The organism is Novosphingobium hassiacum, assembly GCF_014196055.1.
GTDB lineage: Bacteria > Pseudomonadota > Alphaproteobacteria > Sphingomonadales > Sphingomonadaceae > Novosphingobium > Novosphingobium hassiacum.
In genome coordinates this window covers 1-57068 of record NZ_JACICY010000015.1, presented here as the reverse complement: position 1 = coordinate 57068, position 57068 = coordinate 1, and the positions used below count along the sequence as shown (strand labels likewise).

Here is a 57068-nt window from a genome sequence, read left to right as displayed (position 1 = left end):
CAACCCCCATCGCCGGGCGAGCGCGGCCGCGACGTCCGGCCGGGCCTCCTGCTCGGCCAGGGATTGAAAGTCCTGTTGATAGTCGGGATTGCGCCGGAGGAACTCGGCGGCAAACTCGGCTAGCGTCAGCTCGTCAGGGACAGCCTTGTCGTCACTGGCCGGTCCGTTATCCTCCTGCGACATAAGTTCCTCCCAGATCTTTGCCGTATGTCGAAAGTCTTGGGGATCGGCTTTTCCGGGAGCTGGAAAAAGAGCCCGAAGAGTAACGGGCGGCGTGCGCAGAGGCACTGGACTTATCGAAAACGCGGATCGGTTCGCTCGAACGCGGCCAATTGCCGATAGCCATGTCGGGTCATCCAGCGAGCCCGGTCGAGATGGGCATCGTAAAGGCGGCGCGCTCGGACGGGGTCCTCAGCCGGTTCGATCTCGAAAACCTGATAGACGGCCTCAGTCCAGTCGATGCGTCCTTGCGCAGCGATATCGAGGAGTTGGAGATAGGTGCGCAAATGGCTGAGATCGTAGTCGGTGACATGATCGCAATGCGGTAGGGTTTCGCTGAACGAAGCGCTGTTCATGCCGCGATGCCTCTGTCAGCCCACGCCGGATTCCATGGCTCGAGAATGCCAGCGGAATAGGCGCAGGCCCGGTGGGCCACCAAACGGTATATAGCATCGTCCGCCCGAAAATCGAGCCACGTAGGCCAGCCCCTAGCGGCTGTAGGCGAAGAAGGCTCCTGGCTGGATATCAAGCTCTCTCGCCAGTCGTTCGAGCGTATCGACCGTCGGCGAGTTCTTGCCACGCTCCAGATTCCCGACGTAGTTCCGATCGAACCCCGCACGATGCGCCAATTCCTCCTGCGTCAGCCCGGCGGCAAGACGCATCAGCCTCAAGTTCTTAGCGAAAGTCTCCCGAAGTACCATTCGGGGCCAGTCGCGTGATCCCTACTATACTGCCACCTAGTATAGTAGGGAAACCGTCACCCGGCCCGAAAGCCGGGTGACAGAGCTCCGGTTCAGTCCTGCTGGCGGCGGACCTGACGGGTCCAGATCAAGTCGTATTCGTCGTTCTCGCCAGCGAAGAGCTGCGCGAAGACCGGGGCAACGAAAGTGGGATCGTCGAGCTTGATCGAGAGATAGGATCGATCGTCCTGGGTGCGCTTGCTCCAGCCAGCCCCGACCTCGGCCTCGCCGATGAAGACCCGGTGGCTTGGCGCGTTACCGCTGGCCTGGACGTCGGGAACGATGCGAACAGATTTCGCCTGAACAGAGAGGGTGACAATCTCACCGCGAAGTTCGTCCGAAACCTTCTTGAAGCTGCCGATCTTTGCCATTGCCTGTGTTCCTTTGCTCCGAGGCGCGACCATCGCGGCCTCGATGCGCAAGGGAAGCCGAGAGGCGACGGGCGCCGCAGCCTATGGCCCGTAGCGTAGCGCAAGGACGGCCGACCGCCCGGTTTCTTGTTCCGCGAGGAACGGCGGCACGCCGGGGGACGAAAATGGGCGCAAGGCCGTTGCGGCAAGCCCGTCGAGCGGCACGCGATCCTGTCGGCATGAAGCGCATTGAACCGAGGCCGCTTTGGTTCCGGCGGGCAATGGGGCTAACCGGCTGACGATCCGGCATCAGGAGACCCGGCGAACGACGGGAAAGAGATTACCTCGAGCGTCCGGCCCGCATCCGTGGGCCCTTGACTGTGCCGGCAATTCACCGCAGTCGCCCGGCCGGGGTGCAACAGGGCCTGCCGATGTGAACGCGCCGATGGCCCATCCGCGCGTTGTGATCGCCCCCGCCTCGCGCCATCTCGTCCCGTACTTACTTCGCAGTGGCAAGTGTCGCCGCCTCCAGGCCCGCAAGCCGCGTCCAGGCCGTACCCGCGATCAGGGCTGCACCAAGGCTGCTCAGGACGGTGAGCGTTGCGCCGGGAACGATCGCCAGACCCATCACGCCATGGACTGCGTGATATCCGGCAACGCCGGCCGGCACGGCGAACAGGAGCGCGACGGCGAGCCGCATCAGCGGCGAGGCGTACAAGGTGAAGAGCATTTGCCCGGCAAAGAGAGTCGCGAAACCGGCCGCGAAGCCGGCAAGGATCGATGGCGCATAGCCAAAACCCACGCCACGCATCCAGAAAGCCAAGCCGATACCGGCATAGAGCGGCAGCGCATAGACCGCGAGGCTGAAGAGCAGCCAGAGCATGTAGAGGCCAGCAAACAGGCCCAGAACGAGAAAGATGGTCATGAACAGCGTCCTTTGCATGACGAATGATCGTCGGACGCGCCCGCCACCACCTCCACAGCGCTTGTCTTGCCGGTGCAACATAGCGACTGAATAGCCGAAGCGAAACGACAATTGTTTCGCTTCGGCACTGGCGGGATCGCCTTTCCGATCAGGAGGAAAAGGGATCATATTCGTGAACCAGCTCAGCCGGATGGCTATCGAACTCGTCCCAGGGCATGACCGCGTAACCTTGGCTGGTCCGCACGATGACCATGATCGTCATCAGCGTCCTCGCGAGGTTCCAGGCGAGCGACTGGGCGGTCTTGAGCGGCATGGATCGAACTCCTGTCGGGAGGAGCGGAAGTCCATCCTCCGCTCGACAGGTGCCCCGCCGGCCGGGACCTGGCCGCAATCACCGCACGCTTGCGGGCGGCCGCACGCGGATGCGTAGCGGACCCTTCACGGGTTGATTGAAGGAGGCCGGGTTTCGGTCACAGGGATCTGCGCCGACACACGAGCGAGGTTGGGCTTTCGCTTGTCCGGAGAGCATTCCGTGCCACGCTGTTTCGCCGCTCGCCTCTGGCGACACCCGCATTGCGGTATGCGGTCATGTGCATGATCTGACCAGCTGCCCAGATGGAGCACGACATGGCAGGGACGACACCGACCGGACATGTCAAACGAAATGCCGTTTTCTGCGCGCGAGGCTGGACGCTGAAAACGCCAAGGCGCGCTTCAGCGAAGTGGTGCGCCTTGCCCGCAGCGCAGGTCCGCAACGAGTGGCCGTCAGCGAAAAGTCAAACCGGAGCAAGTCGCCCCTGCCCCGGTGACAGGCTTCATCAACAAACACACCAGTTATGGTGTGCGGCCAGCGAGGGTCGCGACGGCACGGCCGCTTCGCGCGCCATGGCAGTGATATCCTCGTCGGCCAGATCGGCGAGCATGACGCCGCGCGCGCTGGCGGCGGCGATCAGCGCGCCGAGGCGTGGAAATTCGTCGAAGCGCGTTCCGAGCCACAGGCCCGGCGCAGCGCGCCGGTCCTCGTCGAACGCCTGAAGGAAATAGGTGCGCATCGGGCAGTCGTAGCCGATGACGGCATGGGGGTCCGTCGCCTCGGCAGATCGGACAGTGACAACATAACGGCTCATGGCCTCATCTTCCCTGGAATTTGGGCTGAAAGACTTTCGGCCCCGCCCGAAGGCGGGGCCGCCGCGGGCCTTGGGGGTCAGGCCGGCGGATTCCAGATGATGACCTTCTTGGCCGGATCGTCGCCCGGCGCATTGGCAATATTGCCGTAGATGGGGGCGTCGAACTCCGGCGCCGTCAGCGACACCGAGGTATATTCGGCACCAGTGGTCTGCGAGAAGCGATTCCAGCCACCGCCCAGCTCATAGCCGGTCTTGCGGCTGAAGATGCGATAGTCGGGCTCGCTGTCCTTGGTCTTGCGGCCGTTGAGGATGATGGCGATCGGAGCCTGGACGGTCAGGGTGGCGAGCATGCCCTCCATGCTGCCGTCGTTCTTCACGGTGAGGTTGGCGATCGTGGCCATGACGAAATCTCCTTGAGGTTGCTCGGGGACCATCCCCGATGGCGCCCACAGGAGAGACCGGCCGCCGACGTCACCGGAGCGTCAGCGAAGGGGAACCCCCTCGCGGGGTTGACGGCCCAAGGCGGCCGAGGCTCGTATCAGGCGACAGAAGAGGGGTTGGTGCCCAGCAGCCGAGGAATATCCGCTTTGGCTATGGCTGGTCTCGCCCGAAGTACGGCTGCGATGGCCCGCGCCGGCCTTCCGTTCCCGCACCATCGTTGATTGACATGTCCACGCCCGCCCGAAGGTCATCTCATGAGCCCGCCGCGCACAAGGCACGGCAGTGAAAAGCGTAGCCGTCTCGATCTTCTCTCGCAGCCATTGGCAACGGTGACCGGTGTCTCATTGCGCCGGACTTCAGCACCCTCCGCGCCATCGCGCAGGCACCGGACGATATCCGCGAAGGAGCGATCAGCCCGGCCGCCGGAACGCCTCGCGGGCGCGCTGCACCCTGGCGCGGATGACGCAGCCCTCGGCGTGATCGTTGATGAGACCCATCGCCTGCATGAAGGCATGGACCGTGGTGGGGCCGACGAAAGCCCAGCCGCGCTTCTTGAGATCCTTGGACATTGCCACCGACACCGACGAGGTCGAGGCGAGATAAGGGATATCGTCACCCTTGGGATCGAAGCTCCAGACGTAGGCGGCGAGCGATCCCGCCTCGCGCACCAACGCCTGCGCGCGAGCGGCATTGTTGATCACCGCCTCGATCTTGCCGCGATGGCGCACAATGCCTTCGTCCTGCAGCAACCGCTCTACTTCGGCCTCGGTGAACCGGGCGACCCTGTTGAAATCGAACCCGGCGAAAGCGGCACGGAAATTCTCGCGCTTGGTGAGAATGGTCCGCCAGGAAAGACCGGACTGGAAACCTTCGAGGGAAAGCTTTTCGAACAAGCGCCGATCATCGTCGACCGGGAATCCCCATTCGCTGTCATGATAGGCGATGTAATCGGCCGAAGCCGCGCACCACAGGCAGCGCGGCTGTCTATCCGCCGGTGTGAGCAAGGCGCTCATGTCGTATGCTGCAGAGGCGCATCCAGCCGAAGGGCAAGGGTCTTGCGCATTCGCCTGACCCTGGCGATCACCTGTGCCACCCGCGCTGGCGTCAAGCTGAACTGGCGACCGAGCGCCGCATAACTGGCACCGCCGCTGTGAAGTCTCTCAAGCTCGGCGTTGCGAGCGGCCTTGCCTATCATCGATAAGGTTCCTTGGCCGAATCCGGCAAGGATCGCCGGTCGGCATTCAGGAATAATGCGTCGACAATCACAAATGCAAGGCATGTGTTCTTGTTTCGTTTCCGCCCGCCAATCATCCCGACCGCTTGCGAAAATCCCAGATCCGGATGCCCAACTTGCGGGCCTTGTCAGCAAGGTTGTCCTGGATACCGGTGCCGGGGAAGATGATCACACCCTTGGGGCAAGCTTCGAGCATCGCATCGTTGCGCTTGAAGGGGGCGGCCTTCTTGTGCCGGTTCCAGTCGGGACGATAGGGATCCTGGGGAACCTTGCGGTCGCGTGCCCAGCAGGCGGCGATGCGTTCCGCGCCGGTCGGCGTCGCACCGTGCATCAGGATCATGGTCGGTAGCTGGGCATGGACCTTGTCGAGTACCGCATAGATGCGCTGATGGCCGTTGAAATCGGCGCCTCCGGTGAAGGCGATACGCACGCCATCGGGATCGAGCAGCCGCTGCTTTTGATAGTCGCGCCGATCGATGTGCTTGCGGCTGTCGAGCACCGCCGAGGTCAGTGTCTTGTGATTGACCATCGGGCCGGAACGGGGGAGCCAGGGCTTGCGCAGATGGATGCGGAACTGGTCGGCGGCGGCGTCGCGGAAAAATTCCATCGTGTCTCGCCGTTCGATCATGGTGATGCCCTCGGCAATCTTGCGTTCGAGTTCGACCGACTTGACCTCGCTGCCATCCTGTTCTCGCTGGAAGCGTTTCTGCGCCTGCTCGTTGTCGTCGAGTTCGCGCTCGATCCGCTCCCCGGCGCGATGGAAGACATTGACGATGCCCCAGGCGAGATCCTCGAGGTCGGGTTCGATCCGCGTGTCGATCAGGCAGGAGACCAGCGCGTCGAACATCTCGGCGACCGCGCCGCCCGCGATGCGATCGTCCGGCAGCGGGCGATGGTCGGGTTCATCCTCATAAGGCCGATGACCGTAAAGCTGCATTTCCTGAAGGAGGTAGGCGGTGGAGCCGGGTTGCGGGTCATTGTGTTGGGGTTCGTCGTGGATCGCCATGATGGAGTGTCCTGCCTGTCAGCCGCGCCTCTCGCGGCCTTCGTGGCGACGATGTGCGGCATGCGGAACGGGACTGCACCGCGTCCCATCGGGCGCGGCCGGAACGCATGTGGAGGATGGCGGGCGGGTGGCTATTTTGTCTCGCGATGCAAAGGGGCTGCCCAGCATTGCGCAAAAAAGCGGGAACCGGTTTTTTGCAATGGCAATGCGCCAAAAGACTCGCCCCGGCGGAAAATAGCCACCCGCTCGCCATTGCCGTCCCGGACCGTTTGCCGCAGTCGCCCTCTCCCGAAGGCCGAGAGCGCGGCGTCCCGACAGGTTGGAGACGATGGCGATGATCCACCGACCCACAAGCTGTGATCCGCCGCCCCTTCAACCACCCGTCAGGAAATGCATGGCATCGTCAGGCCGGAGTTGAGCCCGAACCCCTGCCGCCAGTCGCTCGCGCCCGAAGGCGATGAGGTCGTCGTTGAAATCGCCGAGTCTGGGCTCGAGCGGCACGACGTCGATACCGACCGGGAGCGCCCGCTCGATCAATGTCTTCAATGCCCCCGCACCGGCGGGATCGTCATCGCAGGCGACATAGAGCCTGCGCAAACCGGCCGGGAACAGGATGGCGGCGAGATGAACCGCGGAAAGCCCGGAGATTGCTGGCATCACCGGCATAATCTGGCGCAGCGACAACATGGTCTCGATGCCTTCGCCCGCCATCATGATCGCACCAGCGCGCCCGAACCGCACCCCATGCCCGAGCAGCTCGCCCATGGCGCGGCGGGGATAGGCGACCGGCGCCTTGGCGAAGCCGTCGAGCGCGAGCCAGGTACGATGGACCCCGGTGATGCTGCCATGAAGATCGGTGACCGCGGCAATCATCGCCGGCCACGCGGGGCGAACATTGGGCAAGTCCTCGCCCGATGCCCGATACCAGCAACGGGGATGGCATTGCAGCGCCTCGCAGCCGGTGAGGTTCGTGATATGCCGGGACGCGAGATAAGTCCGGACCAGGCTGCTGCCGACAGGTTTTGCCGCTGCGCAAAGGCGCCGCGCAGCCTCCGGCGTTCCGGTCGGAGCCTTGTTACGTCGTAACGGTGCCCCCGTCGCCGGCATGGGCATCGGCAGGCTCAGGAAATGCCGGGCCTCATCGAGCGTCTCGCGCATGGTCCGACACTGCCTGGTAGCGGCGATCACGTCGAGCAGGTCGCCATGATCGCCCGACTGCGCATCGGTCCACTTGCCCGCCGCTCCGCGCCCGTCGGGGGACGCGGAGAGACGGACATAGAGGCTGCGCCCCGGCGTGTTGCGCACGTCGCCGACCAGCCAGTAGCGGCCTTCGCGATGGCCCTTGGAGAGATAGTGCCGACATACCGCTTCCGCATTGTCGGCCAGGGCGGCCGCGATCTGGATGGCGGGACTGCTTGTTAGACTGGGGGGCATCATGGGGCTCCTCAGGCGGCCTGACGCGCCGAGATCCGTTCGATCGGGAAACGATCGAGCAGACGCTCCAGCACGCCAACGCCGACAGCCCCTGTCGGCACGTAGAGGCGAAGCTTCCACGAGACGATCTCGGAGATCAAGCCAAAGGATTTCAGCCGCTCGACGCCGAGATCGTTGAAGCCAGTCAGTTCGATCCGCCAGTCGTTCATGGCGCGAACCCGCTGGAGCTTCTGATTGCCCCCCAGAAGCAGCGCGGCTTCGCCCGACATCAGCATAGCCAGCGATTCCTCGCCCGAGAGCTTCACCGGACCATCGTTATTGGCGACGCACGCGGCCCAGGCCGGCGAGACGCGACGGCCGATAACCCGCTCGCCGTCATCGCTCTGGAGCCGGTAGACGCGGGTCGATTCGTTCGGAAGCAGCTTCCAGATTGGCAGCAGCAGCCCCGAGACCATATGCAGGGTCGAAGTCTCATGTTCGGGCAGTCCAGCCAGCTCAGCCTGCCACGCCGCACTGAACGTCTCCCGATCGACCTCCTCCCAGTGGCTTGAACCCAGTGTCTCGGCCGGGATCACAGCGTCGGTGAGCGGCCATACCAGGCGTACCCGCGGATGGACCGCACCGTCATCATCGGTCACGCTGCGCGCCCGGCGCTGGATGCCCGCCTTGCCGGTCCTGGCATTGACCAGCAGCTTCGCCCCACGATCGTCGGCTTGCGCAAGGGCATCGTCGAGCGACAGCGGCATGAGCCGATCCTTGCGCTCGATCGTCAGCAGCGCGGTCTGCGCGCCCGTGCCCGGATGGGTGTAGATCGGCGCACGCCCGACGATGCGGAAGCTCTCTGCCTGCAGAGTTTCCAGCCCGACCTCGTAGCTCCCTGATGCCTGCGCCTGTTCGATCCGGGCCGTCAGCAAGCCTTCGAACGCCTCGAACAGCAGGTTCTGCATCGCGACAGCCAACGCCAGCATCCGGTTGAGGAAGGTGTTGATGCCGGGCAGCTCGTCCTTGAGCCCGCCCTCGCTGTCGAGCAGCGACAGGCCCGTCGCCCCTTCGAAGCGGGCGAGCGAACAGCCCTCGACCTTGCCGCGTGCGAGCAGGACATAGAGCTGGCGCAACGCATCGCGCGCATACCAGCTTTCCAGATTGTCAGTTGCGCTGAACATATTCTGCCCGCCAGTCTGGCGCTGACCGCGCGTGATCGCGCCGAGCGAATCCAGACGCCGGGCGATGGTCGAGATAAAGCGCTTCTGCGCTTTCACATCGGTCGAGACCGGCCTGAATAGCGGCGGCTGCTTCTGGTTGGTGCGATTGGTGCGCCCGAAGCCCTGGATCGCCGCATCGGCTTTCCAGCCCGCTTCGAGCAGATAATGGATGCGGCGGCGCTGGTTCACCGCGCCGAGATCGGCATGATAGGAACGGCCCGTGCCACCTGCTTCCGAGAAGACGAGGATGCGCTTCTGATCGCTCTGGAAGGCATCGGTCTCGTGCAGCGCCGCCGAGGCCGGACGGTTTTCGACCGCGAAGCGCACGGTGCCATCATCATTCCGTTTCGGCACCACGCGGCGCGACCGGCCCGTGACCTCCGCCACCATCTCCGTCCCGAAATGCTGCACGATCTGGTCGAGCGCCCCCGGAACCGGCGGCAAGGCTGCGAGCCGCTCGATCAGGTCGTCGCGGCGACGGACCGCCTCACGATTGACCACCGGATTGCCTTCCTCGTCGGTCACCGGCCGGGAAGAGAGATTACCATCGCCGTCGGTGAACGGCTCGTAGATCTGCACGGGGAAACTGTGCTGGAGGTAGGAGAGAACGCCATCCCTCGGCGTGATGTCCACCGAGACGTCGTTCCATTCGTCGGCGGGGATTTCCGCAAGGCGGCGCTCCTGCATCGCTTCGCCGGTCGAGACGATCTGCACCACGGCCGCATGACCGGTGACGAGATCGCGCTCGATGCTGGCAATGACGGCAGGCGTCTGCATGCTGGTGATGAGATGGTTGAAGAAACGCTGGAGCATCCCCTGATAGGCGGATTTGGCGGCGGCCTTGGCCTGACGGTTCAGCGTGCCGTGGGCGGAACTGGTGACACCGGCGGCTTCGAGCGCGGCGTCGAGATTGTTATGGATCACCTCGAACGCCGAGGCATAGCTGTCATAAATGCGGACCTGCTCGGAGCTGAGCTTATGCTCCAGCATCTCATATTCCACGCCGTCGAAGGACAACGAGCGGGCAGTATAGAGTCCGAGCGCCTTCAAATCCCGCGCCAGGACCTCCATCGCGGCGACCCCGCCATTCTCGATCGCGGTGACGAACTCGCCGCGCATCGCGAAGGGGAAGTCATCACCGCCCCAGAGGCCGAGGCGCTGCGCGTAGGCGAGGTTCTGCACGGTGGTAGCCCCGGTCGCCGAGACATAGACGATCCGCGCATTGGGCAGTGCGTGCTGAAGCCGCAGACCTGCACGCCCCTGCTGCGACGGGGCGACGTCGCCGCGTGCGCCCTTGCCGCCGGCGGCATTGGCCATCGCATGGGCTTCATCGAATATGATCGCCCCGTCGAAATCGGCACCGAGCCATTCGACGATCTGGTCGACCCGTGACTTCTTGCCGCCCCGTTCCTGCGAGCGCAGTGTTGCATAGGTGGTGAACAGCACGCCTTCGTCGAGGCGAATGGCGCTACCCTGCTTGAACCGCGAGAGCGGTGTGACCAGCAGCCGTTCCTGCCCGAGCGCGGACCAGTCGCGCTGCGCGTCCTCGAGCAGTCGATCCGAGACCGACAGCCAAAGCGCCTTGCGCCGGCCCTTGAGCCAATTGTCGAGGATGATCGCGGCCACCTGCCGACCCTTGCCCGCGCCGGTGCCGTCACCGAGGAACCAGCCGCGCCGGAACTTCACGACGCCGTCAGCATCATCTGGCGCAGCGGTTACGATATCACAGGTCGCATCGACCCTCCACGCGCCCGAGAGATACCCCGCATGGGCCTCACCAGCGTAGATGACGGATTCAAGCTGGGCGTCAGACAAGATGCCGAGCAGGGCGAGCTGCGGCGGGAGATGCGGCCGGTAAGCGGGCTTGGGCGGCGCGACCGAAGCCATCGCCGCGGACTGCACCAGCGGCGTCGGATGCGCGCCCGCGCCCGGGATCGTGACCGACTGGAGCGTATAGGGCTCGTAAATGCTGTTGCCCAGGCGTTCGGCGGGCGGCATCCAGTCCACTGTCTCGTAGACCAGTTCGGCCGCTTCGACCTGGCTTTCGGACGGATCGCGCTGCGGCGTTACAACCCGGATCTTGGCAGCAGCTGAAGGTGTCACCGCCGAGATCGGGAGCGCGGCTGCCGGGGGCGGCGTGACCGGCGAGCGCGGCGGCACCTGATCCAGCACCCAGCCCAGCAGTGTGGCGGTGTCGGGCGCGATCCCCGCGCTCGCGGGCAGCGCGACGGGGGCGTCAGCCGGAACCTTGTCGATTACGGTCAGGCGCGTGTCGATGGTCGTGCCGTGCTTTGCATAGACTTTGCCGTCGATCGCGGCGGTGAACACGATGCGCCCGGTCTCCTGCAACCGCGCGAACGCATCACGCCAGGCAGGCGCGTCGGGCGAACAGCTCGCGCCGGTGATCGCGACCAGACGTCCGCCGGGTTCGAGCCGCGCCAGCGCGGAAGCGATATGGCGCAAGGCCGCATCCTTCATCGTTCGGTCGACATGGGCGACGGCCGAGAAAGGCGGGTTCATCAGCACCACCGTCGGGCGAATCGCGGTCGGCAGCCGGTCATCGATCGAAGCGGCGTCGTGCCGCGAGACGGCGATCTCCGGAAACAGATGGCCGAGCAGTTCGGCACGGGTCTCAGCAAGTTCGTTGAGCGTCAGGCCTGCCCGCGCCAGCAGCGCATGAGCGGCGAGCATGCCGGTGCCGGCGGACGGTTCCAGCACATGATCGGCAGGGTTGAGCGAGGCCGCAATCGCGGCGACATAGGCGAGACCCGGCGGGGTCGAATATTGCTGGAGCGCCTGAGACGTCTCCGAACGGCGGGTATGCGTCGGCAGCAGGGCAGCCACCCGTTCGATCAGCGCCAACGCGATTGCGGGCGCACGGCCGACAATCGTCTGGCCATAGCGGTGCAGGAACAGGATCTCGGCCGCCTCACAGGCTTCATAGGCGGTCTTCCAATCCCAGCAGCCCTCGGCGTCGGTGCCTCCGAAAGCCACGGTCATTGCGGTGCGCAGCGCGCCGGCGTCAAGCGGGCGGCCGGCCTCGAGCGTCGGCAGCAAGCGGGATGCGGCCATGCGGATAGCCGCAGCGCATGCCGCGAAGCTGGACGCGGCCGGGAAGGGCGCAGCGCGCAGCGCTGCGTCGGACAGGATATCGGTCATGGGGGAAGGTCTCCGGGAGCGCGCGAAAGGGCGATGCCCGCCGGACGCTCTCTCTATTCCCGGCCGGGCTCCCCATCCCGCCTTTCCTCTGCCTCTCCACCTCAAAGGGTCTGGACTATTTCGGGCACCGGGAACGCGGTTAGCCTGCCTCACCGTCAGCACCGGACCTTGATGCAAACTTTTCTCAAGGGGTGGTATGTGGCAGAGAGAGTATCCATCTGGATCGAGGGAAATCCCTGCCGTCCAGCGCGTTCATTGACTACTAACGTCCATGAGCTACAATGAGGCTTGGAGCATAAAATGCAGCAGAATAGCCGTTACAGCTTTTCGGATCGTCAGCGCGCGAAGGAAGCCTCGCGCGCGAAGGACGAGTCTGACCTGCGTGACGGCCATGTGTCACGCGAAGAACTGCGGGTTGCCAATGGTGCGTTTTCATCGCTCAATCTTGCAGCCGCTTCCATTCGCAGACGGCAAGTGATTGGCGGGTGATCGCAAGGAGCCGCTGGCTCGCACGACCGTTATCAAGCTCGCCGCAGTCCTGGGACTCGAAGACAATGCCTTCATCATCGGCGGGCAGGCTCTCAATCTCTGGGCCGAGCGTTATGCGCCCCAGCGCGAGGAACTGATTGCCTTCGGCCCTTTTACCTCCAAAGATCTGGACTATTTCGGGCACCGAGAGGCAGCGAAGAAGCTGGCGAGTGCGCTAAAGGGGAAAGTTCACTATCCGGGTCCGGACGACCACACTCCCAATTCCGCCGTCGTAACAGCGACCATCGACGGTATCGATCTTGAGATCGACTTTCTTAGCAACGTGATGGGCGTACGGGCGAATGCGCTGGAACGCAACGCGGTCGAACTGATTGTTCCCGTAAATGGCGACGGTGTCGACGAACTCGCGCTGCCCGTCATGCATCCGCTGCATTGCCTGCAAAGCCGCGTCGCCAATGTCGTGAACCTGGGACGGCAGGATGACGTCGCCCTACGGCAGCTTGCCGCCGCGCCGATCGTCCTTGAGGCCTATGTCGATGAAATGCTGGCAGCGGGCGAGGTCAAGGAAGCCAAGGCTGTGTTTCAACATTTGTTCCAGTTCCTGCGAAGCGACATAGCAGGTCGGCAGTGCCCGGATCTGCCTATGCGCAATCCGGCCGAAGTGCTCGCGACGTTTCAGCGAGATCGGCGAATCGACTGGCGGTTCCGCTGGTTCAACCTGCGATCGATGCGGCGGAAACTACGCAGGCGGAAACGCGGCCAGACTGAACAATAGCGCTGTTTGTAGGCGGATGAGTCGAACGGGAGGGTGACCGTTTGGAAAGCCCTATTTCGGCGCATGAAAATGGCCCGTCTTGGCAAGGAAAGTCGGGTAAACCGTACCGACAATTCAAACTTACATCGCTTGATGCCGGGCGGCATCGATCACAAACCCATGAGCTCCAGCCGAGTATTCGCCTTCGGGCACAAGAAATCGGCATTTCGCCACCTGGTCCCGACTTCCGCCGATCGTCGCAACCGTCTCGACGAAGCCAGGACAGAGATCAGATCGCACCGCCGAGATCACCACCCAATCATTGGCATGTTCGCACTCGAACCGCTGCCGGTCGCGGACGAAGGACTCCTCGGCGCTGAGCGTGCGGTCATGGACCGCCTCCCACGCGTCAGGCTCCCAGTCGCGCAACGTCCGATCTGCCTGCGCCTTTTCGCGATCGGTGAAGAGGTCGGGATAACCGGCCGCAACCCGCGCCCAGTCGCCATCTTCTTCATACCAACCACCCTTGATGCGCAGCGCAGGATTGAGTGCGGCGTTCCGCCCACGATCAAGCTTGAAACCTCCATGCGACGCGGTCGAATGGAACACGATGCCTGTCCCATAGATGGTGGCACTCTGTGACATACCCCACGGGGTCGAGACGCGCAGCCGCGCTTCCTTGCGCCCCAGAGACGCTCGCTGATTGAGGTGAACGGCGATTGCCTCCACATGGGCGCGGAATCCGGCTTCGTCGGCAACCGTGCCTTCGCTGCCAAAGATATCGGCACAGGTCCATTGCGCGATCGGGCGACGCAAGCGCCAACCCGACGCAAGTCGCAGGCCTGAGGCGCACGGGACGGCCATATAGCCGATATCACCCACCGCGCCGCTAGATGCCCCTCGACGCTCCTGCCAAATTCGGGAACGACAGTGCTCATGCCGCCCTCCTCTCATCACACGCGCGGCGGGGCGCGTAATCGGGACCATAGCTGCGAGATAGCGCGAAAGTGGGATCGGCGGCCTCATCGACCAGATATTCGGTGACCTCCTCCACAAAGTCGGCATCGATGACCGCTGGATGGGCAGGGTTCAGCCGGACGGCATGCCGATCTCCAAACAGCACCGCGTCGGCGGCTTCCATCGCGGCGCGATGCCCCGCCGCATCGACCGCCACCTTGATCCGGATGACGGTGTAGACATGGACGAAGTGCGGTTTGGCGCCCTGCGCCGCCCCCAGACGGATGCTGGTCTGCGTCACATCGGACATCATGCCGCCCTCCCGAACTGGGCAGGGGACACTACCCTATCGGCGGCAGTCACGACCTCCATGACCGAACCATGATAGCGATGCGCCGCCGACCAGGTCTCAGCCGCCGTCATATCGGACGCGAGATGGTGCAATTCTTCACGCCCCTCGCGGCGGGAAAGGATACGCACCATGCCGGCTTTGGGCTGGTCGGCGATCTCGAAGCGGAGCCGGCTATCGACCGTGTAGATCCGGCGGACCACCATGAGGATGGTCCCCTGACTGCCGTAATTGCCGAGATGGAGCGCGAAGGTCGCCGGTGAGGGATAGTCCCCCGCGCGGCCGGCCATCTTTTCGACCAGGCGGCCCATGCCGTTCTCGTCGTTCCATGCGCGGAGTTTGCGGGTGAAGCGCGAGGGCGGACGCGGCTCGCCGTTCGAGAAGCGGATCAGGCTGCCGAGCGGCGCGCTGTCGTAGATATGGAGTGCAGACATTTTGATGCTCCTTGAAACGCAAAAGCCCGGCGTGAACGGCCGGGCTTTCGAAGGCGGGAAGGGACAAAGGGTCAGACAGATGCGGCGCGGGCGATCCGTATCGCCGCCATGGCGGCGCTGAACTCGAGGCTGCGAAGCTGCTCATCGAGATCCAGGGTCGGGATCAGGCCAAGGCATGCCTGCCGGATCTGCTCATCATCGACCATCACGGTGGCAACGTCTGTTTCGGCATAGGCCTGCTGAATATCCGCCACCATCGAACGGACTTCTGCCTCGTCGAGCATAAGCACGGGATGCTTGCCGTGACCCGACGCACAACCAAGGCCGCCATAGTCGGCCCTGTCGAGCAGTCGGCCTTCCATTTCGCTGGTCGAACTCGACAGGATAGCGTCTGCCGTCACCACGGTGACGCCGCCACCAAAGCCATCGGGCCGCATCTTCGTGCAGGTCCAGGCTGCGGCAATGACGAGATGATCGAGATTGGCGCAGCGTCGCACGATCTGCTGGAATATGATGGCGCAAGACCGGCTGACTTTCGCCATAGGGCAAATCGAGGCTGGCCACTTTGGCGTCGGGCAGAGTGACCTGTTCATCCCCTTTATAGGCGGTGATGTCCTCGATCTGTCCGCTGTCACCTTCGCCGTCGAAGATGACGATGACGCGCGTGATGTGAGCCGAAGCGAGGCCGGCGAAGAGCTTCGCCTTGTTCTCGGGAACGAGAGCCGCGGCGCTCGCTTCCCACAGGGCGTATCTCGACATGAGCGCGTCCATGTCGATGGGGGGCTGTATTGAATCCGTCATGGCGGATCTCCTGAAAGGCGAAAGCCCGGCAGGAGGACCGGGCTTTCTGAAGGTACGGGAACGATGCGGTGGTGCGTCGCGTCATCTGCACAGACCGCCGCGGGCAATGTCAGCGATCCATTCAGCGGCCTCATCGAAATCGGCGTCATCATCTCCAGCGAGCCGGGCGAGTGCGACGGCACCTTCTCGGCCGAGCCGACCAAGGCGATGGAGAGCGGCAAGCAGAACAGGCGCAAGGCTGTCGGCGGTGGCGGTTTCAAGATGGGAAAGGTTCATCGATCGATCCTTCGGGAACGATTTGGGGAAAAGGTGGCGGGGCGGCCAAAACCACCCCGCCGGACGATCACGCGGCTGCGGGCAGCGGCTCGCCATCGTCATTGCTGGCCGCATCGACAGCCACGACCGGTTCCTCATCATCGAGGAATGCGGGCAAGGCTACGGTTTCATCGAGTGCCAGCCCATCGACCAACGCCGGCGTGCGCATCGGCTCGGGCAGCCAGTTGCTGTCTTCCAGCAGTCGCTCGGCTTCGCGGGCCATGTCACCCTTCTTGAGATGGTCGATCATCTCCGCGAATTTCCCGCCCCTGGCCTCGGCCACATCGGTCAGGATGCGCGGCTTGGTGACGCTGGTGAAGTAACCCGCGACAGTCGGTCGCCAGCCCGCGCCGATCACATCGAGCCCGACCGCGCGTGCCAGCACATGGCTGTGTTCCACCCGGCGTTCAACGATGGCCCTGGAGATGCGGCCATTGTCGTACTTGGGGACCACCTCCGCTTGCGCGTTGAGCACCCGCGAGGCGCAATGCGCGAAAAGCGAGGCCTGCTCATTGCCGTCCAGCACCAGCAGGGCGTCCCACACATCCTTGTCGGAATCGGGCAGTCGGTCGGCCCAGCGCTTGTACCGCTCGGCGATCGCGCGAGCCGGTGCGCTGTCGCGCAGGCCCGTCACCGAATGATGGAACGACACCTCACCCAGCGAGACCTGGAGACAGGATTCGCGGGCCGAGGAATAGAAGCAGTCGAGCACGAAAGCGTGCAGGACCGCCGCGAAAGCGGTCGAGGGCGACTGGGCAAATGCGTCCTGCAGCGCCAGCGTGCGCCAGGCGGTGAGTTCGGCGACGAGCCGGTCGGGCAGCGGCTTGACCACCTCGCCGTCTTCGTCGTCTTCGTCTCCCGAAGCCGCACCGATCGGCACGACATTGGACGACACCGGGCCAGTCCGATCCTCATCCTCGTCGTCAGGCGCACTGGCAAGCTGGCCTTCGACCAGGGTTTCGTCGTTACCGGTTTCGGCGACCGGCTCATCCTCGGGACGGACATAGCCGCGCTCGATGCACAGCAAGCCATCGGGTTCGATCGACACGAAGACCCCCGCCAACGCCATGTCCTGCGGATCGAAGCTGACCGGCCGTTCCCCCAGCGCACCGATCGCCGCGTCGAGTGCCTCCATCCGGGCCTGGATTTCATCCGGCACCTCGGGGGCATCGGCCCACTCGGCTTCCAGATCCTCGATTTCGGTCTGGAGCGCGGCGAGCTTCTCCTCCTCCTCACCCGTCATCGGCGTCTCGACGCCTTCGATTTCGCGCAACCGGTTGGTCACGCCCCAGGGCATGTCGACGGCGGTCGCGATCCATTTCCAGCCCTCGCCGGCGATCCGTTCGCCCTCGGTCTGGAGCTTCTCACCGACCAGGCGGTCGAGCAGCACGGGATCGGTCAGCCAGCCGCCATCATCGGGCTCGAACAGATCGCGCATCACGCCGCCGCCCGCCGCGACATAGGCCTCGATGCCGATGAAGCGCACCCGCTTGTCAGCCGCGCGCACCGTATTCTCGGTGAGCTTGCTACGGATATAGGCGCCCGACTTGTTATAGCTGTGCGCCAGCATCTCCCAGACTTGGCACTGGCGCGCATGATCGTCGGACACCGCAAAGGCCATGAGCTGTTCGAGCGTCATGCCGTCATCCGCATAGATCTCGTGCAGTTTGGGCGAGACCTTGGCGAGACGCAGGCGCTGATTGACGACCGCAGGGGTCACCAGGAAATGCGCGGCGATCGCCTCGATGCCTTCGCCCTTGTCGACCATCGCCTGCATGGCACGGAACTGGTCGAGCGGATGGAGCTGTTCGCGGAACGTGTTTTCCGCATAACTGTCCTCTTCGGCCGTGATCGCATCATTGGCTGGCTTGACGACGCAGGGGATGGGCGCGTCCTTCGCGAGACGCTTCTGCTTGACCAGCAGTTCGAGCGCGCGGAACCGCCGGCCGCCGGCCGGCACCTCGAACTGGCCGGTCTCCTGGCCCTCCGCATCGAGAACAGGCCGCACGTTGAGGCTCTGAAGCAAGGTGCGACGCACGATGTCGTCCGCGAGCTCACCGATCGACACGCCGACCTTGACCCGGCGGACGTTGGACTGGGACAGGACCAGACGGTCGAACGGAATATCCCGCGAACCGCTGAGGGTGATCTTTTGAGGCGCTTTGGCCATGGGCGTTTCTCCATGACGGGCCGCCGGAAGACTCTCTCCCGGCTCCCAGCCCGTCACGAAACCCCAGGCTTTCCTCTTCCTCTCGCAGACCTGCCGCAGGCAGGCCTGCATTGTCCAAGCGCATCCAGTCATACGCCGCCGCTTGCGCTTGCGGGAACGAACTTCGAATGGCTGGAAGGAACGTCCGTGCCCGATCCGGATCAGCTCAGGCGCCCGCCCTGAACTCATCGCGGAAATGAGCCTTCCCCATCGTCGCCTTCTCTCCTCAAAATCAGGATCGAGGGCGTCCAGAAATCTAGGGGCTATTCATCCGGAGCGGCCGGTCGAGCCGACCATTGGCTGCATCGTTGCGAAGGGTCGCAAAGGCCTCGGAATAGCCTTCGATAAGCCGCATGCGCCGGGCATAGGCGATCCGATGTCCGGGTGTGTCGGGCTCTACGCGCAGTTTTGCAACGCCCCGGATTTCTGGTGCCCGGTGATGGCCTGGGAAAGGCACGAGAATATCGCCCTCTGCCCTGTCCAGAAAATAGGTGCGTTCGCCTGCCAGCTCGGCTGATGCCTCATAAGCGAGGCGCGTAAGGCCGGCGATCCTGTCCGTCTCGCGCACGGCATAGTGGAAGCTGGGATCGACCGGCATCAGCGGTTCTGCATCAAGAGCGTCTCCATCAAAGATCCAGGGCTCGAACCAAAGCGCGCCCATTTTGGCGAGCAGAGCCACGCGCTCCCAGAACGGAGCCCATGCCTCGTCCTGGTCGGCTGCGTTGATACGATGCACTGTTGTCCATTCGCCTTGCGCTGCCCGCTGATTTCCAAGCTCCATCGCCCAAACCGTATTGGCGCCTGATTCAAAAAGCTTGCGGGCGGGATGATGGTCCGGCGGATTTTCGCGCAGCGACGTGATGGGAACTCCGTAGGTCGCATCGGTTTCGATCAGGCCATAAAGGTCGACGAGCATGCGCAGCAGCAAGGCGTCCCCCGTCTCGCGAACCCGACGGAGCACGGGCGTTTCCTGCTTCAGGCCTGTGACAAGTTGGACAGGCAGGAATATCGGATCGGCGTCCCGGTCGAGGGGGGGAAACCGATATTGCGGTCGCATGCGGGTCGAATTTTCCGTCCGCGTGATGATCCCATGCTGCACGAGTTCCTCGATCGCGCGCATGGCTCTGGGCTTACCCATCCCGACATGTTCTTCACAGGCCTTGGCTGACCATTTTGTGAGCTGATGATCGCTTCCCGTACCGGCGAGCAGAACCAGATATGCTGTCACGAAATTGAGCCGATTGGCAGTTTCCAGCGTCCATAGCTGAGGCCATAATGCCCGGTCGACCGCAAAGAATAGCCCGCCCTTGCCCTTGCCGCGCAGTTGCCCGCCTGTCTGATTTTCAGCATCGACCATCACGAAATTCCCCGCCGGGCACATTTTCCCAGCCAAGCACAGCCTCCCTTACAGCGAGATTTTGTCCCTATCAAGGGATTCAATGCTATCAAGGTAATCAAGAATAATCAGACATTATCAAGGGAATTAAGATTATATGGAAATGCGGATTTTGTGGGAAATCACGCTCCAACATGTTGCATTAAAAGCGAAATTTGACCCCGCATCTAAAGCGAAATATGGTGCGGCAGCATGAGCGAAATTTGATACGGATTTTTTGATGGCCCGTCCTGGCGAAAAATTGGCAGTCGCATTGGAGGTTCTGAGCCAGCTCCAGAACGATGGAAAAGTCGCCATCCGTTCAACCGATCTTTCCAGACTGGAGAGGGAGCGCCTCATCGAGGCTGGCTTTTTGCGCGAGGTCATCAGGGGATGGTACATTCCCGCGCGCCCTGATGAACCCGTAGGCGAAAGCACCTCCTGGTTCGCGAATTTTTGGGGGTTTTGCACCGCCTATCTGGCAGAGAGGTTCGAAGATGACTGGATCCTGTCTCCGGACCAGTCGCTGCTGCTGCTATCGGGCAACCGGACGGTTCCGAGGCAATTGCTCGTTCGAGCGCCTGGAGGTCGCAACAAGCCGACCGCTCTCATTCACGGCACATCGCTGATCGACACCAATCTTGCATTGCCACCGCAAAGCGATCGGACGCAAACGGACGAAGGCGTAAGGGTCTACCGGATAGAGGCGGCCCTTATATCGGTCAGTCCTCAATTCTATGCCAGCTACCCCACCGATGCGCGCACGGCACTGGCGACCCAGCGAGATGCCTCTGCCTTGCTGGAAAGGCTTCTGGAGGGGGGACATAGCGTGGTGGCGGGCCGTCTTGCGGGCGGGTTCCGTAATATCGGGCGTGACCGGATTGCCGATGACATCGTGCGCGCCATGAAAAGCGCCGGCTATGACGTGCGAGAATCCGATCCTTTTGCAGATCGCCTCGATACGCCGCTACCCCGAGACCCGTCGCCTGCCGCAAACCGCATCCGCCTGATGTGGCAACAGATGCGGGAGCGGGCGATAGCGGCCTTCCCGGCAGCCCCGCGCCTGAACGACGCGGCAGCCTATCTGGAGCGCGTTGAGGAGAATTACGTCAACGACGCCTATAACTCCCTGTCTATCGAGGGCTACCGTGTAAACGCCGCTCTCATTGAGCGCGTCCGCGATGGCAACTGGAACCCGGATCTCAACCCCGCCGATCGCGAACAGAAGGATGCCATGGCTGCCAGGGGTTATTGGCAGGCATTCCAGGCCGTCAAAGCCAGTGTGCAGCGCGTCCTCGCAGGGGAGGGTGGCGGCAAGGTCGCCGACGAGGAACACCCCATCTGGTATGAGGAATTGTTTGCGCCGGGGGTTCAGGCAGGCATCCTGCGGCCAGGCGAACTGGCAGGCTATCGCAATTCTGCGGTCTTCATTCGCGGCGCCCGACATGTGCCGATGAGCCCTGAGTCCGTTCGTGATGCGGTGCCGGTATTTTTTGAATTGCTTCAGGAGGAGCCTGAACCTGCCGCAAGGGTTGTCCTCGGGCATTTCATTTTCGTCTACATTCATCCGTACATAGACGGGAACGGCCGCATGGGGCGGTTCCTGATGAATGTAATGATGGCGGCGGGCGGCTATCCCTGGACTGTCGTACCTGTTGGTCGGCGCGCTGAGTATATGGCCGCGCTGGAGCAGGCCAGCACCGAGGCGGACATTGGCCCCTTTGCCGAATTCCTTGGGGCGCTGGTGGCTGAGCAGATGCAGATTGGCGCGTAGCATTCAGGACTGTTGATCCCAAGCGAAGAGACGAAAGGGCATGGCCGATGCAGTCGGTGGGGCTTTGTGCGAAAGCCCTCACAGGCGTTCGGCCGTGGCCGCTTGCGGAACAGCGCATCATGCACCGCCCTTTTCGGCAGCGGCGGCCTGGTAGAGGAAGCGTTCGGCCTGAAGCAACGAACCGGCGCGCCGTGCAGCGCTAGCATAGACCGATAGTGCAAAGTGCCCTTCGAACAGCAGATCTCGCTCGATGCCAAGACCGAATGGCAGTCGAATCGACTCCAGTTCCACTAGCGAAAAGCTGCCGATTTCCGGACAGCCAAAACCCAGATCGGCGAGACCGAAGAGCACGCCGTCCTCGTCCATTTCCGTAGTGAGCCAGGTGGCGGCACCCACCGGATTGAAGAAGCGCACGACCGGAACCAGATCGGGTTCACGCTCACCGCGGGAAAATGCCTCACGCCGGGCGGCGTCATTGGCGCGTAGCTGCGCGCGCAATTGCGGGGTCAGGAGGGTCATGCTGGGGCCCTCCCTTCAAGCGCCATGGCGCAATCAGGGTCGGGGTCCGGATCGTCGTCATTGACGGCAAGCGCCGTTTCGGGCCGGCAGGCGAGCAGATAATCGGCGGCTTTCGAAGCAGCGCTGGCGGCACGCAGGATCGCCCGGCTGTCCTCGCGGATGATGGAAAGCCATGAGCTTATGTAGTCGGCATGCCGGACAGTAGGTGCGATCCCCAGTGCGGCACAGCAGTACGCTGCGGAAATTTCGGCAACATATCCTGACAGTCCAGCGAAAAATGGCGGTTGGAAGGTGAAAACCATCGGTGCCTCCAGCACTGCCCAAAAACCCCATGGCTCCCCCGATGCGGGGGTGGGCGGCGAGAACGACCGGAGAGGCCCGCGCAAGCGGCGGGCCGCACCCGGAGGGGCGAAATGAAATGGAGCAGCTCGGCGAAGCCGGGCTTGCGGCGCGCCGTGGCGGGCCTAGCAGGGAGCGCCGACCAGACCCGCATCGAGGGAGGCCCGGAAATCAGCGCCGCCGCGCCAGCGGCGTCCGCTGGTGAGCGGGCGAAGCCCGCGCATCGCCGTGCACGACGAAGCGGCCGAGCCCGCGAGGGATCGGCCGCTCAGCGTTGGTTGCTGCAGGATCATGGCTGCCGGGTGTGCATCCAGTCGGCCGCCGCCTGCGCCTTGCTCGCCGCGGTGAAGATCGCCCTGGGCTCGTCCTTGAGCAGTTGCAGCCAGAAGGCGATGTAGGCCGCGTGATCGGGTCGCGGTTCGTGCGCGATCCCGAGATCGGCGAGCAGGAACGATGCGGTCAGCTCGGCGGTCGCTTCCTCCATGGCGAGCGCGTGCTTGGTCCACTTGGTGCTGAAATCCCGGTCGAGCCGATGGGCTGCGCCACTGGCATGAGCTGCCTCGTGAATATGGGTGGCGTAGAAGCCGTGGGCGTCGTGGAAGGCGCTGAAATCCGGCATGTGGATGCGGTCTTCGGCGATGTGATAATAGGCGCTGGCCGAGCCGTAGACGGTATCGATGCCGAGCGCGGCGATGAAGGCTTCGGCGGCGGCGAGGCGTTCGCTCTCGGGCAGGACTGGCCCCGGTTCGGGCGCATAGCCATCGATCTGATCGGCGTTGAACAGGCTGAACGCCTTGGCGAAAAGCCGTCGGTGGTCGCCATCATCGTCGCTGGCTTCGTCGCCCTTCGCGCGAAACTCCTTCCAGAGGACGCCGAGGCTGGCGTGCTCGCCCTTGCGGACCTGCGCGTCGAGCGCCTGCCACTGGCGATAGGTGCCCCAGACCCCGCTCGCATAGCCGCTGCCATAGGCGGCCGCCCAGAGCGAGACCGTATTTATGCCGCGATAGGGCTTGCCGCTGGCGACGTTGGTCGGGCGGGTGACGTCGGCGCCGGAATGATGCCACGGCATGCGCCAGGTGCCGGTGCCGGCTTCGATGGCGTCGACGATCGCTTGCGTGACGCGAGCGTAGACGTCTGAGCGTGGTGAGGCTGACATGATCTGTTCTCCGTTCTCGCGCCGGGGACCATCCCCGGCGGCGGAGGCCCGTTCGCGCCGGGCACAGGGGGGCTCGCGCACCCGTCAGGGCCGCAGCGAAGCGAAGGACGGCGAAGCCGTTGCGCGGGCGCGCCGACCGGCGCAGGACCCCGCCAACAGCCGGGGTGGTCTACGGCGCGGGAGGATCGATCCCGGCAATCACCGCGGTCAGGCGATCCAGCTCGCGCTGGAGAGCCTGACGCTGGAGATCGGAGATGCGCCGTTCGCGTAGATGCGCCCTGGCATCGGCCGCCGCGCGTTCCCAGGCCGGCCTGTGGCGGGCGGTGATGCAGGCGTTGGGACAGCGGGTCGGCTCGCACAGGGCGGTGAGTGGCTGCGCGGGATCGGGGGTCGTCACGCGCTTGAGGCAGAGCGCGGTCGCGGGATCGAAGAAGCAATCCGCGAGCGGGCCGACATGGAAGCTGCGCGCGACGCTGGCGAGCATGACGCGCAGGCGGGCGCGATCGGCGATCATGGCGGGCAATGGCCCGAGCTTAACGGCGGCATCGTCGAGCGTCCGCGCGATACGCGGTCCCGCCGGCCCGCCAAGCGATGCGCCGCCCTGACGCCGGTCGAAATAGTCCAGCAGGTCATCAGTCTGACCGAGCCGGCGCTGCGCCTCGACCTCGGCGCGAAACCCCGATGCGCTGGTCCCGGCATAGCCTTCGAACGCGGCGACCGAGGCGTGCTTGTACTGGATCATGCCGGCGATGGTGCCGAACGGACGGTTGGCGATGTGCCACGCGATCGTGCGCCGGAACTGCCGCGTCGTGATGCGCCACGGCTTGCCATCGGGACCGGGCGGGATGACCGGCATATCGGGGCTGCCGAAGGCGGTGTTGAGGTGATCGCGGAAGGTGTTGAGCTGACGGACCACCTCGCTCGACAGATGCGTCTTGGAGACGGCGCTCGCGCGCAGCACCGGCCAGAGCGTATCGCTGCCGCTGGCGCGCGCCGGTCCTGCCGACAGGCGTTCGAGCACCGTGATCGCATCGGCGACCGGCTCGATCGTCACCCAGCTCGCCGCCTCGCCCACGGCCGCCCGGCGCTTGTAGATGGTCGATCGGATGCGATGCCGCTCGATCAGGCCGTCCTCACTGCGCGCGATAGAGAGACACCCGCGCCGCATCGCCTGCACCTCGCAGTCGCGCATGCCGGTCAGGTAGGCGCACACGATATAGGCGGCGGCCTGGAGCATCCGTTCCTCGTGTGCGAGAGTCTTCGCGTCGAAGCGCTCGCGCCATGGCCGACCGCTCTCGGGATCGATCGAGATCTGCGTGTCCATGCCGCCGACCTCTACCCCCAGCTCGGCCGCCACTGCGTCGATCAACCTCGCTTCACCGCCGGTCAGCAGGAGATGCGCGCCTGGCTCGGCCTGCACGTCGATCCCGGCATGGAGATGCAGAAGATGGGCGTTGATCGGTGGGGTCACGGCGCCGGTGTTGGGGTCAACGCGCAGCTTGCCGTTATGAGCGGTGCCCCAGATCGGTGCGCCGCGCCCCTCGCGGCGTCGGCGACCGAAATAGGCCTTCAGGCGGGTGCGGCGACGTTGCCGGCGATCAGCGTCCGGGAGGCCGGAGTCGGCAGCGACGAGACGATCCCGGCGCGCTTCGAGCCGATCAAGCTCGCGACGGGCTGCGAGAATGTCGTCAGCGAAGACGGTGACGTAGCGCAACGACCATGCGAGCAGCGCGGCGATGACCTCTTCCGGGAACCGCGGCGTGCGGTTCTCCCGGACATGCCGGTAGCCCGCGACGCGGGCGGGCGCCTGTCCGGCCCAGGGCTCGAATGCAAGGCCTCCGCCAGCGAGGTGGTCACGATAGTGATAGAGATCGGGGACCACTTCGAGGAGGTGGCCGACGATGACGGGTCGCCGGGCCGGATCGGCACGAAGGTGCCGGGCATAGGCATCGACCAATGCCTGATCGATACGGGAAACGTCGAGCCGTCCGAGCCGCTCACGGGCGAAAGCGAAGAACCGGCGGGCACGGTTGAATGCCTGGCGGATGCTCGCCGGCGGCAGCTTCGGGCGGTAGCCGGGAAGATCGACGTTGAGACGGGCGTAGAGATAGGCGCGCATCGCCGCCTGCACATCGGCATGTTCGAGCACGTCGAAATGCACGGTGACGTGGCAGCGTCGGGCGTTCTCGCGGAATACGGCGAGACCGAGATCCCAGCTCGGGTCGCCGACGCGAGACAGCTCCTCGCGGGCGTGGCCCTCCTTGAGCGGCGCGCTCGCCAGCACGGGGCGATCGTCGAAGGCAGGCTCTTGGGCATGGGCGGGTATGGTCATGCGCGTGCCTCCGGTGGCAGATAAAGCCGCTCGCTCTCCATCTGCCGGCGCGCATCGGCGATGACGGCATCGGAGAAGACCGGCATGACCTGGGCGGTGATGCGGGCATGGACGCGGCCGAACTTGGCCGCCCAGTCGGTCGCGGGCAGGCTCAGCCGCTGCTCTTCGACGAAGACGAGGAAAGCCAGGATCGCGGGGAGCTTGCGCGCGGTGATGACGGCGTTAGGGCAATCAAGGCAGCCCCAGAAGGGCTGCGCACAGGGCGAACCGGCCTCGGCGAAGGGACTGTTATGGAAGCCCGCGCAGGCGGCGAGCCAGACATCCTGTTCGCCGTCGAGCAACGGACCCACGGTAGCCAGCGGCATCAGCGGCTCGGCCTGATCGGGCGCTTTGCGCAACGCCTGCTCGGCGGTGGGCGGAAGCACGGTCGGCATCGCGGCGGCGACCGCTGCGCGGAAGGCGTCGGCGACGGCCGTCTCGTGCAGGGGCCGGAGCGACGGCAGATCAGCATAGTGGCGCGCCGCTACTTCGCGCGAGTGGCCGACCGCGAAGCGGGCCATATGCCCCTCGGTCTTGGTGTACCATAGCGCCTTGTGGGTCTTGCGGAGCCGGGAGAGCAGCAGGTGGAGCGGCTTGCCGTCGTCATCGACAATATCGTTCTGCGCCACCCAGGCATCGATCCGTTCCGTCGGGTGGCGGATACCTGCCCGCAGGCCGCCAGCGTTGTGATAAACCCAAATACGATCGTCGTTCAGATGCGTGCGGGCAGTCGCCGTGACCTCGATCAGGCGACGAATAAGACCGCCAGGCGTGCCACCACCGCCGTCGCGGACGCGCATGCTCTTATGCTCGGCGCCGCGAGCGCGGCGCTTGAGATAGCGCAGCTCCACCGTGCCGGCATGGGGGTTGGTGAGACAATCCACGGTCAGCGTCTTCAGGCACTCGGGCTCGAGGCCGGTATCGAGCGTGAGCAACACGAGCAGCGCCGGCAGATCGCGCGCAAGCAGGTGATGGCGGCCATGCAGGTCGTCGATGAGCGTGCTGATCGGCAATGCGCGCCGCATGCGCATGAAATAGAGGCTCTTCAGCGCGGGCTGGTCTGCGACGATAAAGCCCTGCCGCGCGATGATCGCTTCGACATCGGCGCGCGCGCTGGCGATGACCGGGTCGCCCTCATCGGTCCGGTCGTCGGCGCCGAGACGGCGGAACATCGCTTCGACATCGGTCCTCGCGGCGTCGCGCAACGCGCGGGCGACGAAGGGGCTATAAGCATCGCGCGGGGTCGAGCGGCCCGCCGATGTGGCCAGCGTGTAGCGCAGCCGCTCATGCAGGTCGGACGCGATCCGATCGGGCCGGTCTGCCTCGATCGCGCGCAATGTGTTGATGATCTTGCCGACCGTTATGTGCCGGTGGATCGCGCCCATCCCGCGCTGTTCGAGCGCGGAGGCGAACCCATCGATATGGACTGCGCGCAGGTCGCTGACGCCAGCCACGTTCAGCGCGTCATCGCCAAGCCAGGCGAAGAACAGGCGGTAGGCATTTACATACTGCTTGATGACGCTGGCCGCACCGATGGGGCCACCGAGCGCCGCTGACCGACGTAGCGCGCCCGCGAAGGCGATGGCGAGTGGGCGAGGAGCGAGCCCAGTCATATCGATCAGGACCGTTCCGCCATGCCGTGCCTCGATCGTGAACTTGAGGCCGAGCACAGGATCGGGCTGCACGGACTCCGGCGTGATGGGCGCGAAAGCGACAGGCCGGCCCTTGCGGGGATGCCCGCTCATGCGCCCTGCGGTCCCGGCAGCAGCGCGAGCAGCTCCTCGACGGCCGCGTCCACTGTATCGGCGCGCGTCGCGATATGATCGAGGTAGATATAGGTGGTGGTGAGGCTCGCGTGGCCGAGCAGACGTTGCACCTGTTGCAGCGGGTCGCCCAGGATCAGCCGGTAGCTCTCCACCGGCCCCGCCGGCAATGCCGCTTCGCGCAGCCGCTGCTGGATCAGCAAGGCGAGCATATGGACTGCGAAGGTGTGACGAAGCTGGTGGGGACTGATCGACAGCGGGAAACCGTTCTCCTCGCACCGCTTGCAGGCACGGGTGAAGATCACCTCCCACGAGTTGGGGCGAACAGGCTGCCCTACCTCGGTCAGCCATAGCGCCGCCGGCTCGTGGGGCGGTCCATCCTCGTCGCACAGGATCAGGCGGCATCGTTCCTCTGGGGTGCAGACATCGCGCATGCGGTCGAGACCGGCGCGGGTAACAGGGATAGGTCGTTCGAGTTTGGTCGCGCCGTCGCGCACGGCGAACTTGGCCACGCCCGCCGCGCGCTCGACGGCGACATAGGCGGCGATCTGACGAAGCAGCCGACGCGGGATCAGAACGCTGCGTCCTCGGTCGCCCTTGGTGAGCGGCGGCGGAAGAGGCAGCCAAAGCTGTCGGGCCTCGCCGTCCTCGCGGTCGATCGCCGCGAGCTCGGCAGCGAGCAGGCCCGACGCCTCTTCGAGGCGCAGGCCGGTGGTGACGAGAAGATCGGCGAACAGCGCGTTGCGCAGCCCGTTGCGATCGCGAGCGCCGGGGCGCTCGGTGCCGTCAGGGGTGAGCCCGCGCAGGCCGACCTCGCGAAAAATGCGATAGTCGTCCATCGTGACGAACCGAACATCCGATCGCCTGGCAACACGTTCATAGGCGTCGTTGCGCGCCGCGATCATGCCGCGACCGCCGCCCTGCACCGGTTGCCACACGGCGCGGCGGCTGAACGGCGCATCGGCGATCAACCCTTGCTGCTCGCCCCAGCGGTAGAGGCGATCGAGGCTGGCGACGGCGCGGTTCCAGCTTGCCGCTGTGATCCGGTGATCGGCCTCATCGCGGCGTCGCTCACGGTGATAGGCGTCCACATCGCCGCGGGTCGCGGCCCACACGGTCTTGCCGCCGGCATCGAGAAAGCGAAGCCAGACTACGACATCATAGGCATAGGCGCGAAGCGAGTGCCGCGAGCGGACGCCCGACAGCGGCAGGTCGAGAAAGAAGCGATCCAGATCGGGATCATAGAGCGCATCGTCCCGCAGGATCAGCGGCACATGCGCATCGAGGCCCTTGGCCTCGCGGCGCTCGCAAACAGTAATGATCGACACCGGCGCGAAACCCTCCCCCCGGACCCCCCACCCGGAAGCTGACCTTCACACCGGTGCGCCTGATGGCCCAGCAGCAATCAGGCTGGCCTCCGCCAGCTCTTGGGTCAGCGCTACGGCCAGCCTGATTACTGCCTACCGTGGGCGTCCATCGCCGACCTTACTGCAATGTTGCGGACGGCGCAGACTGTCCAGATAACGCGACCAGTTCTTCCCGGCCGTATTCCAGTGAACCGAACACGCCGCTTTGGTCGCGGTTGAGTCGCGAGGGATGGCCGACCCAGTGCGACAGCTCGTGCAGGGCCGTCCGGTGCCAGTTCACGGGATCAAAGAAGTCATCTGGCCGAGGGACTGCGATGTAATCGTGACGCGGCGAATAATAGGCCATCGACCCGCCGATGCGGAAATCGGCACCGGTGGCCTCGATCAGCGCCTCGGCCTGCGGGAGAATCAGCCCTGCGGGGATCGGCGGCGGCGGTTCGCAGATATGGGCCGGGAGCCCGTCGCATTGCTCGACCGAGAAGACAGTAAAGCTCTTGAGGAAAGGGATGCCACCGGACGGCTCGCGGCCCTCAATCTCGGCGCGGCGGCGTTCCTCGCCGGGAATGAAGCGGCGGGTATAGATGATGCCCACCCCGTGCTCGCCGCGCCGGACCGAACCACCGAGCGCGACCGCCTGGCGAAAGGTCAGGAACGCATGGCCGGCAAAGCCGCGTTCGACCACAGCGTTCCAGAGTGTGAGGATATTGAGGCCGCTGTAACGACGATTGCTGACGGCATTATAGGGCATGCCGATCGAGGCTCGGGAAGACCTCCAGGGCTGCACCCAGGGCACGCGCCCGGCTTCGAGTTCCGCGATGATGCGATTGGTGATCTCCTCATAGAGGTTTACCCGTTCGCCCGTCGGGCGGGGGCTGCGTGAATGCGTCATGGTTTGCCTTTCATGACGGATCGGCCGCGAGCCTCTCTCGCCACCCTCAACCCGTCACGGCAAACTTGCTTTCCTCTCGCTCTCTCGGGGCGTTACGGGGCGTGAGCCCCGTTCGAAGGGGGACCGGGGAGACGCGGCACGCGGCTTGCCGGCAGGGGAAGGCCTTCCCCCTTCCGGCCGCTCGCAAGAAATTCTGGAAACTTTCATATATTGGAAGTATCAGGAATTTCATGTCATCCTTGGCGCAGCAGATTTCGGCGGCAGGCCTTGCCGATCACATCCTCAGCGAACGCCAACTCGTGCGGTTGCTGGGCGGCGGCGATGCGCGGCGCTATGGTCTGGTCAACCGGGCGCTCAAGGATGGCTCCTTGCTGAGGATAAAGCGCGGCACCTATCTTCTGGGACCGCGCTATCGCACCGAGGCCGTCCACCCCTTCACGATCGCCCAGAGCCTCCTGCCGGGCAGCTATATCTCGTTCGAAAGCGCTCTGGCCCATCATGGGTGGATTCCCGAAGCCGTCTTTGTCACCGCCAGCGCCTCGCCAGCCCGCAAGACGCTGCACTTCGAGACGCCGGACTTCGGCGCCTTCGATTTTCATCCGCTCGCCATTGCCGACTATCGTTTCCTGACCAGCGTCGACCGGGTGCCAATGGGCAAACTCACGGCCATTGTCGCACAGCCGCTGCGCGCGCTGATGGACCTTGTCGCCTTGCGCAAGGAACCATGGTCCGGGATCGAGTGGCTCACCGATGGCCTGCGAATCGACGAGGAACAGCTTTTCTCGCTTCGCCGGGGGGATTTTTCCAAGCTCAAGGCGGTCTACAAGCACAAGTCGGTGAACACCTTTATCGAAGCACTCGAAAGCTTCGTGCTTACGGCCAGAAAGGCGCCACCGACCCATGATTGACATCATCAAGGAGAAGCTGCGGCGCTACGAGGCAGCCAACGCGCTCGACGAGGAGAATGCCGTCAAGGAAATCATGCAGGAAATCGCGCTCTATGCCCTGTGGCGCGGTGATTTCTTCGACGTCGCGCTGTTCCAGGGCGGCACCTCGCTGCGCATCCTCCACGGCCTTCCGCGCTTTTCCGAAGATCTCGATTTCCTGCTGCGCGCGCCCGATCCGGATTTCGACTGGTCGCCCTATCTCAAGGTGCTGGTCGAGGTATTCGAGCAGTTCGGGCTTAAGCTCGACGCGCTACCCAAGACGAATATGGACACCGCGATCCGCCAGGCCCTGCTCAAGAATGATTCCATCGCGCGCCAGCTCGACCTGTCCTTCGCCGGCACCGGCAAGCCCCGGACGGTCCGCATCAAGCTGGAGATCGACGTCAACCCGCCCGCAGGCACGGGCGAGGATGCGACCTATCTCGATTTTCCAGCCGATCATGAAGTGCGCCACCAGGATCTGCCATCCAATTTCGCACTCAAGATCCACGCCCTGCTGTGCCGCGGTTTCCTCAAAGGCAGGGACTGGTACGATTTCTCCTGGTACGTCGCCAGGGGAACCGCACCCAACCTTGTTCTGCTCCGAACCGCGCTGATCCAGTCAGGACCATGGGCGGGGGACGAGAGCATTGCGGTCGACATGCCCTGGCTTCAACAAGCGCTTGGCGATGCGATCAGGAAGATCGACTGGAAAGCGGCGGCCGAGGATGTGCGGCGCTTCCTGCGCCCCGCCGAAGCCAAATCGCTCGAGCTGTGGAGCGAGCGCTTCTTCCTCGCAAAGTGCGACCGATTGGCGCATCTCGAGGAGAAGGGCCATGCATGATTGCCCACCTCCCAAGCAAGCGCTCGAAGCATGGCTCAAGGCCTATGGTACGGTGCGGGGCGGGAATTATGGCCATCTCCTGCTCGAACAACAGCAGGAAATCGATGGCGACCTCATCGCCGCGCTGCGCCCCTATTTCGAGTCGGCGCATCTCGATGCCCGCGAATATTTCCACCGCAAGATCGGTATCAGCCTTCATCCCGATGGCGCGGCGGCACCTGCCATCGCCTATCCCAACTGCCTTCCTTCAAAGGCGCTAAGAGGTTTGTTCGGGGAAGTGATGGCTGGTCTCGTGACCGAAGCCTATCAGGAAGACTTTGTCGGGAAACATGCCTGGCGCGTGCCGATCTTCCTGTTTCGCGAACATGGTGATGTCGAAAAATACCTCTGGGCGCTACGCTTCGATCCGGAACGTGTGCGAGAAATCTACGGCCGTCACGGCACAGATTTTGTTGGCATTGCCTTGAGTGGTGGCGGTGAAGTCATCCGCGTCATTGCCGGCGAAGCCAAATGGCGAAAGGCGCTGACCGAATCGGCGGTGGCGGTGCTGCTGCACGGCAAGAAGGTGCGTAATCCGGACACGAACGAACTCGAGCATAATGGCAAGGGCATCTGGTTCGAGATGAACCGGGACACCGTCATCCCACATGGCCTGCGGCAATTGCAGTTCCTGCTCGAACAGCGTGATCGGGAAGGTCATGCCGCGACAATCGTATCGATCGACCGTGCCGTCCTGCAACTCGGTCCACAGCCGGCGCGAACGGACCTTGTCGTGATCTGCGGCAACGGCGCCGCCAAAAGAGAGAAGAGTGAGACCGTTGTGGGCTGGGAAGAAATGCCCGCGGACTACAAGGCCGGACGCGATCTCCAGATCGTCGAGGTCATTCTGGAAGACGGCGACAGCCTGATCGATGACCTCTACGCTCTCCTCTGGAGTGATGGCTGATGGCTGCGCTTGACGAGGAGCGCCTGGTCCTGGCGGAACAGATCCGACAGGCTCTCGCGATCGAGAATGCGCTCACCCGGCCTCAGGCGCGCGCCTATGTCCGTTGCCTGCAGAAGACCTGGCAAGTGCCAACGATTGGCTGGGGTGAACGCGATTCGGCAAATCAGCTGGAAGATGCGCGCCGGCTTCTTCACGCTGCCCATATATTCAGCACGATCGAGGGCGGCGAATCCCTCAGGGCGATCGATTGCTACCGCAGGACGGGAGAAATCCTAGAATGGCTCTCGCGGGCCGAGGATGGTGTGCGCGCCATCGTACCGATCGAACTTCTCGCCGCTGCGGCGTACCAACTGGGCGGCTTGCCCGCGATGGCGTCAGGGCTGCTCGATCAGATCGAGAGCGAGCATGAAGGTGTCCGCCTCTATTCCGCCTTCCTGCGTGCGGATTTCGACAGGGTCGTGCAGCGGAGCGCTGGCTTTTGGCGAGACAATCCCGGACTGACGAGCGCGGACGCCGAGAACGCCATATTTGCCGCAATGCGGGGCGAAGACGAAACGCCCGGTTTTCTGTGGACTATGACGATCGAGCTTGTGCGCTCGCTTGGCCTGATCGCCGATAGCGTTCGTCGTGGGGACGATGAGCGGTTGGCGCCAGCGATGGCCAAGCTGCGGGCGATGGACGATCTCGCCCACCGGCTGTTCAGTCATGATGCAGCGCTGGTGATCGGACTGATGCGACAGGTTGCCGACCGATATGTGGCCGCGTCGATTTACATCCCGCTGCGACAGTTGGCTGTCTTGCGTCCGGAGCGCACCGATCGACTGCTACGCTATGCCCGCGATCAGTTCAGCCGCAACCGAGGCATCCTTTGGACGTCTCAGTTGCACGGCGTCGATCGGCTCCTGCGGGAGTCGAGTTTCGCGCTCTGCACCCCCACGGGGTCGGGCAAGACCCTCGTCGCGAATCTGGCCCTGATCAAGGAATTGCTGCTCAGGGCGCCTGGAGACAGGCTCGGCCCCTTGGCGCTCTACATTGTCCCCTCAAGAGCGCTCGCCGGAGAGGTGGAAGCCAAGCTCAGTTCCGAACTGCGTGGCGACGTCATCGTCACCGGGCTCTATGGCGGTGCGGATTGGGGGATTACCGATGCCTGGCTGACCAGCGAGGAACCGGTGGTCCTGATCGCCACGGTCGAGAAGGCTGATGCCCTGCTGCGCTATCTGGGCAAGCTGTTGATCGCGCGGCTTTCCCTTCTGATCATCGATGAGGCGCATCAGATCGTGCCTGAAGCCAGCGAGGCGACGGCCGTCAGCTTTTCCGACCACAGCAATCGTTCGCTCCGTCTCGAGAACCTTGTGTCGCGAATCCTTGCCCAGCGTCCGGAAGTCACCCGGATTGCGCTGACGGCAGTAGCAGGCGGTGCGTCCGGACCGGTGGCGCGATGGATCGAGGGACGTGCCGAAGCGCAGGCGGTCGGTGTCCGCTACCGCAGCACGCGTCAAGTGATCGGCCTGCTCGAGACAGCACCGGGATCGTCGGGGCAGATCCTGCTCGATCTGATGAATGGTAAGCCGCTATATCTGCGCGGACAGGAAAATCCTGTCTATCTTCCGCTGCGATTTGCTCCCATGCCGATCCTGCCGTCGAGGTGGCGCAACAGCCTCAACCATTTCAACAGCCTGAGCGTTCTGTGGACGGCTTTGCATCTGGCCCGGGAAGACCAGCGCATCCTGATTTCGGTCGCGCAGGAACCCGAGCAGACGATGCGCTGGTTCAGCGAGGCACTGGCCCTGGGCGCCTGGGACGCGATCGTCGAATTCGAGAGGCCGGAAGGGTTCCTGGGCGACCGCTTCGATGAAGCCCGTGCCGCCTGCCTCGATTATTGCGGGGCCGATTCTTTCGAACTGTTCCTGCTCGATCGGGGCATCGCCACCAGCCATGGTCAGATGCCGCAGCGCCTGCGCCGCCTGATGGTCGAGATGATCGATCGGAAAGTGTGTCCGATCACCGTGGCGACGGCCACGCTGACCGAGGGCGTCAATCTTCCTTTCGACCTCATCTTTCTGACCTCACTCAAGCGGCGCTCCTGGGATCCGGTCAAGGAAGAGCCGATCATAGCACCATTCTCTACGTCGGAATTTCGCAACCTGGCTGGTCGAGCGGGAAGACCCGGTGCGGCGCGCGGTATCGAGGGCATGACCCTGGTGGCTTTGCCGACACGGATTGCAACGACGGCGAGTTCGACGAAGCCGAAGGCGCCCGGTCCCGTTCAGCAACGCCAACTTCGCGAATGGGCGGCCGACTATGAGGATTTGACCCGCCGATTGCTCGCCGAGGAACAGGAGGTCGATGCGGCGGAGAGTCCACTCGCTCTGCTGCTGACCCGAATCTGGCGCAAGGCCAACGAACTGCTCGGGGTCGCGCCCGATGCTTTCATGGACTGGTTGGAGCGAACAGTCCCAGGCGCGGTCAGCGGCGATGCCGGAACAGGTGCGAACGATCCGGCATCGCGCCTCGCCGATGCGATGGACGAACTGGACAGCGTGCTGCTCACCGCGCTGGCCGAAAGCGAGCGGGACGATGAGGCCGCGATTACGCCAGCCCGCGCGGAACAACAGTTACGTACGCTTTGGGCAAGAACATTCACAGCCGTCGCGGCCGTGCAGGAAGCATGGCTGGAGGCGGCATTCATTCGGCGCGGCAGCGGCATCATCCAGCATATTTATCCTGATGCCGGCGAGCGGCAGCGCCTGTACCAATATGGATTCACGCCTTGGGTGGGGCGGCGTTTCGAGGCTGTCGCGGCACAGATACTGGCCTTGCTTGCGGGCGCGGTCGACTATGGCTCACTCGGCGCCGAAGGGCGAATAGACCTGTTCGAGACGATTGGAAATCTTCTCGAAGGCGACAAGGGATTCGGGTTCCGCGTGCGCCCCACCCTTGGGGACCAGGCGCTACTCGATCAATGGAACGATGTGCTGGGCTGGTGGATGAACGAGCCAGGCGCCAAAGCCCAGGACGCGGACAGTCTGCGCGCGTGGCAACGCTTCGTGGCCGACAATCTCGAATTCCGGTTGGGCGTCGCAATCGGCGCTGTTGTGGCAAAAGCCTGGTCGGACGGCGCCCCGGACGCAGCGACCACGCCGACGCTGGCGGATTGGAAGCAAACCGCCAGCTTGCCATGGTTCGGCTTCTGGGCGCGAGAACTGCTGCGTTGGGGCACCCATGATCCGTTCGTCGCCTTTTGCCTGTCTCAGGGATTGGCCCGGACCCGAGAGGCGGCGACCGCCAGACGCCCGGAATTTGACGCATGGCTCGAAGAAAATGTCGATGACCCGGATGGCGAAGATCGCATCGACCCGCAGCTTTTCCAGCGCTGGCAGGCGAGCCTGCCGCGGCGGGAATCGCCTGAAACGCCGCCGGAATTGTTTAACGTCAATCTCACCGGAACGAATGGCCATCGGCACCGATATGCCGTCATTCCGATTGAGGATGGCGACAGGACGCGTTGGCTTGATCCTGCCGGCTTTGAGCTTGCTGTTTCGGATGGACGAAAGCCAGAGGGGTGGAACCCGTTCAGGAGCGATTTCGAACTCCGCACGGCCGCAAGACAGGCTGCCGTGGTGCGCGCCTTCCGGCCAGTTTAAAGCAAGCTCAGACAAGCAGTTGAAGCTGTTTTCAGAGCTTAAACTCCAAGCGACTGCGTAGGCTGGCATTGCGACTGATCCGAACCAGAAGCGGACACGAGGTCGCTCAGCCTATCGCAGGCGCTATGCAGCCTGTTCGATTTCAAAATCGGCAGGAGCAGGGATCAGGCTAGGGCCATGGCCCAGAACCGCCTGAAGGTGAGAACCCCAGTCCCGCATCGCTTGCTCTTTTTCTATCTTCCAATCATGTCGCTGATAGATCGCAGCGACCCCTGATCGCGACGCCCCGACGTGATTGAGGATCGCCTCGGTCACCTCGAACCTCACTCCCAAGCGCTGCAAACCGGTCGCAACTGTGCGGCGAAGGTCATGGAGGCGCCATGGGGCAACGGGCTCCCCGCCGTCCTCGTTGAGGAGTTTGTCGACCTTCTTCTTGCCCTTGTCGTAGGCAGTGAAATTATGACCCGTGGATGTCGCAAAAACACGGCCACGACGTGGCCAGTTAGGGCCGCGCGCGACTTCGTCGAGGATGGCGATAGCAAGATCATTGAGCGGAACTGAGTTTGGTTCTCCATTCTTGGCCCGCTCCGAGGGGAGGCGCCATAGCCGGTCAGCGCGGCTAACCTCTGCCCACGATAGACTGGCCACCTCCTCCCGGCGTTGCCCGGTTACGATGAGCAGGCGCACGATCGGCCCAAAGCATCGGTGGGTTTGCGGAGCCACAGTCCAGATGCGGCGCAACTCATCATCGGAAAGCCACCGATCCCGGGCCTTAACGGCCGGCGGTGTTTCCATACCCTCCATTGGGCTCCGGTCGATGTCCCCCCGGCTGATCGCCCATTTGAATAACCGGCGGAGCACCGCAAAAACATTCCGGCGATTCGCCTGCTGATTGGGCGGCATGCGATCGAAGACCTCGACCACGTCTATCCGGGTAATTTTGGTAAGGGCCTTATCCCGAAGCACCGGTTTGATGTGAATTCTCAAGCCCTGCTCGACGACGCGGCCCCAGCCTTTGGGGTCACAGGACTTGGTGAACCGATCTGCGTAATTCGAAAATGCCAGATCAACCGCTTCGCGGCGACGCTGCTTGTCCGCCTCGGCTGGATCGATGCCTTGTGCCACGAGAATCTGCAACCGTTCGGCTTCGGCACGCGCTGTGACAGGTGTCCAGGGCGAACCATGGCTGCCGATGGTGTAGCGCCGCGTCTTCGCTTCTCTACCGCCCATGCGATACTGCAACACATAGGTCGCCGCACCGGATGTCAGAGTCCTGACGCCAAACCCTTTCAGATCCTCATCCCAAAGGAACCCGTCAATGCCTGCTGCACGCAGCGCATCGACCGTCCGCTTGATGACCTTTCCTGTCGCCATTTGCGCCTCCGCTCAAGCCTCGTGACCCCTCTCGGTAATCACCGGGTAATCACCATAACGGAAATCGCGGGAAACTCCAAGCCACAGCATCGCACCTAAAACACTAGAAAACCTTTCTTTTTCTACGCCAGGCTACGCCTTACCTACGCCTAAATTTAAAGTACCAGACTTCGTGGCCGTAGACGGTCCGTGCTTTGTGTTCGTACCGCGTCTCCGGCCAACCGCCAGGTCGGACCTGAAAGTCGCGCGCATCGTTGATCAGCCATTCGAACTGGTGCTTGTGGCGACGCATGACCATCAACGCATGGCGCACGTAGACGTCATGGTCGGTGCCGAAGCGGAATTCGCCACCGGGGCGCAGCTTGGCGGCGATCAGATCGAGCGGCCCGTCGTTCATCATCCGCCGCTTGGCATGGCGCGCCTTGGGCCACGGGTCGGGGTGCAGCAGGTAGACGAACGACAGCGCGCCGTCGGGAATGCGCTGCAGGACCTCGAGCGCATCGCCGTGGTGGATGCGCACATTGCCCAGCGGGGGGTGGGTGCCGTTGTCGCCCGCGACATGGGTCAGCGCCTGCGCTACCCCGTTGAGGAACGGTTCGGCGCCGATGAAGCCATGATCGGGGAGCATGTCGGCGCGAAACGCCATGTGTTCGCCCCCGCCGAAACCGATCTCGAAATGGAGCTGCCGTGCATCGCCGAAGAGCGCTTCGGACGTGATCGGCCCTTCGCCGGGCATGGCGATCCGGGGAAGCAAGGTATCGACCAAACCTTGCTGGCCCTGCCGAAGCGGCTTGCCCTTGGCCCGGCCGTAGAGCCGGTTGAGCGTGATCGGATCACCGGATTTGTGCGCAGTCATGAGAGCCCTTGGAGTTGCGGGCCGCGAATTGGCAGGACATTGCGCCCGTGGCAAGCGCGCGGAACATCAGTCGAGCGTCTTGCGCTGGCGCCCGGCCCAGGCGCGCCCCGCATCGCCGCCCCAGAGCAACCAAGCGATGAACCCGGCAGAAGGCTCCCTGTCGGTGTTCCAGCCATCGCCCGCAGCATCCTTGTCGACCGCGTGGCGCGCGAAGTAGCTGTACATCGCCTTTACCTCGGTCGCGCTGAGGCTGTCACCGGCGGCAAGCTGCCAGGCGCGATGCAGGCCGACCTCGGTCCCACCCCTGCCGAAGCGCTCGCGCAGACGCAGTCCGCGCCGGGCCGCCGACGCCATCTTCGTGGTCGGCTTGAATGTGCGAGACGCTTCAGTCACGGCGCAGCGATTCCGGCTTGTGCGCGGCGCGCTTCCCTTCGCCGGTTTCCACGAGATATTCGGGATTGTCCTTCGATGCGGCGACCTTGTGGCCCTTGATCGTCATCGGCTTTTCGACCTTGCGAACGACCTTGCCGTGAGCTTCACCACCGTGGCTACTCCACGCGACCTTATCGCCTGCCTTCAGTTCCTTCGCCATGTCCCATGCTCCAGTTATCACTTGGGAAAAGCATCGGGCGACAACATCGGTTCCGGCGTGGACGGCCAAACGAAGACGGCCCGCCGATCAGGGCGAGCCGTCTTCGTGAAATCGGGAAATCCGCGTCAGGCGGCTTCGGTCGCCGCAACCTCATCGGGATCGCGCAGCACGTAGCCACGGCCCCACACGGTTTCGATGTAGTTGTCACCACCACAGGCGTGCGCCAGCTTCTTGCGCAGCTTGCAGATGAACACGTCGATGATCTTGAGTTCGGGTTCGTCCATCCCACCGTAAAGGTGGTTGAGGAACATTTCCTTGGTCAGCGTGGTGCCCTTGCGCAGCGAGAGCAGTTCCAGCATCGCGTATTCCTTGCCAGTCAGGTGCACGCGGGCGCCATCGACTTCGACGGTCTTGGCGTCGAGGTTGACCGACAGCTTGCCAGTGCGGATGACCGACTGCGAGTGACCCTTGGAACGACGCACGACTGCATGGATGCGGGCAATCAGTTCTTCGCGATGGAACGGCTTGGTCACGTAGTCGTCGGCACCGAAGCCGAACGAGCGGACCTTGCTGTCCATTTCGGAAATACCCGAGAGGATCAGCACCGGGGTCTGCACCTTGGCGACGCGCAGCTTTTTGAGCACGTCGTAGCCGTGCATATCCGGCAGATTGAGGTCGAGCAGGATGATGTCGTAATCATACAGCTTGCCCAGATCGAGGCCTTCTTCGCCCAGATCCGTCGAATAGACGTTGAACCCTTCGGTCGTCAGCATCAGTTCGATCGCCTTGGCGGTCGTCGGTTCGTCTTCGATCAGCAGTACGCGCATAGATCCGCCCCTTACTTGCCATTTCCCCGTGGCAACCAACCCTGGCTCAACCGGGATTGCATGCCATTAACCATAGGAGGAATGAACATGAAAGGTTAATTAGCTGTAAACGCAAGTCACGAAAGGCTGCGCATCGGGCGCCAATGCCGCAGTAATGATTCGAAATTCGTCGCGAATGATTCAAACATAAGTGTTTTTGGAGCAGATCGTCGGTGTGCCACAATGAATCATCCGTTCATTAGTGGCCGATCTGTCCGCGGATCAGGGTTAACGTCAGGAACTTGCGAATCGGCACAGGGTCCGTCGGTTCAGGCCCCGGCAACGCCGAGGCTCGACGCAGCCTCACGCAGTTTGCGCGCCGACGCGCCATCGTTGCGGAATGCCGCGAGCCCCTTCTGCAACGCTTCTGCGGCCTTGCGCGGTTCACCCAGTTGCATCCGGCTGCGCATCAGCATGATCCAGCGGTCGGCATTGGCGGGATCTTGAGCGAGCTTGGCTTCCAAGCTGCCGACCATCCCCTGAATCATCGCTTCCTGCTGCCCCTTCGGCAGGGCTGAGGCCGCCTTTATCTCGTCCGAAGTCGGTCCGGGAATGCCGGCGGCTGCCTTGTGCGGACCGTCGGTAATGACGCCATTGGCAGGCGCGGCGGGGTGGACTTCGGCCAGCCGCTTGTCGACCTCGATCTTCCACTTGGTGCCAACGTTGCGAATCACTTCGCGGATGTCTTCGGCATAGGGTGCGTCGGCGGGCGTATCTTCGAGCAGGCCGAACCACGCGTTGATCGCCTGACGATGACGGCCGGACAGGTCCATCGCGACGGCCTGGAAGTACCGCGCTCTCGCATCCTTGGGATCGAGCTTGATCGCCTTGTCGAACGCCGCCTTGGCATCGCGCGGCATCCGACCCTCTTCCTTGCTGGCAAGCACCAGCGCCTCGCCCAGGAACGACCAGGTCTCGGCATGTTCTGGGTCCAGCTTGGTCGCGCTCTTCAGCGCAGTGGCCGCCTCGGCATAACGCTCGGTCTGGAAATACGACCAGCCCAACATGCGCCAGCCTTCGGCATCCTCGGGATTTTCGGCCAGTTTCTTTTCCAGCTTGGCGATGACATCGTCGACCGAAGGCTGCTGGCTGGGTGTCGCGGCCGGCGGCTGCGCAGCGGGCGGCGGATTTTCCGGGCCACGCATCATCGCGTAGCCCCCGGCCCCTAGCGCAATCAACGCCGCCGCGGCCAAGGCGATCTTGCCGAATCGAGATGGTCCCGACGACACGACGTGCGCCGATTCGCCCGTTGCGGACTGTAGCGGTGGCTGGGGTTCGGTCATCGCTAGCTCCTGTCGGCGGTCATCCGTCGCACCCTTGCGCATATCCCGCCGGGCAGGTCCCGCGCAAGCCGCCAGACGTCTGGCATGAGGATCGTTCGCTTTGCCGCAAATTGCGGCTGGCTTTGCACGGCGCTTGCGTTAAAGTCAGCGGCAGACGGGGTTCGCAAATCGGATTTGAATAAGGGCAGGCGTGGGCACACGCGCCGTCCTTGCGCGCGATGCGGGGGACGCACACCGGTGGGCGAGGTTTTCAAGGTAGCGATTATCGGGTCGGGCCCTGCGGGTATGAGCGCAGCGGGCCGCGCGGCGCAGCTTGGCCTGAGCCATGTGCTGCTCGAAAAGACCGATCACCTCTCGGACACGATCTACAAGTATCAGAAGGGCAAGCATGTGATGGCCACGCCATCGCAGCTGATCCTGCGGTCCGATCAGGAGTTCGACGCCGGCAAGAAAGAAGACATCCTCGACAAGTGGCAGCGCCGCACGACCGATCTTGGCGTCAACGTGATGTTCAACGCGGACGTAAAGTCGATCAAGGGCACCGGCGAGGCGATCCCCGGCTCGATCCAGAAGATCGTTTCGCGCGCACGTGACGGTTCGTCCACGACCACCGAACTGCAGCGTTATGCTCCGCCCTATGCGATCGAGCTGACCAATGGGCAGACGGTCATCGCAGAAAACGTCATTCTGGCGATCGGCACGCAGGGCAATCCCAACCTGATGCGCTGCCCCGGCGGCGACCTGCCCCACGTCACCTACCAACTCGACGATCCCTATGCAGTGCTCGACCAGCATATCATCGTGGTGGGCACAGGCGACGCCGGGATCGAGAACGCGCGCGGCCTGGTCGAGGATTCGGCACAGGGCAACACGGTCACCGTGCTCAACCGCAGCCCAAAATCGACCAACGTGCGCGAAAGTTTTGCGACCGCCAAGGAGCCCAACGCCAAGGCGCTGGTCGAAGACGACGCGGCAGGCAAGCTGTCGATCCGCTACGAGACCGAGACCAAATCGGTCGAGCCCGGCTGGATCACGCTGTCCACGCGCGATGGCGAAGAGCGCATCCGCTGCGACCGGATCATCGCGCGAATCGGCTCTGCCCCGCCCCGCGCCTTCGTCGAAGGGTGCGGCATCGAATTTGCCAGCGCCGACCGCCTCGCCTTCCCGACGCTGACCCCGCAATTCGAATCGACCGCGCCTGGCATCTTCGTGATCGGTGCATTGGCGGGTTACCCGCTGATCAAGCACTGCATGAATCAGGGCTATGACGTCGTCGAATTCGTCAATGGCAACACCGGCCTGAAACCTGCGGACGAGCCACTGCTCGAAGCCAAGTTCGCAGGGCTTCCGGGCAAGCGTTCGGTCAATGAATGGTTGGAATTCCTGCGCACGAATGTCGCGATCCTCGACGGCATGACCACGCTGCAGCTGCGCGAATTCATGCTCGATTCATCGGCGCGGGCCTATGCCAAGGGCGCGACGATCTTCGAGAAGAACGATCCGGGCTCGTCGCTGTTCGCGATTGCTTCGGGTTCGGTGCACGTACGGCTCGATACCAACGATCCGTCCAAGATCGTCGCCATCCCCAGCGGCACGATCTTTGGCGAAGTCGGCCTGATCTCGGGCCGCAAGCGCGGCGCGACGATCGTCGCCGCCGAAGACACGATCTGCATCGAAATCAGCCGCAACGCCGCACTCAAACTGCAAAGCCAGGTGCCCACCGCCAAGCGCGCGATCGAACGCATTTCGACCGAACGCCAGATCCTGCAGATGTTCGGCTCGGGACTTACCAGCGCCGACATCGCCGAAGTGGTCGAGACATCGAAGATCCAGCAGGTTCGTGCAGGCGAAGCGATCATCAACGAAGGCGATGAGGACCGCGACATCTACGTGATCCGCGTCGGCTCGATGGTGGTGGAAAAGGAAGTCGGCGGGAAGCCGGTGTTCCTGTCGTACCTGCCATCGGGGTCCTATGTCGGCGAAATGGCGGTGATCGACGGCGGCCAGCGCACCGCTACGGTCCGCGCCGCGATCAAGAGCGAAGTGATCAAGATCGACGGCAAGGCTTTCCGCCGCGTGCTCGCGGCCAAGCCCGCGCTGCTCGAACGCGCGCGCAAGGAAATGGAGGTCCGCCGCAAGACCAACGCCTTCATCGAATCGAAGAAGGACAGCTTCTCGGGCGTGGTCGATCTCTATTCGGAACAGGCCAAGTTCCTGGTCGCGCAAGGGCTGGGCGAGGCAACCGACGTGCTGCTGATCGACGAGCGGCTGTGCGTGGGCTGCGACAACTGCGAAAAGGCCTGCGCCGACAGCCACGATGGCCTGTCACGATTGGACCGTGAGGCGGGCAAGAGCTTCGCGCACCTCCACGTGCCGACATCGTGCCGCCATTGCGAACATCCGCATTGCATGGCCGACTGCCCGCCAAATGCGATCCATCGCGGGCCGGACGGCGAAGTGTTCATCGACGATACCTGCATCGGCTGCGGCAACTGCCAGCGCAACTGCCCCTATGGCGTGATCCGGATGGACAAGGTCCCGCCGAAAAAGCCTTCGCTGCTCAACTGGCTGCTGTTCGGCGCCGGCCCGGGACCGGGCGAGCCATCGTACAAGTGGTCGAAGAAGAACACCAAATACACCGGCAACCCTGCGGTGGACGAGGCGCTCGACCGCAAGAAAGCGATCAAGTGCGATATGTGCGCAGGGATCGAAGGCGGACCCAGTTGCGTGCGCGCCTGCCCGACGGGCGCTGCCATCCGCGTTTCGCCCGACGAGTTCCTGACCGTCGCCCGCCTCGAAAACGAAGGGGCCTGAGCCGATGGCGACCATCGCACCCAAGAAACGCACCGGGGCCAGCCGCGAGCGCACGAGCACGCACGAAGGCTTCCTGCGCCACAACAACATGTTCTGGGCCAAGCTTTCGGCCGCGCTCGCGATCGCGCTGATCGCGCTGTACATCTTCGTGCCACTGTCGGGGCAGCACTTCGGATCGAGCTGGCTGGGCTACACGCTCGGCACGATCGGCGCGCTGCTGATCCTGTGGCTGACCATGCTGGGCATGCGCAAGCGCGCGATCACGCCGGGCCGGTGGAGCCTCAAGGCGTGGACGTCGGCGCATGTCTATCTCGGCCTCGGGTTGACCGTGGTCGGCACGCTGCATTCGGGCTTTCACTTCGGCTGGAACGTCCACACGCTGGCATGGGCGCTGATGCTGCTCGTCATCGCCTCGGGGATCTTCGGGATCTGGGTCTATGCCACCCTGCCCCGCGCGCTTTCGGAAAATCGCTATGATCAGGAAGGCGCGATCACCGAAAAGCAGATGATCGAGTCGATCCGCTCGCTCGACCGCCAGATCCACGAGGCGGCCCAGCCGCTCGACAGCGAAACCGCGATGCTGGTCAATCTCAGTCTCGAAGGCGATCCGTTCGCGGGCAGCTTCCGCAACCGGCTGACCGGCAATTATCCCAAGTGCGCCACGCGCACCGCCGCCGCCGAACTGCGCCGGGTGCGGGCGTATAAGCCACGGACGAAGAACGATCCGCTCGACAAAGTCGACCAGTTGCTGACCCGCAAGGAAGCCATGCTCGGCCGGATGCGACAGCACCTGAAGCTCAAGTCATGGCTACAGGCTTGGCTCTATATTCACGTACCCGTGACCTTCGCGCTGATTGCGGCGCTTTCCGCCCATGTCGTCAGCGTCTTCTTCTACTGGTGAGCGCAAGATGAGCTTTATTGTCCGCCAGATCGCGCTCAAGTCCAGTGGCGAGGAAATCGTCCGCTCCTCGAGCTACGACATCCCCGAACTGTCAATCGGTCGCGAGGCCGCGTGCGCGATCCATCTGCCCGACCTTGCGGTCAATCCGCTTCATGCGCGGATCACCCAAGGGGCAGACGGCCTTCTGAGCGTTTCGGCGCTTGCCGAACAGCCGTTCGAGGTCAACGGGCGCAGCACGCTGCAGGCACAGGTCGATCCGGCGGTCGGCGCCGAACTGTCCTTCGGCAGCCACCGGATCGTGGTCGCGCGCGACGACGAGACTGGCGCGGCGACGCTGACCGTGCGCCGCGTCGAGGCAATTTCGGATTCGGCCGAAGACAAGGACATCGGCTCTGTCTACACGCTCAAGGGCTTGCTCCCGGGTAAGCGCGTGTCCGCCTGGACGTTTGCGCTGCTCATCCTGATCTCGTTCGTGGCGTTTCCGATCTACAGCTACATGACCTACAAGCCGCTGACGATGCAGGAAAATGCGCGACGTCCCAATGGCTTCCATGCCGATCAGTCTTGGTCATCGGGCCCGCTCAGCCTTGCGCACAAGAGCCTCGGAGGCGATTGTCAGGCCTGCCATACGCAAGCCTTCGTCGCTGTGACCGACAACGCCTGCCTCACCTGCCACACCAAGGACGCGCACCAGCACGTTGCCGATCAGGGCCGCCTGCTCAAGGCGCGCGGCGAACCGACCGGCCTCGCCGCGCTCCAGCGCGCGGTCGCCACCACGTTCAATCGTCCAGCGGGCAGGTGTGTCGATTGTCACACCGAGCACGAGGGCGCGGCTGCTATGCCGGCAACCCAGCAGAAATTCTGCGCCGATTGCCACAATGGATTGAAGAGCCGCTTGCCCGACACGAAGATCGCCGATGCCGCCGATTTCGGAACGGCCCACCCCCAGTTCAAGCCCAATATCATTGCGGGCATGGACGGGGCCAAGCCGCTGTTCCAGCGCGCTTCGTGGTCGCCTGCGCTCAAGGAAAACAACGGTCTCAAGTTCACGCACGGCCAGCATCTTTCGAAGACCAACGGGATCGCCCAGATGGTCCGCCGCATGCCGGGCCGCTTCGCCGAGAACGACGGACTGGACTGCGCCGACTGCCACAAATCGGATTCGACCGGCACGCGGTTCAAGCCCGTAGTGATGGAGGATTCGTGCCAGTCCTGCCACTCGCTCAGCTTCGACCAGGTCGGCGGCACCTTCCGCACCTTGCGTCACGGCGAGCCCGAACAGGTCGTTGCCGAACTGCGCTCGTTCTATCGCGGCGGTGCCCCCGCCCGCCCGGCCAACCTGTCAGGCATGGCCCGCCGTGTGCCCGGTGACGCCGCGCTGCGCTCGACCGCTGCGGATTACGCCCGCGCAGTACGCTTCTACCCGACCCGTGCCGAACAGGCCGTGGCCCAAGTCTTCTCGAACGGCGGCATGTGCTACGACTGCCATACCGTGACGCGTGGCGGTACGGCGGCGAGCGGCGGCTTTGCCGTGGCCCACGTTGCGCAGAACAATCGCTACTACCAGAAGGGCTGGTTCGACCATAAGCCACACAAGAACAGCGACTGTGCCGATTGCCACGTCGCGGCCGGCACTTCGAACAACGCAACCGATCTGCTGGTCCCCGGGATCGACGGCAAGGGCGGCTGCCGCACGTGTCACGTCGGCGGCGAAGGCGCGAAACTTTCTACCGTTTCGGTCAAAGAGCCGGTCGATTCGACCTGCGCGATGTGCCACTCCTATCACATGGACGACGGTGCACCGTGGGCGCCAAGGAAAGACAGAAAGAAGGACGCTGCGCAGACCGTGGCTGTGGCCGACAGGCCCCGGTTCCCGGTAAAACTGCACTAGAGCCAGATGACATAAGATTGCACCGCCGTGACGGAGGCACTTTTGGCCCAGCACGAGGAAAGAGGAGGGAGCCATGCCATTGTATAGTGACCGACGATTGACGCTGTGATGGGCCAAAAGTGCCCCGCCGCATCGCGGTTGCGACAGGAAGCCTCTCGGCCAGCGTCGCGTTGTTTGTCCGGGCAACCAGCCTGGACTGCACAACGCTCCTTGCCGAGAAGCTTCCTGTCGCAATCCCGGCGGTGCAATCTTATGTCATCTGGCTCAAGACGTCCCGGCGGGGGATAATGCTGATAGCGCAGGTCACCGACATTCACCTGGGGTTCGAACCTGACTCCCCGGGTGAATTCAACAGGCAGCGGCTCGACCGCGTGCTGACGGAGCTGGCTGCGATGCAGCCCCGCCCCGACCTGCTATTCGCCACCGGTGACCTGATCGACCGGGGGGACCGCGAAAGCTACGAGCGTCTGCGCGAGGCTTTTGCAAACTTGCCCTTCCCGGTTCACTACGCGCTTGGCAACCACGACGTGCGCGCCACTTTCGCCGAGGTGTTTCCACACGTTCCGTTGGACAACGGATTTCTGCAATACGTCGTCGAAACGGGTCCATTGCGGATCATCGTCCTCGATACGCTCGAAGAAGGTCGGCATGGCGGCGCATTCTGTGCGGCCCGCGCGGCGTGGCTCAAGGCCCGTCTCGACGAGGCGCCGGAAGCCCGCACGCTGATCGTCCAGCATCACCCCCCCGTCGAAGTCGGCATCGCGTGGATGAACACCGACCCTGCCGAACCGTGGGTCGAGCGGCTGGCCTCGTGCCTGCGCGGTCGCAGCAACGTGATCGGCATCGTCTGCGGCCACATCCACCGCGCTGTCGCTACGGCGTGGGAGGGAACGATCGTCGCCACCTGCCCGTCGACCGCACCGCAAGTGGCACTCGATCTTCGCCCGATCGACCCGTGTGTCCCTGATCAGCGCAACCTGATCATCGCCGATCCGCCGGGTTTCGGCCTCCACTGGTTCAACGGACGCGAGCTGATCACGCATTGGGATACGGCGGAGGACCATCAGGTGCTCGCACGATATGACGATAATCTGCAGGGGATGATCCAGCACATGCTGGCCGAACGCCCCGGTTCTGCGCCGGATCAGGCGGCTTAGCGCCCGCTAACGCACCCCGGCCAGCGTCTTCTGCCGCCGCCGCTGGACCGAGCTGCCAAGGCCGATGGCTTCGCGATACTTGGCGACCGTGCGACGCGCGAGATCGAAGCCCTTGGCCTTGAGCAGATCGACCAGCGCATCGTCCGACAGCACCGCGTTTGGGGTTTCGGCATCGATCAACTGTCTGATCGCCGCCTTCACCGCCTCGGCCGAGGCTCCTTCGCCGTCGGATGACCCGACGCCTGAGGTGAAGAAGTACTTCAGTTCGAACGTCCCGCGATCGCAGTGCAGGTACTTGTTCGAGGTCACCCGGCTGACGGTCGATTCGTGCATGGAAATCGCATCGGCCACGGTGCGCAGGGTCAGCGGCCGCAAATGCGCCACGCCGCTGCGGAAGAAGCCGTCCTGCTGCTTCACGATTTCGGCCGCGACCTTGAGAATGGTCTTTTGCCGCTGGTCCAGCGCCTTCATCAACCAGTTGGCGTCGGCCAGCTTCTCGCCCAGCCACGCCTTGGCGTCCTTGGTCATGCAGGCTCCGCGCATCTTGACGTAGTAGCTGCGGTTGACGATCAGGCGGGGCAACGTCGCCTGGTTGAGCGCGATGTCCCAGCCGCCCGTCTTGCCGGCGCGTATGAGGATGTCGGGCGCGACCGCCTCGGCCACGCCCCCACCAAAGCCCATGCCGGGGCGGGGATTGTAGCTGCGCAATTCGGCCAGCATATCGGCAAAATCTTCGTCGTCGACCTGACACAACCGCTTGAGCCGCGCGACATCGCCGCGCGCAACGAGTTCGAGGTTGTCGATCAGCCGGGCCATGCACGGATCGTAGCGATCGGCTTCCTTGGCCTGCAGCGCGATGCATTCGGCAAGGTTGCGCGCGCCGACGCCGGTCGGGTCGAGCGATTGGACCATGCCGAGTGCCCGCTCGACGACCATCCCCGAAAGGCCGAGCGCCTTGCACGCCTCGCTCACCGTGATCGTCAAATAACCCGCCTCGTCGATCTGGTCGATCAGCCAGCGGGCGACGAACAGCAGTTGCGGGTCGGACGTCGTCGCGCCGATCTGGGCGTGAAGGTGTTCGGCCAGCGTCTCGTCCGAGCCGCCGCGCTCGTCGATGTCGATGCCCTCGCCGCCGCTTCCGCTGCTCGACGAATCGCGCCCCGAAAACAGTTCTAGCGCGCTGCCGCCAAAGTCACCGTCGCCGGTGTCCCGGTCACGGTCGAGCGCGCTCGCGTCGATGTCGAGCGGACGGTCCTCGGCCACGCGGCCCTCGGCGACAAGCTGGTCCACCGGCGATGATTCAAGATGCGTCCGGCGCAGATCCTCGGGCGCCATGTCTCCCGGCTCCGGCGCGGAGGATTCGCCGATCTCGAGCAGTGGATTAGCGTCGATCGCCTCGCCGATGAACGTCTCAACCTCGAGGTTCGACAGCGCTAGCAGCTTGATCGCCTGCTGCAGTTGCGGCGTCATCACCAGCGACTGGGATTGCCGGAGATCGAGTCTCGGGCCCAGCGCCATGGTCAGATGCCCCCTTTGCGGGCCATTACAGGGTGAAGCCCTCACCCAGGTACAGACGGCGCACGTTGGCGTCTGCCACCAGATCCTCGGGGCTGCCCGCGAACAGCACCTGCCCACCATAGATAATGCAGGCGCGGTCGACGATATCCAGCGTTTCGCGCACATTATGATCGGTGATCAGCACCCCGATGCCGCGCCCCTTGAGATCGGTCACGAGGTGGCGGATGTCACTGATCGACAGCGGGTCGATGCCCGCGAACGGCTCGTCGAGCAGGATGATCGAGGGCCGCGCGGCAAGCGCCCGCGCGATTTCGCAACGACGGCGCTCACCGCCCGAAAGCGCCATGGCCGGGCTCGACCGCAACCGCGTCAGGCCAAATTCGTCGAGCAGGCGCTCCAATTCGGCTTCGCGCGTGACTTTGTCCGGCTCGATCAGTTCGAGCACCGTGGCGATGTTCTGTTCGACGGTCATGCCCCGGAAAATCGAGGTTTCCTGCGGCAGATAGCCGAGGCCCAGCACCGAGCGGCGGTACATCGGCAGTTTCGTGATATCGACGCCGTCAAGCAGGATGCGGCCCGAATCAGGGCGCACCAGACCCATGATCGAATAGAAGCAGGTCGTCTTGCCCGCGCCGTTGGGGCCGAGCAGCCCAAGCACTTCGCCCTTGCCCACCGACAGCGAGATATCGCTGAGCACAGCGCGCTTGTCGTAGGACTTGGCGATCGACACGACCTCCAGCCCGCCCTGCGGTATCGGCGGCGCGGCACTGGTCGGCTTGGTCAGGTCTGCAGTCACAGTCATCGATCTGGCTCGGTTCTTTTCAGGCGCTTGGGCTTCTCAATAGCGGTTCCGTCACCTTGTTCAAACCCCGCAGCTGCAATCTGGCAGGATTTATGCATGCCGCGGGCTCTGTCCTATCCCGGGAGAGTTAGCGGTGGATTAACCTTGCGGGCAGGAACGACGCATGTTCTATTGCCGGGGGAACTGGATCAAACAGGGGAAGCGCCGTGAACAAGGCCCTCCAGAACGAGCATGCCAAGACCGTGCCTTCGGTCGATTGGCGCAAGAAGATGAGCGATAATGTCGCCTACGGCTTGCTGGTCTACACCGGGCTGCAGATTTTCGTGACGATGCACGAAATGCAGGGCAGCAGCACTTCGATCCTGCCTGTCTTCGTGCTCGTACTGCTTGTCGCGGCCATTATCCCGCTATTCCGCCATTTCGAACGCCGCTGGGAACACCTCAGCGACGAACAGGCACACAGTCTGGCGTTCAAATCGGCGTTCCGTCGTGATCAGGTCAAAATCTGGGCACTGGCCGCGCTCCTGCCGTTCGTGATCACCGGGTGCTTCAAGCTGCTCACCCTGCTGGCCTGAACGCGGAAAACTAATCGCCGCGCCGATTGCCCCGGTCCCGAGGGAGCGCTAGACGCGCGCAGCGCATTCCCGCTGCGAAAGGCCTTTTCATGCTGTCACCCGCACAAGCCCAGGAGCGCTGCGAAGCGCTGGTCGATCGTGCGCGGCGCGCAGGGGCCGATGCCAGCGACGCCGTCTACGTCGCCAATGCGTCCGAATCGGTGCAGGTCCGGCTCGGTGCGCTGGAAGACGTGGAGCGGTCCGAATCCGAGCATATCGGCTTGCGCGTGTTCGCAGGCGGCGCTTCGGCATCGATCGGATCGACCGACCTCGGCGATGCTGCGCTCGACGAGCTTGCCAGCCGCGCGGTTGCGATGGCCAGACTCGCGCCTGCCGACAAATTCGCAGGTCTTGCACCCGAAGACCTTCTGCTGCGCGCAGGCGTGCCCGATCTCGACCTCGATGACCCCACCGAACGCAGCCCGCTTGAACTGCGCCGCCTTGCCGAGGAGGCCGAAGATGCCGCGCGCAGCGTTGCAGGCGTGACCAACAGCGAAGGCGCAGGCGCCAGCGCCGGGCGCGGCCTGTTCGCGCTCGCCACCAGCCACGGATTTGCAGGCGCCTATTCCGCATCGAGCCACAGCCTTTCGGCCAGCGTCGTCGCGGGCGAAGGCAGCACGATGCAGCGCGACTATTCCTGGCACAGCACGCGTCATGCAGCAGACCTGCTTGCTCCCGCCACAATCGGCAGCGAGGCCGGAACCCGCGCGGTGTCGCGGCTCAATCCGGGCCGGGTCAAGAGCGGCCAGTTCCCGGTCGTGTTCGATCCGCGCGTCGGCAATTCGTTGGTCGGGCATCTGCTCGGCGCGATGTCGGGCGCGTCCATTGCCCGCCGCGCCAGCTTCCTGCTCGATCGCGACGAACAGCAACTGTTCGATAGCGCCATCACCATCTCGGACAACCCGCACGTCGCGCGCGGCATGCGTTCGCGCCCGTTCGATGGCGAGGGCCTGCCCACGTCCCCCCGCAACTTCGTCGAAGGCGGCCGGATCACCGGCTGGCTGATGGACACCGCAGCATCGCGCCAGCTCGGCAGCAGCCCGACCGGCCACGCATCGCGCGGCAGTTCCGGGCCGCCGCACGTCACCGCCAGCAACGTCGTCCTCGGCCCCGGACGGCAGACCCCGGCCGAACTGATGGCCGACATCGCCGACGGCATCTACGTCACCGAACTGATCGGCAGCGGCGTCAACGGCGTAACCGGCGATTACAGCCGTGGCGCGTCAGGCTTTCGCATCGTGAACGGCCAGATTGCAGGCGCGATCGCCGAGTTTACCGTTGCCGGAAATCTGATCGACATGTTCGCCTCGCTCAGGGCGGCCAACGATCTAGAGGTCTATCGCGGAATCGACGTACCGACCTTGCGCGTCGACGGTATGAGCATCGCGGGCGACTGACACAGGAGGGGCCGCAAGTCCGGATGAACTTGCGGCCCCTTTGCTGACTTGACGTGCGACTCAGGCTGGCTTGGCAGCCTTGGCGCGCTCGATCGCCTCGATCGTGACGCGGCGGGCTTCGTCAGCCCCGCCCCATACGCCGACGCGCACCCACTTGTCCTTTTCCAGGTCCTTGTAGTGCGTGAAGAAGTGCTCGATCTGCTGCATCACGATCTCGGGCAGATCTTCGCGTTCCTTGACGTCCGAATAGTACGGGAAGGTCGAGTCGACCGGCACACAGACCAGCTTTTCATCGCCGCCATGTTCGTCTTCCAGATTGAGCACCGCAATCGGGCGCGCGCGCACGACCGAGCCCGCCAGGAACGGCGAACGCGCGATCACCAGCGCGTCGAGCGGGTCGCCATCGGGCGACAAGGTGTGCGGCACGAAACCGTAGTTTGCCGGGTAGCGCATCGGCGTGTGCAGGATGCGGTCGACGAACAGCGCGCCCGACGCCTTGTCGAACTCATACTTTACCGGCTCGCCGCCGATCGGCACTTCGATGACGACGTTGAGGCTTTCGGGCGGATTGTCGCCGGTCGGAATCATGTCGATGCGCATGGATTTACCCTGTTCTTTGGGATGGAAAAGATGCCACCGCCCCTAGCGAAGCCGCTTGTGCACCGCAACAAGACTTATGGATGAGTGTGCTGCCGATCCTCACCTGCGGGGGAAGATCGCAATTATCCCAGTGCGTTGATCGTGAAGGCGATCACGCCGATGTTGAAGATGAAGGCTGCGAACGAATGGAGCGTCGCGATGCGGCGGATCGAGCGGCCGCTGATTTGCACGTCCGACGTCTGGAAGGTCATTCCCAAGGTAAAGCTGAAATAGGCGAAATCGAGATAGTCGGGGGCATCGTCACCCGGAAAGTCTATCCCGCCCGAATCGCCGCCGGTCTTTGGACGGCTGGAGTAGTAAAGGTGCGCGTAATGCAGTGCATAGACACTGTTCGCGAAGAGCCAGGTGAGAATCAGCGTGCCGACGAGCTTGACCATCGACATCCGGTCGCCCGCAGAGGCATTGGGCAATTCACCCGCAATCGCGGCCATCACGACAAGCGTTGCCACTGTGGTGACGATCAGCACCAACATGCGATTGGCATCGTTGGCATCGGCATGATGGCGCAGCGTCGCGGCGTCGGATTTGCGGGTCAGCGGGATCAATGACAGCAGGAACACCAGTGCCGCCAGATCGAAGCTGAGCACCACCGCATCTGCCAGATCGCCAAAGTCCAGAAACCACAAGCCGCCAAAACTGGCGATCAAGGTGCCCAGAAACAGCAGAAAGCGCGGTGGGGCAATGCGATTGCCCAGCCCCACCGCCTTGCTTGCCACGATTACTTCTTCTTCTTTGCCGCAGCCGCCACGCCGCCGGGGCGCTTCGGCGTCAGCAGCAGGTCGAGCCCGGTCGGCGCCTTGCCCGGCGCGACGCGTTCGAGCCACGGATAACGCAACCCGTCCTTGTAATCGATCTTCACTGTCTCGAAGCGGCTGCCGCGCTTGACCAGCAGTTCGAGCGGCGCACCCTTTTCGCCCTTGGCGGCGGTCACCGCCTTCTTCATGTCATCGGCGCTGTAGGCCGTGCCATTGACCGCGGTGATCTGCATGCCGCTGACGATGCCCGCGTTGAACGCCGGGCTGTCCCACCGGCTGCCGGTGACCTTGCCGTCCTTGTCGATCGAGATGCCGACCGAATTGGCCAGCGACAGGCCTTTGCCGAAGTCCATCGCGGCCTTCATGTAGGGGTTGGGCTCTTCCTTCCAGATCAGCTTGTAGCCGCCCTTTTCGATCCCGTTCAGCGGCGCGGGCTGGCCCGGCTGGTTGATGCGGGTTTCGATCAGCTTGGCCCAGTCATAGGGGTAGAGCGCATTGAGCTTGGTCACGATCTCGTCGACCTCGAACGGGATCTGGCCCCAGTCGCCGTCGCGCATGCCGAAGAACGACTTGGCGAAATCGTCGATCGACTTCTTGCCGCCGGTGCCTTCGCGCAGGATCTGGTCGATCTCGAGCCAGACCAGCGCGCCTTCGGTGTAATAGTCCTCGTTGCGCGCGAGCGAGCTGTAGGGCTTGGGCTTGCGCGAAGCGAAGACCGGATCGAAGCCGGTATCTTCGACCGAGCGCCATTCGCGCCCCGGTTGCTGGGTGAAGCCACCGGCCCACGAGGCCAGCATGCCCAGAACGATGTCCTTGTCCTGCATGTTCGAACGCGCGGCCAGAACGGCACCCCAGAACTGGTCCTGGCCCTCATAGGTCCACAGCAGATCGCCCTGCATCGGCTGGCGATAGTCAGGCGTCCACAGACGGGCCGGGCGGCGGAACTTGCCCGACCACGAGTGCGAGTATTCATGCGGCAACAGGTTGCGGTCCCAGCCCTGCTTGTCCCACTCGGTGAAGGCCTCGGGCTCAAGCTGGTTTTCGCTCGACCGGTGATGTTCGAGGCCGATGCCGCCGATCTTGTCGGACAGCGCCAGCAGGAATTCGTAATGGTCGAAGTGGTTTGCGCCGAACGCCAGCCGCGCCTCGCTAACCAGCGCCTTGTGCGCATCGATGTGCTCGGGCTTGGCCTCAAGCTGCTCGGGCTTGTCCGCCACCACGTTCAGCGTGACGTTCTGTCCGAGGTCCCACTTCTTGAAATACTTGCCCGCAAAGATCGGCGAATCGACCAGCGTTTCGTAATCGGTCACCGCCCAGGTCGCGCGGTTGCCCGCCATCGTCATGCCATCGAGCGCGGTGGCAGGCGTCCAGCCTTGGGGGAAGGTGACGGTCGGCTTGACCTTGATCTGCCGCACGTAATATCCGGCGGGGTACAAGCTCATCTTTTCCCACTGCAGGTTCAGCATTTCGGGCGTCATCGTGATGCGCCCCTCGGCCGATTGCAGCGGCGAGGTGTGGATGAACTTGGCGACCACTTCCTTCGCGCCCGCAGGCAGCATCACGTGGAATGCGAAAACCTCGGTCCGGTCACGCTTCCATTCGACCGGCTTGCCATCGACGAAGAACTTGATGTCGACGAGTTCCGACAGCGTACCGCGCGGACCATGGTTGCCCGGAAGCCACTGCGGAAGCTGGACGATCAGTTCCTTGGCACCTGCCGCCACCGGGATCGTCTGCGTGACGCGGTAATCGCCGCGCGTGATGTCCGATGCGTCGATATCGAGCAGCATCGTGCCGGGATAGGGCACGTCCTGCGCGTCTGGCACGGTCTGCGTGATCGGCACGGCCTTGGGCGCGGAATTGCCGGGCGCGGTCTGCGCGATCGCGATGGTGGATACGGAAAGGGCGAGGAGGAGCGGGGCAGCCGCGAGTTTCTTGATCATGCAGCATTTCATGGCCTGAAGCGGTCACATTCGCAACCATCGCGGCGCACCTTTTTGTCAGTGCTTTTCGTTTGCGCACATTCGGGCTAATCGCGCAGCCATCATGAGCCAACAGACCCCCCAAGCTATTCGCGGCACACAGGACATCTTCGGTGCCGATGCCGAGGCCTTCGCCTTCGTCGTCGAGACCTTCGAACGCGTGCGCAAGCTCTACCGCTTCCGCCGCATCGAGATGCCGGTGTTCGAGAAGACGGCGGTGTTCTCGCGCTCGCTGGGCGAGACGACCGATGTTGTTTCGAAGGAAATGTACTCGTTCGAGGATCGCGGCGGGGAATCGCTCACGCTGCGGCCCGAGTTTACGGCGGGTATTGCGCGCGCCTACATCACCGACGGCTGGCAGCAGTACGCGCCTTTGAAGGTGGCGACGCACGGCCCGCTGTTCCGCTATGAACGCCCGCAAAAGGGCCGCTACCGCCAGTTTCACCAGCTCGACGCCGAAATCATCGGCGCTGGCGAGCCGCAGGCCGATGTTGAACTGCTGGTGATGGCGGATCAGTTGCTCAAGGAACTGGGTATTGCTGACGGCGTGACGCTGCAGCTCAACACGCTGGGCGACGGTGCCAGCCGCGATGCCTGGCGCACCGCGCTGGTCGAATACTTCCGCGCGGTGAAGGGTGATTTGAGCGAGGATTCGCAGGATCGGCTTGAGCGCAATCCCTTGCGGATTCTGGATTCCAAGGACCCGCGCGATAAGCCGTTCACGGCTGATGCGCCGAAGATCGACGATTACTTGAGCGCTGAGGCACAGGACTTCTTTGCCAAGGTGACCGGCGGTCTGGATGCAGCTGGAGTTGCATGGACCCGCGCTCCGGCACTGGTGCGCGGGCTGGATTATTATCGCCACACCGCATTTGAGTTCGTGACGGACCGGTTGGGTGCGCAGGGCACCGTGCTGGGTGGTGGGCGTTACGACGGGCTGATGGAAGCGCTCGGCGGTTCGCCCACGCCTGCCGTTGGCTGGGCTGCGGGGATCGAGCGGCTGGCGATGTTGGTTGGGACGCGTGATGACGTTCCGCTTGAGGTGGTCATTGCCGTCGAGAATGACGCGCTGATCGACTTCGCGCACGCAAAGCTTGCAGAATTGCGCCGCGCAGGCGTGACATCGGAAATGGTAGCATCGGGCTCGCCCAAAAAGCGCTTCGACAAAGCCGCAAAGATGGGATCGCTGCGCATTGCCTCAATCTCACTTCGTGACGGCAACACGGTCGTGAATGTCCGAGGTGAAAACGATGACGACGCGCGCACCGCTTTGATCCACGGGATTCTGAATCCGTGATTACGGCTAGCCAAGCAAACCCTTCATTTTCTTTCACTTCCCGCCCCTCCCCCTTGAGGGGGAGGTTGGGTGGGGGTGTGCGAACGCCAGTACGGACGCGCGGCCTTGCCGCGCGGGGGGGGCGCCCCCCCCCCCCCCCCCCCCCCCCCCCCCGGGCGGGGGGGGGGCCGGCCCCCCCCCCCCCCCCCCCCCCCCCCCCCCGACGCGGGCCGGCGGAGCGGCGGAGGACCGCCGACCGGCCCGCAAGAGAC

52 protein-coding genes and 1 pseudogene (1 of these 53 running past the window's edge) are annotated in these 57068 nt (G+C 63.8%); 14 read left to right on the top strand and 39 right to left on the bottom strand.

All coding sequences use genetic code 11. The features are described from left to right. The 13 genes from GGQ88_RS18840 to GGQ88_RS18780 all read right to left on the bottom strand — a co-directional run. Positions 1-183 carry the 5' portion of a transcriptional regulator domain-containing protein gene (locus GGQ88_RS18840; RefSeq protein ID WP_183615015.1) on the bottom strand. Its footprint begins 60 nt before the window's first position, so the window shows 183 of its 243 coding nt (coding positions 1-183); it begins with the start codon at positions 181-183; its stop codon lies off the left edge, out of view. Between the two features lie 110 nt (positions 184-293). After that, on the bottom strand, positions 294-575 hold the full coding sequence (locus GGQ88_RS18835; RefSeq protein WP_183615014.1) for a DUF2285 domain-containing protein: 282 nt from the start codon (positions 573-575) through the stop codon (positions 294-296). A gap of 132 nt (positions 576-707) precedes the next feature. Beyond that, entirely contained in the window at positions 708-920 is a 213-nt protein-coding gene (locus tag GGQ88_RS18830) for a helix-turn-helix domain-containing protein (protein ID WP_183615013.1), read from the bottom strand. A 92-nt stretch (positions 921-1012) separates the two neighbouring features. Continuing rightward, positions 1013-1330, bottom strand: a complete 318-nt coding sequence (locus GGQ88_RS18825; RefSeq protein ID WP_183615012.1) for a DUF736 domain-containing protein — start codon at positions 1328-1330, stop codon at positions 1013-1015. A gap of 478 nt (positions 1331-1808) precedes the next feature. After that, the gene (locus GGQ88_RS18820) at positions 1809-2234 is read right to left on the bottom strand and encodes a hypothetical protein (protein WP_183615011.1); all 426 of its coding nucleotides are present in this window, start codon (positions 2232-2234) and stop codon (positions 1809-1811) included. A 148-nt stretch (positions 2235-2382) separates the two neighbouring features. Next, a complete protein-coding gene (locus tag GGQ88_RS18815) occupies positions 2383-2547 on the bottom strand; it encodes a hypothetical protein (RefSeq protein WP_183615010.1) in 165 nt (54 codons plus the stop codon). A gap of 505 nt (positions 2548-3052) precedes the next feature. Continuing rightward, entirely contained in the window at positions 3053-3361 is a 309-nt protein-coding gene (locus GGQ88_RS18810) for a hypothetical protein (RefSeq protein WP_183615009.1), read from the bottom strand. A 77-nt stretch (positions 3362-3438) separates the two neighbouring features. Then, complete coding sequence (locus GGQ88_RS18805) at positions 3439-3762, bottom strand: DUF736 domain-containing protein (protein ID WP_183615008.1); 324 nt, start codon at positions 3760-3762, stop codon at positions 3439-3441. 450 nt (positions 3763-4212) lie between these two features. Next, entirely contained in the window at positions 4213-4815 is a 603-nt protein-coding gene (locus GGQ88_RS18800; RefSeq protein WP_183615007.1) for a DNA-3-methyladenine glycosylase I, read from the bottom strand. Next, positions 4812-4997 carry a hypothetical protein gene (locus tag GGQ88_RS18795; protein ID WP_183615006.1) on the bottom strand — a complete coding sequence of 62 codons (186 nt, stop codon included), beginning with the start codon at positions 4995-4997 and terminating at the stop codon, positions 4812-4814. Before GGQ88_RS18795 ends, GGQ88_RS18800 begins: the two co-directional genes overlap by 4 nt. Positions 4998-5109: 112 nt before the next feature. Beyond that, on the bottom strand, positions 5110-6042 hold the full coding sequence (locus tag GGQ88_RS18790) for a DUF2493 domain-containing protein (RefSeq protein ID WP_183615005.1): 933 nt from the start codon (positions 6040-6042) through the stop codon (positions 5110-5112). 372 nt (positions 6043-6414) lie between these two features. Next, positions 6415-7479 (bottom strand): DUF7146 domain-containing protein, encoded by a 1065-nt coding sequence (locus GGQ88_RS18785; protein ID WP_183615004.1) that lies wholly within the window; start codon positions 7477-7479, stop codon positions 6415-6417. A gap of 8 nt (positions 7480-7487) precedes the next feature. Further along, positions 7488-11837 (bottom strand): strawberry notch-like NTP hydrolase domain-containing protein, encoded by a 4350-nt coding sequence (locus GGQ88_RS18780; protein ID WP_183615003.1) that lies wholly within the window; start codon positions 11835-11837, stop codon positions 7488-7490. 300 nt (positions 11838-12137) lie between these two features. On the opposite strand from GGQ88_RS18780, the gene GGQ88_RS18775 reads away from it, so the two are divergent. Both GGQ88_RS18775 and GGQ88_RS18770 read left to right on the top strand, forming a co-directional pair. Then, complete coding sequence (locus tag GGQ88_RS18775; RefSeq protein WP_183615002.1) at positions 12138-12326, top strand: hypothetical protein; 189 nt, start codon at positions 12138-12140, stop codon at positions 12324-12326. Continuing rightward, positions 12316-13101, top strand: a complete 786-nt coding sequence (locus GGQ88_RS18770; RefSeq protein WP_183615001.1) for a hypothetical protein — start codon at positions 12316-12318, stop codon at positions 13099-13101. Before GGQ88_RS18775 ends, GGQ88_RS18770 begins: the two co-directional genes overlap by 11 nt. A gap of 120 nt (positions 13102-13221) precedes the next feature. Here GGQ88_RS18770 and GGQ88_RS18765 read toward each other — a convergent pair whose 3' ends face one another. From GGQ88_RS18765 to GGQ88_RS18730, 8 genes and pseudogenes are all read right to left on the bottom strand, one after another. After that, a complete protein-coding gene (locus tag GGQ88_RS18765) occupies positions 13222-13896 on the bottom strand; it encodes a DUF7007 domain-containing protein (RefSeq protein WP_246386333.1) in 675 nt (224 codons plus the stop codon). Between the two features lie 118 nt (positions 13897-14014). After that, positions 14015-14350 (bottom strand): hypothetical protein, encoded by a 336-nt coding sequence (locus GGQ88_RS18760; protein ID WP_246386330.1) that lies wholly within the window; start codon positions 14348-14350, stop codon positions 14015-14017. Next, positions 14347-14820 (bottom strand): hypothetical protein, encoded by a 474-nt coding sequence (locus GGQ88_RS18755; protein WP_183615000.1) that lies wholly within the window; start codon positions 14818-14820, stop codon positions 14347-14349. Before GGQ88_RS18755 ends, GGQ88_RS18760 begins: the two co-directional genes overlap by 4 nt. A 71-nt stretch (positions 14821-14891) precedes the next feature. Then, on the bottom strand, positions 14892-15317 hold the full coding sequence (locus GGQ88_RS18750; RefSeq protein ID WP_183614999.1) for a hypothetical protein: 426 nt from the start codon (positions 15315-15317) through the stop codon (positions 14892-14894). An 82-nt stretch (positions 15318-15399) separates the two neighbouring features. Further along, positions 15400-15579 (bottom strand): annotated as a pseudogene (locus GGQ88_RS21705) (DUF6878 family protein); the annotation flags it as partial. 123 nt (positions 15580-15702) lie between these two features. Beyond that, on the bottom strand, positions 15703-15897 hold the full coding sequence (locus GGQ88_RS18740) for a hypothetical protein (protein ID WP_183614997.1): 195 nt from the start codon (positions 15895-15897) through the stop codon (positions 15703-15705). A gap of 67 nt (positions 15898-15964) precedes the next feature. Beyond that, positions 15965-18106 carry a ParB/RepB/Spo0J family partition protein gene (locus tag GGQ88_RS18735; RefSeq protein ID WP_183614996.1) on the bottom strand — a complete coding sequence of 714 codons (2142 nt, stop codon included), beginning with the start codon at positions 18104-18106 and terminating at the stop codon, positions 15965-15967. Positions 18107-18401: 295 nt separating this feature from the next. Next, a complete protein-coding gene (locus GGQ88_RS18730; protein ID WP_221214776.1) occupies positions 18402-19538 on the bottom strand; it encodes a hypothetical protein in 1137 nt (378 codons plus the stop codon). A gap of 223 nt (positions 19539-19761) precedes the next feature. Between GGQ88_RS18730 and GGQ88_RS18725 the strand changes: the two genes are divergently transcribed. Further along, positions 19762-21294 (top strand): Fic family protein, encoded by a 1533-nt coding sequence (locus tag GGQ88_RS18725; RefSeq protein WP_183614994.1) that lies wholly within the window; start codon positions 19762-19764, stop codon positions 21292-21294. Positions 21295-21411: 117 nt separating this feature from the next. On the opposite strand, the gene GGQ88_RS18720 is transcribed toward GGQ88_RS18725, so the two are convergent. The 7 genes from GGQ88_RS18720 to GGQ88_RS18690 all read right to left on the bottom strand — a co-directional run bounded on the left by GGQ88_RS18720 (position 21412) and on the right by GGQ88_RS18690 (position 29698). Further along, positions 21412-21813 (bottom strand): DUF2958 domain-containing protein, encoded by a 402-nt coding sequence (locus GGQ88_RS18720; RefSeq protein ID WP_183614993.1) that lies wholly within the window; start codon positions 21811-21813, stop codon positions 21412-21414. After that, positions 21810-22115, bottom strand: a complete 306-nt coding sequence (locus GGQ88_RS18715; RefSeq protein ID WP_183614992.1) for a zincin-like metallopeptidase domain-containing protein — start codon at positions 22113-22115, stop codon at positions 21810-21812. The genes GGQ88_RS18720 and GGQ88_RS18715 overlap by 4 nt, the downstream gene beginning before the upstream one ends. 326 nt (positions 22116-22441) lie before the next feature. Next, complete coding sequence (locus GGQ88_RS18710; RefSeq protein ID WP_183614991.1) at positions 22442-23308, bottom strand: ArdC family protein; 867 nt, start codon at positions 23306-23308, stop codon at positions 22442-22444. Between the two features lie 169 nt (positions 23309-23477). Continuing rightward, on the bottom strand, positions 23478-25640 hold the full coding sequence (locus GGQ88_RS18705) for an integrase (protein WP_183614990.1): 2163 nt from the start codon (positions 25638-25640) through the stop codon (positions 23478-23480). Beyond that, entirely contained in the window at positions 25637-27424 is a 1788-nt protein-coding gene (locus GGQ88_RS18700) for a hypothetical protein (RefSeq protein ID WP_183614989.1), read from the bottom strand. Before GGQ88_RS18700 ends, GGQ88_RS18705 begins: the two co-directional genes overlap by 4 nt. Beyond that, a complete protein-coding gene (locus GGQ88_RS18695) occupies positions 27421-28770 on the bottom strand; it encodes a site-specific integrase (RefSeq protein ID WP_183614988.1) in 1350 nt (449 codons plus the stop codon). The genes GGQ88_RS18700 and GGQ88_RS18695 overlap by 4 nt, the downstream gene beginning before the upstream one ends. Positions 28771-28927: 157 nt before the next feature. After that, complete coding sequence (locus tag GGQ88_RS18690) at positions 28928-29698, bottom strand: ArdC family protein (protein WP_183614987.1); 771 nt, start codon at positions 29696-29698, stop codon at positions 28928-28930. 230 nt (positions 29699-29928) lie between these two features. On the opposite strand from GGQ88_RS18690, the gene GGQ88_RS18685 reads away from it, so the two are divergent. Genes GGQ88_RS18685 through GGQ88_RS18670 form a run of 4 tightly spaced genes read left to right on the top strand, consistent with a single transcriptional unit; the run spans position 29929 to position 36058 of the window. Further along, positions 29929-30606, top strand: a complete 678-nt coding sequence (locus GGQ88_RS18685) for a type IV toxin-antitoxin system AbiEi family antitoxin domain-containing protein (protein WP_183614986.1) — start codon at positions 29929-29931, stop codon at positions 30604-30606. Continuing rightward, entirely contained in the window at positions 30599-31468 is an 870-nt protein-coding gene (locus GGQ88_RS18680) for a nucleotidyl transferase AbiEii/AbiGii toxin family protein (RefSeq protein WP_183614985.1), read from the top strand. The genes GGQ88_RS18685 and GGQ88_RS18680 overlap by 8 nt, the downstream gene beginning before the upstream one ends. Before the next feature lie 52 nt (positions 31469-31520). Then, entirely contained in the window at positions 31521-32414 is an 894-nt protein-coding gene (locus tag GGQ88_RS18675) for an aminotransferase (RefSeq protein WP_343057285.1), read from the top strand. After that, a complete protein-coding gene (locus GGQ88_RS18670) occupies positions 32414-36058 on the top strand; it encodes a DEAD/DEAH box helicase (protein WP_183614984.1) in 3645 nt (1214 codons plus the stop codon). The genes GGQ88_RS18675 and GGQ88_RS18670 overlap by 1 nt, the downstream gene beginning before the upstream one ends. Before the next feature lie 123 nt (positions 36059-36181). On the opposite strand, the gene GGQ88_RS18665 is transcribed toward GGQ88_RS18670, so the two are convergent. The 6 genes from GGQ88_RS18665 to GGQ88_RS18640 form a co-directional block, all read right to left on the bottom strand. Beyond that, positions 36182-37432 (bottom strand): tyrosine-type recombinase/integrase, encoded by a 1251-nt coding sequence (locus GGQ88_RS18665; protein ID WP_183614983.1) that lies wholly within the window; start codon positions 37430-37432, stop codon positions 36182-36184. Between the two features lie 139 nt (positions 37433-37571). Beyond that, on the bottom strand, positions 37572-38288 hold the full coding sequence (gene trmB / locus GGQ88_RS18660) for a tRNA (guanine(46)-N(7))-methyltransferase TrmB (protein ID WP_183614982.1): 717 nt from the start codon (positions 38286-38288) through the stop codon (positions 37572-37574). 66 nt (positions 38289-38354) lie between these two features. Beyond that, positions 38355-38681: a hypothetical protein gene (locus GGQ88_RS18655; RefSeq protein ID WP_221214775.1), complete on the bottom strand. Its 327-nt coding sequence runs from the start codon at positions 38679-38681 to the stop codon at positions 38355-38357. Next, on the bottom strand, positions 38674-38880 hold the full coding sequence (locus GGQ88_RS18650) for a hypervirulence associated TUDOR domain-containing protein (RefSeq protein WP_183614981.1): 207 nt from the start codon (positions 38878-38880) through the stop codon (positions 38674-38676). The genes GGQ88_RS18655 and GGQ88_RS18650 overlap by 8 nt, the downstream gene beginning before the upstream one ends. Positions 38881-39005: 125 nt before the next feature. Continuing rightward, positions 39006-39707 (bottom strand): response regulator transcription factor CtrA, encoded by a 702-nt coding sequence (gene ctrA, locus GGQ88_RS18645; protein WP_183614980.1) that lies wholly within the window; start codon positions 39705-39707, stop codon positions 39006-39008. A gap of 308 nt (positions 39708-40015) precedes the next feature. Continuing rightward, entirely contained in the window at positions 40016-41029 is a 1014-nt protein-coding gene (locus GGQ88_RS18640; RefSeq protein ID WP_183614979.1) for a tetratricopeptide repeat protein, read from the bottom strand. A 237-nt stretch (positions 41030-41266) separates the two neighbouring features. Between GGQ88_RS18640 and GGQ88_RS18635 the strand changes: the two genes are divergently transcribed. From GGQ88_RS18635 to GGQ88_RS18620, 4 genes are all read left to right on the top strand, one after another. Beyond that, positions 41267-43843, top strand: coding sequence for a cyclic nucleotide-binding domain-containing protein (locus GGQ88_RS18635; protein WP_183614978.1), 2577 nt, complete (start codon positions 41267-41269; stop codon positions 43841-43843). 4 nt (positions 43844-43847) lie between these two features. Next, positions 43848-44744 carry a hypothetical protein gene (locus tag GGQ88_RS18630; RefSeq protein ID WP_183614977.1) on the top strand — a complete coding sequence of 299 codons (897 nt, stop codon included), beginning with the start codon at positions 43848-43850 and terminating at the stop codon, positions 44742-44744. 7 nt (positions 44745-44751) lie between these two features. After that, positions 44752-46635, top strand: coding sequence for a cytochrome c3 family protein (locus GGQ88_RS18625; RefSeq protein WP_183614976.1), 1884 nt, complete (start codon positions 44752-44754; stop codon positions 46633-46635). A gap of 287 nt (positions 46636-46922) precedes the next feature. Then, positions 46923-47792, top strand: a complete 870-nt coding sequence (locus GGQ88_RS18620; RefSeq protein WP_183615017.1) for a phosphodiesterase — start codon at positions 46923-46925, stop codon at positions 47790-47792. Positions 47793-47798: 6 nt separating this feature from the next. On the opposite strand, the gene rpoN is transcribed toward GGQ88_RS18620, so the two are convergent. Together rpoN and lptB are read right to left on the bottom strand one after the other, a co-directional pair. Beyond that, a complete protein-coding gene (gene rpoN, locus GGQ88_RS18615; RefSeq protein WP_183614975.1) occupies positions 47799-49310 on the bottom strand; it encodes an RNA polymerase factor sigma-54 in 1512 nt (503 codons plus the stop codon). A gap of 25 nt (positions 49311-49335) precedes the next feature. Then, the gene (gene lptB, locus GGQ88_RS18610) at positions 49336-50112 is read right to left on the bottom strand and encodes an LPS export ABC transporter ATP-binding protein (protein ID WP_183614974.1); all 777 of its coding nucleotides are present in this window, start codon (positions 50110-50112) and stop codon (positions 49336-49338) included. Between the two features lie 206 nt (positions 50113-50318). Here lptB and GGQ88_RS18605 point away from each other — a divergent pair, with 206 nt between their 5' ends. Then, entirely contained in the window at positions 50319-50687 is a 369-nt protein-coding gene (locus GGQ88_RS18605) for a hypothetical protein (protein WP_183614973.1), read from the top strand. Between the two features lie 89 nt (positions 50688-50776). Continuing rightward, entirely contained in the window at positions 50777-52123 is a 1347-nt protein-coding gene (locus GGQ88_RS18600; protein ID WP_183614972.1) for a TldD/PmbA family protein, read from the top strand. A 60-nt stretch (positions 52124-52183) separates the two neighbouring features. Here the strand turns inward: GGQ88_RS18600 and ppa are convergent, their stop codons facing one another. From ppa to GGQ88_RS18585, 3 genes are all read right to left on the bottom strand, one after another. Further along, the gene (gene ppa, locus GGQ88_RS18595) at positions 52184-52723 is read right to left on the bottom strand and encodes an inorganic diphosphatase (protein WP_183614971.1); all 540 of its coding nucleotides are present in this window, start codon (positions 52721-52723) and stop codon (positions 52184-52186) included. Positions 52724-52845: 122 nt separating this feature from the next. Next, positions 52846-53499, bottom strand: a complete 654-nt coding sequence (locus GGQ88_RS18590; RefSeq protein ID WP_183614970.1) for a DUF1345 domain-containing protein — start codon at positions 53497-53499, stop codon at positions 52846-52848. Positions 53500-53501: 2 nt separating this feature from the next. Then, on the bottom strand, positions 53502-55481 hold the full coding sequence (locus tag GGQ88_RS18585) for a M61 family metallopeptidase (protein WP_183614969.1): 1980 nt from the start codon (positions 55479-55481) through the stop codon (positions 53502-53504). Positions 55482-55584: 103 nt separating this feature from the next. On the opposite strand from GGQ88_RS18585, the gene hisS reads away from it, so the two are divergent. Beyond that, complete coding sequence (gene hisS, locus GGQ88_RS18580) at positions 55585-56817, top strand: histidine--tRNA ligase (protein WP_183614968.1); 1233 nt, start codon at positions 55585-55587, stop codon at positions 56815-56817. Positions 56818-57068: the final 251 nt, after the last annotated feature.

Coding starts and splice junctions, on each gene's coding strand:
- GGQ88_RS18835 (WP_183615014.1), bottom strand. CDS start 575: ATGAACAGCGCTTCGTTCAGCGAAACCCTACCGCATTGCGATCATGTC.
- GGQ88_RS18830 (WP_183615013.1), bottom strand. CDS start 920: ATGGTACTTCGGGAGACTTTCGCTAAGAACTTGAGGCTGATGCGTCTT.
- GGQ88_RS18825 (WP_183615012.1), bottom strand. CDS start 1,330: ATGGCAAAGATCGGCAGCTTCAAGAAGGTTTCGGACGAACTTCGCGGT.
- GGQ88_RS18820 (WP_183615011.1), bottom strand. CDS start 2,234: ATGACCATCTTTCTCGTTCTGGGCCTGTTTGCTGGCCTCTACATGCTC.
- GGQ88_RS18815 (WP_183615010.1), bottom strand. CDS start 2,547: ATGCCGCTCAAGACCGCCCAGTCGCTCGCCTGGAACCTCGCGAGGACG.
- GGQ88_RS18810 (WP_183615009.1), bottom strand. CDS start 3,361: ATGAGCCGTTATGTTGTCACTGTCCGATCTGCCGAGGCGACGGACCCC.
- GGQ88_RS18805 (WP_183615008.1), bottom strand. CDS start 3,762: ATGGCCACGATCGCCAACCTCACCGTGAAGAACGACGGCAGCATGGAG.
- GGQ88_RS18800 (WP_183615007.1), bottom strand. CDS start 4,815: ATGAGCGCCTTGCTCACACCGGCGGATAGACAGCCGCGCTGCCTGTGG.
- GGQ88_RS18795 (WP_183615006.1), bottom strand. CDS start 4,997: ATGATAGGCAAGGCCGCTCGCAACGCCGAGCTTGAGAGACTTCACAGC.
- GGQ88_RS18790 (WP_183615005.1), bottom strand. CDS start 6,042: ATGGCGATCCACGACGAACCCCAACACAATGACCCGCAACCCGGCTCC.
- GGQ88_RS18785 (WP_183615004.1), bottom strand. CDS start 7,479: ATGATGCCCCCCAGTCTAACAAGCAGTCCCGCCATCCAGATCGCGGCC.
- GGQ88_RS18780 (WP_183615003.1), bottom strand. CDS start 11,837: ATGACCGATATCCTGTCCGACGCAGCGCTGCGCGCTGCGCCCTTCCCG.
- GGQ88_RS18775 (WP_183615002.1), top strand. CDS start 12,138: ATGCAGCAGAATAGCCGTTACAGCTTTTCGGATCGTCAGCGCGCGAAG.
- GGQ88_RS18760 (WP_246386330.1), bottom strand. CDS start 14,350: ATGATGTCCGATGTGACGCAGACCAGCATCCGTCTGGGGGCGGCGCAG.
- GGQ88_RS18755 (WP_183615000.1), bottom strand. CDS start 14,820: ATGTCTGCACTCCATATCTACGACAGCGCGCCGCTCGGCAGCCTGATC.
- GGQ88_RS18740 (WP_183614997.1), bottom strand. CDS start 15,897: ATGAACCTTTCCCATCTTGAAACCGCCACCGCCGACAGCCTTGCGCCT.
- GGQ88_RS18735 (WP_183614996.1), bottom strand. CDS start 18,106: ATGGCCAAAGCGCCTCAAAAGATCACCCTCAGCGGTTCGCGGGATATT.
- GGQ88_RS18725 (WP_183614994.1), top strand. CDS start 19,762: ATGGCCCGTCCTGGCGAAAAATTGGCAGTCGCATTGGAGGTTCTGAGC.
- GGQ88_RS18720 (WP_183614993.1), bottom strand. CDS start 21,813: ATGACCCTCCTGACCCCGCAATTGCGCGCGCAGCTACGCGCCAATGAC.
- GGQ88_RS18715 (WP_183614992.1), bottom strand. CDS start 22,115: ATGGTTTTCACCTTCCAACCGCCATTTTTCGCTGGACTGTCAGGATAT.
- GGQ88_RS18710 (WP_183614991.1), bottom strand. CDS start 23,308: ATGTCAGCCTCACCACGCTCAGACGTCTACGCTCGCGTCACGCAAGCG.
- GGQ88_RS18705 (WP_183614990.1), bottom strand. CDS start 25,640: ATGACCATACCCGCCCATGCCCAAGAGCCTGCCTTCGACGATCGCCCC.
- GGQ88_RS18700 (WP_183614989.1), bottom strand. CDS start 27,424: ATGAGCGGGCATCCCCGCAAGGGCCGGCCTGTCGCTTTCGCGCCCATC.
- GGQ88_RS18690 (WP_183614987.1), bottom strand. CDS start 29,698: ATGACGCATTCACGCAGCCCCCGCCCGACGGGCGAACGGGTAAACCTC.
- GGQ88_RS18685 (WP_183614986.1), top strand. CDS start 29,929: ATGTCATCCTTGGCGCAGCAGATTTCGGCGGCAGGCCTTGCCGATCAC.
- GGQ88_RS18680 (WP_183614985.1), top strand. CDS start 30,599: ATGATTGACATCATCAAGGAGAAGCTGCGGCGCTACGAGGCAGCCAAC.
- GGQ88_RS18670 (WP_183614984.1), top strand. CDS start 32,414: ATGGCTGCGCTTGACGAGGAGCGCCTGGTCCTGGCGGAACAGATCCGA.
- GGQ88_RS18665 (WP_183614983.1), bottom strand. CDS start 37,432: ATGGCGACAGGAAAGGTCATCAAGCGGACGGTCGATGCGCTGCGTGCA.
- trmB (WP_183614982.1), bottom strand. CDS start 38,288: ATGACTGCGCACAAATCCGGTGATCCGATCACGCTCAACCGGCTCTAC.
- GGQ88_RS18650 (WP_183614981.1), bottom strand. CDS start 38,880: ATGGCGAAGGAACTGAAGGCAGGCGATAAGGTCGCGTGGAGTAGCCAC.
- ctrA (WP_183614980.1), bottom strand. CDS start 39,707: ATGCGCGTACTGCTGATCGAAGACGAACCGACGACCGCCAAGGCGATC.
- GGQ88_RS18640 (WP_183614979.1), bottom strand. CDS start 41,029: ATGACCGAACCCCAGCCACCGCTACAGTCCGCAACGGGCGAATCGGCG.
- GGQ88_RS18630 (WP_183614977.1), top strand. CDS start 43,848: ATGGCGACCATCGCACCCAAGAAACGCACCGGGGCCAGCCGCGAGCGC.
- GGQ88_RS18625 (WP_183614976.1), top strand. CDS start 44,752: ATGAGCTTTATTGTCCGCCAGATCGCGCTCAAGTCCAGTGGCGAGGAA.
- GGQ88_RS18620 (WP_183615017.1), top strand. CDS start 46,923: ATGCTGATAGCGCAGGTCACCGACATTCACCTGGGGTTCGAACCTGAC.
- rpoN (WP_183614975.1), bottom strand. CDS start 49,310: ATGGCGCTGGGCCCGAGACTCGATCTCCGGCAATCCCAGTCGCTGGTG.
- lptB (WP_183614974.1), bottom strand. CDS start 50,112: ATGACTGTGACTGCAGACCTGACCAAGCCGACCAGTGCCGCGCCGCCG.
- GGQ88_RS18600 (WP_183614972.1), top strand. CDS start 50,777: ATGCTGTCACCCGCACAAGCCCAGGAGCGCTGCGAAGCGCTGGTCGAT.
- ppa (WP_183614971.1), bottom strand. CDS start 52,723: ATGCGCATCGACATGATTCCGACCGGCGACAATCCGCCCGAAAGCCTC.
- GGQ88_RS18585 (WP_183614969.1), bottom strand. CDS start 55,481: ATGATCAAGAAACTCGCGGCTGCCCCGCTCCTCCTCGCCCTTTCCGTA.
- hisS (WP_183614968.1), top strand. CDS start 55,585: ATGAGCCAACAGACCCCCCAAGCTATTCGCGGCACACAGGACATCTTC.